Source organism: Pseudomonas benzopyrenica (assembly GCF_036884265.1).
GTDB classification, from domain to species: Bacteria; Pseudomonadota; Gammaproteobacteria; order Pseudomonadales; family Pseudomonadaceae; genus Chryseomonas; species Chryseomonas benzopyrenica.
On record NZ_CP145723.1, the window covers coordinates 4915420 to 4972940 of the forward strand.

General features: G+C 65.1%; 50 protein-coding genes and 2 pseudogenes (2 of these 52 only partly in view). 35 read left to right on the forward strand and 17 right to left on the reverse strand.

Annotated features, from left to right (window positions below; all coding sequences use genetic code 11):
- The 4 genes from V6W80_RS23190 to V6W80_RS23205 all read right to left on the reverse strand — a co-directional run.
- Positions 1–175, reverse strand: partial view of a DUF2388 domain-containing protein gene (locus V6W80_RS23190; protein ID WP_007160025.1) — the 5' portion only. Its footprint begins 146 nt before the window's first position; only the first 175 of its 321 coding nucleotides appear in the window; its start codon is at positions 173–175; its stop codon lies off the left edge, out of view.
- A gap of 34 nt (positions 176–209) precedes the next feature.
- The gene (locus V6W80_RS23195; RefSeq protein WP_037006567.1) at positions 210–509 is read right to left on the reverse strand and encodes a DUF2388 domain-containing protein; all 300 of its coding nucleotides are present in this window, start codon (positions 507–509) and stop codon (positions 210–212) included.
- A gap of 100 nt (positions 510–609) precedes the next feature.
- Positions 610–930, reverse strand: a complete 321-nt coding sequence (locus tag V6W80_RS23200) for a DUF2388 domain-containing protein (protein ID WP_007160027.1) — start codon at positions 928–930, stop codon at positions 610–612.
- Between the two features lie 73 nt (positions 931–1003).
- Complete coding sequence (locus tag V6W80_RS23205; RefSeq protein WP_064307700.1) at positions 1004–1213, reverse strand: DUF1127 domain-containing protein; 210 nt, start codon at positions 1211–1213, stop codon at positions 1004–1006.
- Positions 1214–1474: 261 nt separating this feature from the next.
- Here V6W80_RS23205 and argC point away from each other — a divergent pair, with 261 nt between their 5' ends.
- On the forward strand, positions 1475–2428 hold the full coding sequence (gene argC / locus V6W80_RS23210) for an N-acetyl-gamma-glutamyl-phosphate reductase (RefSeq protein ID WP_338545475.1): 954 nt from the start codon (positions 1475–1477) through the stop codon (positions 2426–2428).
- A 189-nt stretch (positions 2429–2617) separates the two neighbouring features.
- On the opposite strand, the gene yihA is transcribed toward argC, so the two are convergent.
- A complete protein-coding gene (gene yihA, locus V6W80_RS23215) occupies positions 2618–3256 on the reverse strand; it encodes a ribosome biogenesis GTP-binding protein YihA/YsxC (protein ID WP_338545476.1) in 639 nt (212 codons plus the stop codon).
- Between the two features lie 201 nt (positions 3257–3457).
- Between yihA and V6W80_RS23220 the strand changes: the two genes are divergently transcribed.
- The 3 genes from V6W80_RS23220 to V6W80_RS23230 all read left to right on the forward strand — a co-directional run bounded on the left by V6W80_RS23220 (position 3458) and on the right by V6W80_RS23230 (position 6845).
- Positions 3458–4087: a thiol:disulfide interchange protein DsbA/DsbL gene (locus tag V6W80_RS23220; protein WP_338545477.1), complete on the forward strand. Its 630-nt coding sequence runs from the start codon at positions 3458–3460 to the stop codon at positions 4085–4087.
- 177 nt (positions 4088–4264) lie between these two features.
- On the forward strand, positions 4265–6034 hold the full coding sequence (locus V6W80_RS23225) for a diguanylate cyclase (protein ID WP_338545478.1): 1770 nt from the start codon (positions 4265–4267) through the stop codon (positions 6032–6034).
- 25 nt (positions 6035–6059) lie between these two features.
- The gene (locus V6W80_RS23230; protein WP_338545479.1) at positions 6060–6845 is read left to right on the forward strand and encodes an N-acetylmuramoyl-L-alanine amidase; all 786 of its coding nucleotides are present in this window, start codon (positions 6060–6062) and stop codon (positions 6843–6845) included.
- A gap of 158 nt (positions 6846–7003) precedes the next feature.
- On the opposite strand, the gene V6W80_RS23235 is transcribed toward V6W80_RS23230, so the two are convergent.
- Positions 7004–8101, reverse strand: coding sequence for a GlxA family transcriptional regulator (locus V6W80_RS23235; protein ID WP_017639240.1), 1098 nt, complete (start codon positions 8099–8101; stop codon positions 7004–7006).
- Positions 8102–8566: 465 nt separating this feature from the next.
- Here V6W80_RS23235 and choX point away from each other — a divergent pair, with 465 nt between their 5' ends.
- From choX to choV, 4 genes are all read left to right on the forward strand, one after another.
- Positions 8567–9505 carry a choline ABC transporter substrate-binding protein gene (choX, locus tag V6W80_RS23240; protein ID WP_338545480.1) on the forward strand — a complete coding sequence of 313 codons (939 nt, stop codon included), beginning with the start codon at positions 8567–8569 and terminating at the stop codon, positions 9503–9505.
- 272 nt (positions 9506–9777) lie between these two features.
- A complete protein-coding gene (locus tag V6W80_RS23245) occupies positions 9778–10716 on the forward strand; it encodes a choline ABC transporter substrate-binding protein (protein ID WP_338545481.1) in 939 nt (312 codons plus the stop codon).
- Positions 10717–10832: 116 nt separating this feature from the next.
- A complete protein-coding gene (gene choW / locus V6W80_RS23250; RefSeq protein WP_017639237.1) occupies positions 10833–11675 on the forward strand; it encodes a choline ABC transporter permease subunit in 843 nt (280 codons plus the stop codon).
- A 3-nt stretch (positions 11676–11678) separates the two neighbouring features.
- The gene (gene choV / locus V6W80_RS23255; protein WP_017639236.1) at positions 11679–12911 is read left to right on the forward strand and encodes a choline ABC transporter ATP-binding protein; all 1233 of its coding nucleotides are present in this window, start codon (positions 11679–11681) and stop codon (positions 12909–12911) included.
- A gap of 310 nt (positions 12912–13221) precedes the next feature.
- On the opposite strand, the gene purU is transcribed toward choV, so the two are convergent.
- The 6 genes from purU to glyA all read right to left on the reverse strand — a co-directional run bounded on the left by purU (position 13222) and on the right by glyA (position 20736).
- Positions 13222–14079, reverse strand: a complete 858-nt coding sequence (gene purU, locus V6W80_RS23260) for a formyltetrahydrofolate deformylase (RefSeq protein WP_042134842.1) — start codon at positions 14077–14079, stop codon at positions 13222–13224.
- A gap of 100 nt (positions 14080–14179) precedes the next feature.
- A complete protein-coding gene (locus V6W80_RS23265) occupies positions 14180–14809 on the reverse strand; it encodes a sarcosine oxidase subunit gamma (RefSeq protein ID WP_338545482.1) in 630 nt (209 codons plus the stop codon).
- Positions 14810–14824: 15 nt separating this feature from the next.
- Positions 14825–17845 (reverse strand): sarcosine oxidase subunit alpha, encoded by a 3021-nt coding sequence (locus V6W80_RS23270; protein WP_338545483.1) that lies wholly within the window; start codon positions 17843–17845, stop codon positions 14825–14827.
- A complete protein-coding gene (locus V6W80_RS23275; RefSeq protein WP_017639232.1) occupies positions 17842–18141 on the reverse strand; it encodes a sarcosine oxidase subunit delta in 300 nt (99 codons plus the stop codon). Before V6W80_RS23275 ends, V6W80_RS23270 begins: the two co-directional genes overlap by 4 nt.
- Positions 18142–18152: 11 nt before the next feature.
- The gene (locus V6W80_RS23280) at positions 18153–19403 is read right to left on the reverse strand and encodes a sarcosine oxidase subunit beta family protein (RefSeq protein ID WP_017639231.1); all 1251 of its coding nucleotides are present in this window, start codon (positions 19401–19403) and stop codon (positions 18153–18155) included.
- 79 nt (positions 19404–19482) lie between these two features.
- Positions 19483–20736 carry a serine hydroxymethyltransferase gene (glyA, locus tag V6W80_RS23285; protein WP_017639230.1) on the reverse strand — a complete coding sequence of 418 codons (1254 nt, stop codon included), beginning with the start codon at positions 20734–20736 and terminating at the stop codon, positions 19483–19485.
- Positions 20737–21042: 306 nt separating this feature from the next.
- On the opposite strand from glyA, the pseudogene V6W80_RS24205 reads away from it, so the two are divergent.
- From V6W80_RS24205 to V6W80_RS23295, 3 genes and pseudogenes are all read left to right on the forward strand, one after another.
- Positions 21043–21675 (forward strand): annotated as a pseudogene (locus V6W80_RS24205) (PAS domain-containing protein); the annotation flags it as partial.
- A gap of 159 nt (positions 21676–21834) precedes the next feature.
- Positions 21835–22311 (forward strand): annotated as a pseudogene (locus V6W80_RS24210) (methyl-accepting chemotaxis protein); the annotation flags it as partial.
- 81 nt (positions 22312–22392) lie between these two features.
- A complete protein-coding gene (locus V6W80_RS23295; protein WP_338545485.1) occupies positions 22393–22821 on the forward strand; it encodes a universal stress protein in 429 nt (142 codons plus the stop codon).
- Between the two features lie 58 nt (positions 22822–22879).
- Here V6W80_RS23295 and V6W80_RS23300 read toward each other — a convergent pair whose 3' ends face one another.
- Positions 22880–23659, reverse strand: a complete 780-nt coding sequence (locus tag V6W80_RS23300; protein ID WP_007160046.1) for an exodeoxyribonuclease III — start codon at positions 23657–23659, stop codon at positions 22880–22882.
- Positions 23660–23739: 80 nt separating this feature from the next.
- Between V6W80_RS23300 and pyrE the strand changes: the two genes are divergently transcribed.
- From pyrE to V6W80_RS23320, 4 genes are all read left to right on the forward strand, one after another.
- The gene (gene pyrE / locus V6W80_RS23305) at positions 23740–24381 is read left to right on the forward strand and encodes an orotate phosphoribosyltransferase (RefSeq protein ID WP_017639227.1); all 642 of its coding nucleotides are present in this window, start codon (positions 23740–23742) and stop codon (positions 24379–24381) included.
- A gap of 23 nt (positions 24382–24404) precedes the next feature.
- A complete protein-coding gene (locus V6W80_RS23310; protein WP_068384510.1) occupies positions 24405–25001 on the forward strand; it encodes a DUF4124 domain-containing protein in 597 nt (198 codons plus the stop codon).
- Between the two features lie 143 nt (positions 25002–25144).
- Entirely contained in the window at positions 25145–25810 is a 666-nt protein-coding gene (locus tag V6W80_RS23315) for a GntR family transcriptional regulator (protein WP_338545486.1), read from the forward strand.
- A gap of 15 nt (positions 25811–25825) precedes the next feature.
- Positions 25826–26677, forward strand: a complete 852-nt coding sequence (locus tag V6W80_RS23320) for a DUF1989 domain-containing protein (RefSeq protein WP_184289433.1) — start codon at positions 25826–25828, stop codon at positions 26675–26677.
- 61 nt (positions 26678–26738) lie between these two features.
- On the opposite strand, the gene argB is transcribed toward V6W80_RS23320, so the two are convergent.
- From argB to coaBC, 4 genes are all read right to left on the reverse strand, one after another.
- A complete protein-coding gene (argB, locus tag V6W80_RS23325; protein ID WP_093253062.1) occupies positions 26739–27641 on the reverse strand; it encodes an acetylglutamate kinase in 903 nt (300 codons plus the stop codon).
- 74 nt (positions 27642–27715) lie between these two features.
- The gene (gene algC, locus V6W80_RS23330) at positions 27716–29110 is read right to left on the reverse strand and encodes a phosphomannomutase/phosphoglucomutase (RefSeq protein WP_197480243.1); all 1395 of its coding nucleotides are present in this window, start codon (positions 29108–29110) and stop codon (positions 27716–27718) included.
- A gap of 1212 nt (positions 29111–30322) precedes the next feature.
- Positions 30323–30778, reverse strand: coding sequence for a dUTP diphosphatase (gene dut, locus V6W80_RS23335; protein ID WP_017639221.1), 456 nt, complete (start codon positions 30776–30778; stop codon positions 30323–30325).
- A complete protein-coding gene (coaBC, locus tag V6W80_RS23340; protein WP_027600436.1) occupies positions 30771–31994 on the reverse strand; it encodes a bifunctional phosphopantothenoylcysteine decarboxylase/phosphopantothenate--cysteine ligase CoaBC in 1224 nt (407 codons plus the stop codon). The genes dut and coaBC overlap by 8 nt, the downstream gene beginning before the upstream one ends.
- A 135-nt stretch (positions 31995–32129) precedes the next feature.
- Here coaBC and radC point away from each other — a divergent pair, with 135 nt between their 5' ends.
- From radC to V6W80_RS23440, 20 genes are all read left to right on the forward strand, one after another.
- On the forward strand, positions 32130–32804 hold the full coding sequence (gene radC / locus V6W80_RS23345) for a RadC family protein (protein ID WP_338545487.1): 675 nt from the start codon (positions 32130–32132) through the stop codon (positions 32802–32804).
- A gap of 337 nt (positions 32805–33141) precedes the next feature.
- Positions 33142–34677, forward strand: coding sequence for a type VI secretion system protein TssA (tssA, locus tag V6W80_RS23350; protein ID WP_338545488.1), 1536 nt, complete (start codon positions 33142–33144; stop codon positions 34675–34677).
- Positions 34678–34706: 29 nt separating this feature from the next.
- The gene (gene tssB, locus V6W80_RS23355) at positions 34707–35201 is read left to right on the forward strand and encodes a type VI secretion system contractile sheath small subunit (protein WP_338545489.1); all 495 of its coding nucleotides are present in this window, start codon (positions 34707–34709) and stop codon (positions 35199–35201) included.
- 14 nt (positions 35202–35215) lie between these two features.
- Positions 35216–36694, forward strand: coding sequence for a type VI secretion system contractile sheath large subunit (gene tssC, locus V6W80_RS23360; RefSeq protein WP_338545491.1), 1479 nt, complete (start codon positions 35216–35218; stop codon positions 36692–36694).
- Between the two features lie 6 nt (positions 36695–36700).
- A complete protein-coding gene (gene tssE / locus V6W80_RS23365; protein WP_064307684.1) occupies positions 36701–37105 on the forward strand; it encodes a type VI secretion system baseplate subunit TssE in 405 nt (134 codons plus the stop codon).
- Between the two features lie 4 nt (positions 37106–37109).
- The gene (gene tssF, locus V6W80_RS23370; RefSeq protein ID WP_338545492.1) at positions 37110–38894 is read left to right on the forward strand and encodes a type VI secretion system baseplate subunit TssF; all 1785 of its coding nucleotides are present in this window, start codon (positions 37110–37112) and stop codon (positions 38892–38894) included.
- Positions 38858–39868 carry a type VI secretion system baseplate subunit TssG gene (tssG, locus tag V6W80_RS23375; RefSeq protein ID WP_338545493.1) on the forward strand — a complete coding sequence of 337 codons (1011 nt, stop codon included), beginning with the start codon at positions 38858–38860 and terminating at the stop codon, positions 39866–39868. Before tssF ends, tssG begins: the two co-directional genes overlap by 37 nt.
- A 15-nt stretch (positions 39869–39883) precedes the next feature.
- Positions 39884–42412, forward strand: coding sequence for a type VI secretion system ATPase TssH (gene tssH / locus V6W80_RS23380; protein WP_338545494.1), 2529 nt, complete (start codon positions 39884–39886; stop codon positions 42410–42412).
- Complete coding sequence (locus V6W80_RS23385; RefSeq protein WP_338545495.1) at positions 42409–43902, forward strand: sigma-54 interaction domain-containing protein; 1494 nt, start codon at positions 42409–42411, stop codon at positions 43900–43902. The genes tssH and V6W80_RS23385 overlap by 4 nt, the downstream gene beginning before the upstream one ends.
- Before the next feature lie 11 nt (positions 43903–43913).
- On the forward strand, positions 43914–44042 hold the full coding sequence (locus tag V6W80_RS23390) for a type VI secretion protein (RefSeq protein ID WP_156522299.1): 129 nt from the start codon (positions 43914–43916) through the stop codon (positions 44040–44042).
- Between the two features lie 14 nt (positions 44043–44056).
- Entirely contained in the window at positions 44057–45247 is a 1191-nt protein-coding gene (gene tagH, locus V6W80_RS23395; RefSeq protein WP_338545496.1) for a type VI secretion system-associated FHA domain protein TagH, read from the forward strand.
- 1 nt (position 45248) lies between these two features.
- The gene (tssJ, locus tag V6W80_RS23400; protein WP_338545497.1) at positions 45249–45722 is read left to right on the forward strand and encodes a type VI secretion system lipoprotein TssJ; all 474 of its coding nucleotides are present in this window, start codon (positions 45249–45251) and stop codon (positions 45720–45722) included.
- Positions 45723–45725: 3 nt separating this feature from the next.
- Positions 45726–47057 carry a type VI secretion system baseplate subunit TssK gene (gene tssK / locus V6W80_RS23405; protein ID WP_338545498.1) on the forward strand — a complete coding sequence of 444 codons (1332 nt, stop codon included), beginning with the start codon at positions 45726–45728 and terminating at the stop codon, positions 47055–47057.
- A 2-nt stretch (positions 47058–47059) separates the two neighbouring features.
- Positions 47060–47947 carry a type IVB secretion system protein IcmH/DotU gene (gene icmH, locus V6W80_RS23410; protein ID WP_338545499.1) on the forward strand — a complete coding sequence of 296 codons (888 nt, stop codon included), beginning with the start codon at positions 47060–47062 and terminating at the stop codon, positions 47945–47947.
- 15 nt (positions 47948–47962) lie between these two features.
- Positions 47963–51211, forward strand: coding sequence for a type VI secretion system membrane subunit TssM (gene tssM, locus V6W80_RS23415; protein WP_338545500.1), 3249 nt, complete (start codon positions 47963–47965; stop codon positions 51209–51211).
- Complete coding sequence (locus V6W80_RS23420) at positions 51211–51942, forward strand: PP2C family protein-serine/threonine phosphatase (protein WP_156522298.1); 732 nt, start codon at positions 51211–51213, stop codon at positions 51940–51942. The genes tssM and V6W80_RS23420 overlap by 1 nt, the downstream gene beginning before the upstream one ends.
- A complete protein-coding gene (locus V6W80_RS23425) occupies positions 51939–52907 on the forward strand; it encodes a serine/threonine-protein kinase (protein ID WP_338545501.1) in 969 nt (322 codons plus the stop codon). Before V6W80_RS23420 ends, V6W80_RS23425 begins: the two co-directional genes overlap by 4 nt.
- 27 nt (positions 52908–52934) lie before the next feature.
- Positions 52935–54974, forward strand: coding sequence for a type VI secretion system tip protein TssI/VgrG (gene tssI / locus V6W80_RS23430; RefSeq protein ID WP_338545502.1), 2040 nt, complete (start codon positions 52935–52937; stop codon positions 54972–54974).
- A gap of 54 nt (positions 54975–55028) precedes the next feature.
- On the forward strand, positions 55029–57440 hold the full coding sequence (locus tag V6W80_RS23435; protein ID WP_338545503.1) for an N-acetylmuramidase domain-containing protein: 2412 nt from the start codon (positions 55029–55031) through the stop codon (positions 57438–57440).
- Positions 57421–57521, forward strand: partial view of a hypothetical protein gene (locus tag V6W80_RS23440; protein ID WP_338545504.1) — the beginning only. The gene runs 421 nt beyond the window's last position; 101 of the gene's 522 nt are visible here — the first part of the coding sequence; its start codon is at positions 57421–57423; the stop codon falls past the right edge of the window. Before V6W80_RS23435 ends, V6W80_RS23440 begins: the two co-directional genes overlap by 20 nt.

Consider the following 57521-nt stretch of genomic DNA (forward strand, 5'->3'; position numbering starts at 1 on the left):
GCGCGGCCTGGATCATCTTGGCGTCGCGGATGGAGGTGGTGGTGTCGGAGGTGAAGTCGATGCTGCGCTGCAGCGCCCGCACCACGATGTTACTGGTGGCCACCAGGGTCTGGGCCTGAGCCAGGCTCGAAACGCCCAGGGTCAGGGCAGCGGCGATAAGCAGGGAACGGCGCATGGATACTCCAGGGATGTCACGGAATTGAAACGGACTACTGACTCAGAATCGCCTGGGCGAGTTCCCGGTCGGAGGCGTGCAGCGCCGGATCGGCCGCGCGCAGGGCTCTCAAGGTTTCTTCCAGCTGGGCACCGCGCAGGGCGCCGTCGGTGGCGACGAAGGCCGCGGCATCGTCACGGGCCGCCAGGACCAGCTTGTTCTGGAAGGGGCCGGTGGTGAGCTGGCTGGTGCCGTAGATGGTCTTGACCAGACCCTCGGTGGTGGAGTCGAACGCCAGGACCGGCGTGGCGAGACAGAGGCCGAGCAACAGCGCGGCAGAACGACGGATATGCATGGATGACGACCCTCCGGTGGCAGTTGGTCGCCAAGGCTAACGCAGCCCCCCGTTCCGGGCTAGCAGCCACGGGGTACGGAGGGTATCGCGGTGTTGCGCGTCAGATGGCGAGAATCGCCTGGGCCAGTTGGTCATCACTGGCCTGACGCAGTTCGGGCGCCTGGCTGCGCAGGTGGTCCAGCGCCGCTTCCAGGCGTACGCCGCGGATGTCGCCGGCGCTGCCAACGTAGGTGGCCGCATCGTCACGGGCTTCCTGGACCAGCTTGTCGTTCTTGAAGGAGCCGGTGATGGACGAGGTGGTGTCGGACGTCGCGTCGATGGCGTTGACGATGATGTCGGTGGTGACATAGAAACTCGACGCCGAGGCGGCGGTGGACAGGCAGAACAGCGCCGCGGCGGCGCCCAGGTGCAGGGTTTTCATGGGGGACTCCCGTCTGGATAGGCTTGACTGAGACTACCGTCAGCCGGAGGAAGTCGCACCTCGGCGCAGATTTTCACTCCCGCCAGAAGGGCTTGCCGCCTTCGCGGTACTGATCCGCGAGATTCAGTCCCAGATCGGCCAGGGCGCGGCTGTCCAGTTGCTGCAGTTGCCGTCGGCTCTGGACCCGCGATCGCCAGCGGACGAGCAACTCGCACAGGTGGCGTAATCCACGCCGGTGAATGACGAAACGGGCAAGGGCGATACCGGGCGATAAGCGATCCATGGCGAGATCCAGCGAGGTGGCAGAGGAGTCTCAGCTTCGCCGCTGGCGCCGGAGCGAACCACTTACAGCTGCGCTACACTGTATCCGTACAAAATTAAAAATTTCTAATCTGTACCTGTCGTTACTATCCGGACCGCTCTAGCACGGCGGACTGCGCTGGTTGGAAGACACACGGCTGTATCCCCGCGCTGCGGCGTATGCCTGATCTGCCCGAGTCGCTACAATCGACCCTTTCAGCGCCCATTCGCGAGAGGCACCGCCATGAGCTTCAAAGTTTTCGTCGACGGCCAGGAAGGCACCACCGGCCTGCGTCTGCTGGACTACCTGACCGGCCGTTCGGACATCGAACTGCTGCGCATCGACGAGAGCAAGCGCAAGGACCCGGCCGAGCGCGCGCGCTTCCTCAATGCCGCCGATGTGGCCTTTCTCTGCCTGCCCGATGCCGCCTCCCGCGAAGCGGTGAGCCTGGTGACCAATCCCAACACCTGCATCATCGACGCCAGCACCGCCTTCCGTACTGATAGCGGCTGGACCTATGGCCTGCCGGAACTGGCGCCCGGTCAGCGCGAAGCGCTGCGCGCCAGCAAGCGCATCGCCAACCCCGGCTGCCACGCCACCGCCTTCATCCTGCTGGCCCGGCCGCTGGTGGATGCCGGTCTGCTGGCCCCGGACACCCCACTGTCGGCCTTTTCCCTGACCGGCTACAGCGGTGGCGGCAAGCAGATGATCGCCGCCTACGAAGCCGGCGGCGAGGCGCGCCTGCTGAGTCCGCGTCCCTATGCCATGGGCCAGGGCCACAAGCACCTGCCGGAAATGCGCGTGCAGAGCGGTCTGGCCGCCGCGCCGGTGTTCAGCCCCATTGTCGGTCCCTTCCTCAAGGGCCTGGCGGTGACCATCCCGCTGCACGCCAGCCAGCTGCGCCCGGGCACCAGCGCGGCCGACCTGCAGGCGGCGCTGGCCCGTCACTATGACGGCGAAGCCTTCATTCAGGTGGCGCCGGTAGCTGCCGAGGAGGAGTTGGACAATGGCTTCTTCGACGTCCAGGCCAGCAACGACACCAACCGCGCCGACCTCTTCGTCTATGGCAATGCCGAGCGGATGACGCTGGTGGCGCGCCTGGACAATCTGGGCAAGGGCGCTGCGGGCGCTGCGGTTCAGTGCATGAACGTGCACCTGGGCGCCGACGAGGGTCTGGGGCTCGCCAGCGGCCGCTAGTCAGGGCGCTGGCTTTCTGCACGGGCGGGGCGAACCTTTCTCGAGGCGCCCCGTCTGAATTGCTGAACGGTTCGGATAACCGTTCTGCTCCTTTGCTGTTTAGTGTTGGCAGATGCTGGACCCCTGCTGTGGCGGTCCAGTCTTGAACTCCGGACTTCTCCCCTCCCCCGATGGAAGTCCGGAGTTTTTTTATGCCTCGGCGGCGGGCTCGTCGAGACCCAGCCAATTGGCCAGCACCCGCTGGGCATCTTCTATCCCCTGACGCTTGGGCGCCGAGAACAGCTGGATGCTGGCGGTATCGCCCCAGCCCTGACGCACCTCGCGCTGGACCTTGAGCAAGGCGTTCTTCTGCGCGCCGAAGGCCAGCTTGTCGGCCTTGGTCAGCAGGATGTGCAGCGGCATGGAACTGGCCTGGGCCCAGTCCAGCATCAGACGGTCGAATTCGGTCAGCGGATGGCGGATATCCATCATCAGCACCACGCCGCTGAGCGAATTGCGGCTGCTCAGATAGGCTTCCAGGTGCTCCTGCCAGTGCTGCTTGAGCGGGATCGGCACCTTGGCGTAGCCATAGCCGGGCAGGTCCACCAGGCGCCGCTCCTCGTCGAGGGTGAAGAAGTTGAGCAGCTGGGTGCGTCCCGGCGTCTTCGAGGTGCGCGCCAGGTTGGCGTGGGTCAGGGTGTTGAGCGCACTGGACTTGCCGGCGTTGGAGCGACCGGCGAAGGCCACTTCCAGACCGCTGTCGAGCGGGCACTGATCGACCTTGGCGGCGCTGATGAGAAAGGACGCCTGCTGGCACAGACCGACGATGGGATTCTTGAAGCTGGACATGGGGGTACTCGCGAGCGCGCGGCAAAGCCAGCAGTATATCGGATGCGCTGGGCGAGGACCGCGCTCCTGGCAACCTGAACGAAGCCTGAACATGGCCGGCCTCGACCGCGTCAGCGACTAGGCGCGGCGATGCACCCGGCTACAATGCCCGCAATCCGTCATGCCCGGTTGGTGGGCGTGCTTTCTTCCAGGAGTAGTCCCATGCGTAACCTGCTTTTCTCCGCCGTGTTCGCCGCCGCCAGTCTGTTCGGCGTGGCCGCCCATGCCGACGACATTCAGGCCGGCAAGCAGTACACCGAACTGAGCAGTCCGGTTCCGGTGTCCGAACCCGGCAAGATCGAAGTGGTTGAGCTGTTCTGGTACGGCTGCCCGCACTGCTACGCCTTCGAGCCCACCCTCAACGCCTGGTCCAAGAAGCTGCCCGACGACGTCACCTTCAAGCGCGTGCCGGCCATGTTCGGTGGCGTCTGGAACGTCCACGGTCAGCTGTTCGTGACCCTGGAAGCCATGGGCGTGGAAGCCAAGGTGCACGACGCCGTCTTCGCCGCCATCCACAAGGAGCACAAGAAGCTCGCCACCCCCGAAGAGATGGCCGACTTCCTCGCCACCCAGGGCGTGGATCGCGACAAGTTCCTCAGCACCTACAACTCCTTCGCCGTGAAGGGTCAGGTGGAAAAGGACAAGAAACTGGCCATGGCCTATCAGATCACCGGCGTACCGACCATGGTGGTCAACGGCAAGTATCGCTTCGACCTGGGCTCCTCGGGTGGTCCGGACGAAACCCTGAAGGTCGCCGACTTCCTGATCCAGAAAGAACGCGCCGCCAAGTAAGCTTCATCCGCCGCCGCGTCCTGCGGCGGCGGCTCCTCAGTTCGTCCCGCCCAAGCGGCCTCTGGTCGTCCTGCTCAAACTTTCCCCGAAACCGCCGATACCCTAGCCACTATCAAGTTGGTTGGGCGCCCCGTCGTGCCTGCCTGCTGGCCACCCTCAAGCCTTTGGAGCGGGCGGATGGAGCGCGCGGACGTCGAACGCTGGAAAAACAAGTACCTGGAGAGCCTCGAGAATCTCGAACGCCTGGAGAGCCGGTGGGAAAACCGCCTGGACCTGGTGCGTCGTGGCCTCGTGCGCAGCAGTCTGGCCGCCGAAGGCAACGACGCGGCGGTGGACGCCTGCCTGGTCGAATTGCGCGACATTCTCCGCCGGGACGACAGCGACGCCGATCTCGCCAGGCTGATTCCGCGCCTAGAACGCACCGTGCTCGACTCCGAGCAGCGCCGGGAATTGCGTGCGCGCCAGGTAACCGAGGCCTTTGCCGAACTCTGCCGGCTGTTGCAGACCCTGGAGTTGCCGCGTGACCAGCGCAAGGCGCTCAAGGGTTTCGCCAAGCGCGCCCAGGCCGCTGCCGGCCAGCCGAGCGAGCTGCCCGCGCTGCTCGGCGAGTTCAGCCGCCTGCAGCAACAGGCCCTGAGCCAGCTGCACCCCGAGCAGCCCGCCCGCCCCGGCTTCCTGCAGCGCCTGCTGGGAGGACGAGGCGAGCATGCGGAAGAGGCGCCAGCGACGCTACCGGCGCAGATGCCCGACACCGCTGCGCCTCTCGCCCAGGCCGAGCCGGCGGAAACGTCCGAACCGCCAGCGCTGGCCAGTCCGCCAGCCGCTGCCGTCGAAATCAGCGGCGATGCTGAGCCTGCGCCGGCCGATCCGGCCTATGCCCTACCACCGGTGCCCGAGCCCGGCTATAGCGCCATCGCCCCGCATCTGGAAGCTACCCTTTTGCGCCTACTCGACGACCTGGCGCTGCCCGACAGCCACAAGCCCCAGGCCGAGCACCTGCGCCAGCGCATCCAGGGCAGCCTGAACTGGTACGAACTGGTACCGGTGCTCGACGACCTGTCGGTACTGGTGCTGGCCCTCAACCATTCCGGGCAGAGCGAATTCCAGCTCTATCTGCGCCGCCTCAACGAGCGCCTCGCCGCCTTCCAGACCGGTCTGCAACACGTCCACGACCAGCGTCAGGACGGCCAGACCCAGGAGCGGGCCTTCGGCGAGGCCCTGCGCGGTCAGGTCAACGAACTGCAGAACGAGGTCCAGGAGGCCACCGACCTGGACAGTCTCAAACTGTCCCTCGACAGCCGACTGGAAGGCCTGCTGACCAGCCTGGCCGAGCAGCAGAGCCAGCGCGAGACCCGCGAGCAGGAAGCCAGCGAACGATTCAACGCCCTCACCGAGCGCGTCGCCGGCATGGAGCGTGAGGCCCAGCAGTATCGCGGCCACCTCGAAGAACAGCGACAGAAGGCCCTCTGCGACCCCCTCACCGGGCTGCCCAATCGCGCCGCCTGGAGCGAACGCCTGGAACTGGAGGTGGCCCGCTGGCAACGCCATGGCGGCGACCTGCTGCTGGCGGTGCTCGATGTCGATCTGTTCAAGCGCATCAACGACGGCTACGGTCACCTGGCCGGTGACAAGGTGCTCAAGATCATCGCCAGCGAATTGCAGCGCCGCCTGCGCAAGACCGACTTCATCGCCCGCTTCGGCGGCGAGGAGTTCGTCGTGCTGTTGAGCGCCACGCCGGTCGCCGGCGGGGTGACCCTGATCGAGCAGCTACGCGCCGCCGTCGCCGCCTGCCCCTTCCATTTCAAAGGCGAGCGGGTGGTGATCACCCTGTCCGCTGGTCTTGCTGCCTTTGCGCCGGGCGAGGATGCCGATACCGTATTCGAACGTGCCGACCAGGCGCTCTACCGCGCCAAGCGCGCCGGACGCGATCGCCTGGACGTGGCCTGACCCTTCCGCCGTTCGCGAGGTAATCGTGCGAAATCCCTTCAAGTTCCTCCCCTGGCTGCTCTGCGGCCTGCTCCTGGCCGGCTGCTCCAGCGGTCCGCGCATCAATGACGACTACACCGCCCGCGATCAGGACAGCCGGGTGCAGTACATCGTCCTGCACTACACCGCGGCCGATTCCAAGCAGTCGCTCAAGCTGCTGACCCAGGCCGGCGTCAGCGCCCACTACCTGATCGACACTGACGGCACCATCTACCGCCTGGTGGATGAGAATCGTCGCGCCTGGCATGCCGGCGTCAGCGAATGGGAAGGCCGTACCTGGCTCAATTCCACCTCCATCGGCATCGAGATGGTCAACCTGGGCTTTCGCGACACCCCGGCCGGACGCCAGTGGTATCCCTTCAGCGAAGCCCAGATCCAGGCGCTGATTCCGCTGCTCAAGGACATCGAACAACGCCACGGCCTGGATCGCCGCGCCATCGTCGGCCACAGCGACATCGCCCCGGGACGCAAGCAGGATCCGGGTCCGCTGTTTCCCTGGGCGCGCCTGGCCGCGGCGGGGCTGATCAACTGGCCGAATCAGAACGTGGTCGCCCAGCGCCAGGCCAGCCTGGGCGGCGTGCTGCCGCCACCGGCCTGGTTCCAGGATCAGCTGGCACGAATCGGTTACGCGGTACCCCGCACCGGCGTGCTCGACCAGGGTACCCGCGATGTCATCGGTGCCTTCCAGATGAAGTACCGGCCCGGCCGTTTCGACGGCCAGCCGGATCTGCAGACGGCAGCGCTGCTGCTCAGCCTGCCCAGCAGTCGCTAGATTCTGTACGAAAAATACCTACGCTCGGTGATGCTTCGTTGAAAAACGCTTCGGAATGCTCATTTACCGCTCGTAAACTCCGCTTCCTCAGCGTTTTTCGCCTCGCCTGACCGTCGCTCGGCGACTTTTCTTACAGAACCTAGGCGGCCGCAGGCGACCTACAGCCGCACGCTGGCGAAGGTGGATTCGCCCTGGGCCTGACTCAGGGCCGCCAGCGCGGACGAGGCCGGCATCAGCGACAGCTCCTGGGACAGCGGCATCAGGGCGATGGGCTGCTGGATGGTCGGACCCTGGCGCTCGTCGCGCGGCGGGATGCCGAAGTATTCGCGGTAGCACTTGGAGAAGTGCGGGGTGGAGACGAAGCCGCACACCGAGGCCACCTCGATGATCGACAGGGTGGTCTGCTTGAGCAGCTGCCGGGCGCGGATCAGCCGCAGCTTGAGGTAGTAGCGCGACGGCGAGCAGTGCAGGTACTTCTGGAACAGGCGCTCCAGCTGGCGCCGGGACACATCCACATAGACCGCCAGCTCGTCGAGGTCGATGGGCTCTTCGAGATTGGCCTCCATGAGCGCCACGATCTCCTGCAGCTTGGGCTGGTTGGTACCCAGCATGTGCTTGAGCGGGACGCGCTGGTGATCCTGCTCGTTGCGGATGCGCTCGTAGATGAACATCTCCGAGATCGCCGCCGACAGCTCGCGACCATGCTCGCGGCCGATCAGGTGCAGCATCATGTCCATCGGCGCGGTACCGCCCGAGGCGGTGCAGCGGTTGCGGTCGATGGTGAACAGACGGGTGCTGAGCACCACGCGCGGATAGGCTTCCTGCAGGGCCGCCAGGGTTTCCCAGTGCACGCTGCAGTCGTAGCCGTCGAGCAGACCGGCACGGGCCAGGGCCCAGCTGCCGGTACAGACCGCGCCCAGCTTGCGGCCCTGGCGCGCCTGGCTCTGCAGCCAGGTGCAATGCTCGCGCGACACGCTGCGCTGGATGCCCACGCCGCCGCAGACGATCACCATGTCCATTGCCGGGGCGGCGCTGACGGCACTGTCCGGAGTGATCTGCAAGCCGTCGCTCGCCCGCACCGGACGGCCGTCCAGACTCAGGGTGCACCAGCGATAGAGTTCGCGTCCCGACAGCTGGTTGGCCATGCGCAGCGGCTCCACCACCGACGCCAGGGAGATAAGTGTGAAGTTGTCCAGCAGCAGAAAGCCGATGGACTGGATCGCACGGGCCTGTGACGAGGTGGGAATGGGCGACATGGTTTGAATCTCCTTCACGCAGGCTGGGGCCCTTTGCTGGGCTCTAATGAGGTGCGGCGGACAACGTTGGGCGAAAGATGTGTCGCGGACGCATAAGTCATGTCGCAATTCCCATGCCGAAAATGGGTGAACCCCGCTGCAGGCAGGCTGTCTGGGGCGAATAATCCATTAAGCAGCGGTCAATGGCGTTGATTAGATAGGGTTTTTAATTGCGACCTTTCGGGTCTGAGACCGACCTCTGGGAGATAGCACTTCGCCAGAGGTATCCCATCGGTAACACCAGGACGTAACCGATGCGCGCCAAAATGTGGCATGGCGACTCAGTTGGCACGGTTGTAGTTCAGGCCAACGACCGTTGGTCGCCCTTCTGGCCACTCGTGGCGAAAAGCCACCAATACCAGGGCCAGACGGACCGGTACGTGCAGTGGCCAGGGTCCTTCCCTTCGCGATTCCCTGGAGTTCAGGATGAAAATCTCCCAAGCGCTGTGGTTGTCCGGTCTGTTGCTGAGCTCGACCGTGCAGGCGGGCGAGGCCGAAAGTTGCCAGCAGGTGCGCCTGGCCGATGTCGGCTGGTCGGATCTCAATATCACCAACGCCATGACCCGCTATCTGCTCAGCGCCCTCGGTTACGAGACCGAGGTGCTGCGCCTGTCCCTGCCGCAGACCTACGACGCCCTGGCCGCAGGCGAGGCCGATGTCTTCCTCGGCAACTGGATGCCGGCGCAGGCCAAGCTCAGCCAGCCCATGGTCGACGCAGGAGCGGTCGAACGCCTGCACGCCAATCTGGAGGGCGCTCGCTACACCCTGGCGGTGCCCCAGTATGTCTACGAGGCTGGGGTCAAGAACTTCGCCGACATCGCCCGCTTCGCCGAGCGTTTCGACCGCACTATCTATGGCATCGAGCCCGGCAACGACGGCAATGCCCTGGTCAAGAAGATGATCGCCAGCAACGCCTTCGGCCTGGGCGACTTCAGGCTCGACGAATCCAGCGAGCAGGGCATGCTGACCCAGGTGCGGATGAAGGAGCTGCTGGACCGCCAGTGGATCGTCTTTCTCGGCTGGGAACCGCATCCGATGAACGTCCGGCACAAGCTGGCCTACCTGGACGGCGGCGACGACTACTTCGGACCCAATCAGGGTGGGGCGACGGTCTACACGGTGGTGCGCAAGGGCTATGCCCAGCAGTGCCCCAACGTGTCCCGGCTGCTGGGCAACCTGGAGTTTTCCCTGGACATGGAGAACCAGCTGATGGATCGGGTGCTCAACGAAAAGGACAATCCGCGCCGCGCCGTGCGCAACTGGCTCAAGCGCAATCCCGAACGCCTCGACGCCTGGCTCAAGGGCGTCGCCACCCGCGGCGGTGCGCCGGGCAACGTCGCGGTGAAGGCCAGCCTGGCCAACTGAATCGCGGGCCTGTGCGATGGCTATCAACCCCTCTGGGCAGCGGCTCGCCGCAAGGGGCATGTGCGCTCGCGCCGCCGCCTCGCGCGGCCACGCCGCCCTGGGCGCGGACCTGTCCCCGGGCTCGTGCTGGATACGACATTTCCGCTTCTGGTTGCGACGCCGCGTACACTGGTAGCGACGCAGGCGGTAGGCGAGCCTGGGGGGATGGGTTACAGATAAATACACGTGGGGCGCACCGAAAGGTACCCCGCCAAACGCAAGGAGATGTGTCCATGAAAGGTTGTTCCCGTTGGCTCTTGAGTGCCGCTCTGCTGGCGCCACTCGCTGTTCAGGCAGCCGAACCGGCTTCCTGTGCCAAGGTGCGCTTTGCTGACGTCGGCTGGACCGACATCACCGTGACCACGGCCGTGACCAGCGAGGTGCTGCACGCCCTCGGCTACCAGACCACGACCAACATGATCTCCGTACCGGTCACCTACAAATCCTTGCAGAACAAGGACATCGACGTCTTCCTCGGCAATTGGATGCCCAGCATGGCGGCTGACATCAAGCCCTATGCCGACAACGGCAGCGTCGAGACCGTGCGCGCCAACCTGGAAGGCGCCAAGTACACCCTGGCGGTCCCCCAGTATGTCTATGACGCCGGGGTCAAGAGCTTCGCCGACATCGCCAGGAACGCCGACAGGTTCGACGGCAAGATCTACGGCATCGAGCCGGGCAACGATGGCAATCGCCTGATCCAGGGCATGATCGACAAGAACACCTTCGACCTGGGCAAGTTCAAGCTGGTGGAGTCCAGCGAGGCCGGGATGCTGTCGCAGATCCAGCGCGCCGAGCGGCGCCAGCAGTGGGTGGTCTTCCTCGGCTGGGAACCCCACCCGATGAACACCCGCTTCAAGATGGCCTATCTCCAGGGCGGCGACGACGTCTTCGGCCCCAACTACGGCGGCGCCACCATCTACACCAACGTGCGCAAGGGCTACGTCCAGGAATGCCCCAACGTGGGCAAGCTGCTGACCAACCTGTCCTTTACCCTGGACATGGAAAACCAGCTGATGGACAAGGTGCTCAACGAAAAACAAGCCGCGAGCGCCGCCGCCAAGGCCTGGCTCAAGGCGCATCCGCAGGTGCTCGACCAGTGGCTGGCCGGCGTGACCACCCGCGATGGCAAGCCTGCGCTGGAGGCGGCGAAGACCGCCCTGGCCCCCTGATCGAACACTAACATTCGACTGTCCCGCGCCAGTTCGGGCGGGTACTGCCACAGCCGAAGCACGAATCAGCGGTTATCGTGCTTCGACCTGTCCACTCCTACCTGACGGGCACCGTTATGTTAATCACCGACCACAAGCTCCCTCTCGGCCAGCAGATCGCCGATTTCATCGACTGGCTGACGCTGCATGGCGCCAGCGTCTTCGACAAGATCTCCGATGTGCTGTCCGGCCTCATCCACGGCCTCACCGCCGGACTGATGTGGTTCCACCCGCTGGCCTTCATCGCCCTGGTCGCGGTAGGGATCTATCTGCTGCAACGCAGCATCGGCCTGGTGATCTTCGCCCTCATCTCCCTGCTGCTGATCCTCAACCTGGGGTACTGGCAGGAAACCATGGAAACCCTGGCCCAGGTGGTCTTCGCCACCCTGGTGTGCATCGCCGTCGGCGTGCCGCTGGGTATCATCGCCGCGCACAAACCCTGGTTCTACACCGGCCTGCGCCCGGTCCTGGACCTGATGCAGACGGTCCCCACCTTCGTCTATCTGATTCCGACCCTGACCCTGTTCGGCCTGGGCGTGGTGCCCGGGCTGATCTCCACGGTGGTCTTCGCCGTGGCCGCGCCGATCCGCCTGACCTGCCTGGGCATCCAGGACGTTCCCGCCGAGCTGATGGACGCTGGCAAGGCCTTCGGCTGCTCGCGCTGGCAGCTGTTGACCCGCATCGAACTGCCCCACGCCATGCCCAGCATCGGCGCCGGCATCACCCAGTGCATCATGCTGTCGCTGTCCATGGTGGTGATCGCCGCCCTGGTGGGCGCCGATGGCCTCGGCAAGCCGGTGGTGAACGCCCTCAACACCGCGGACATCGCCCTGGGCTTCGAAGCCGGCCTGTCCATCGTCCTGATCGCCATCCTGCTCGACCGGGTGTGCAAGCAACCCGCCCCACGCGAGGTTAAATAAGTCATGACCGCCATACGTTTCGAACACGTCGACGTCATCTTCGGCAAGCAGAACAAGCGCGCCCTGGAGCTGCTCGACCAGGGCAAGGGTCGCAGCGAGATCCTCCAGGAGACTGGCCAGGTACTGGGCGTCGAGGACGCCTGCCTGGAGGTCCAGAAAGGCGAGATCTGCGTGCTGATGGGCCTGTCCGGCTCGGGCAAGTCCAGCCTGCTGCGCTGCATCAATGGCCTCAACACCGTGAGTCGCGGCAAGCTGCTGATCGAGCATCAGGGCGCCGAGGTGGACATCGCCAACTGCTCGCCCGCCGTGCTCAAGGACATGCGCACCACCCGCATCGCCATGGTGTTCCAGAAGTTCGCCCTGATGCCCTGGCTGACCGTGGCCGAGAACGTCGGCTTCGGCCTGGAGATGCAGGGCCGCTCGGCCGCCGAGCGCAAGAAGCTGGTCGACGAGAAGCTGGAGCTGGTGGGCCTGACCCAGTGGCGCAACAAGAAGCCCGATTCCCTGTCCGGCGGCATGCAGCAACGCGTCGGCCTGGCCCGCGCCCTGGCCATGGACGCCGACATCCTGCTGATGGACGAGCCCTTCTCCGCCCTCGATCCGCTGATCCGCCAACAACTGCAGGACGAATTGCTGCAGCTGCAGGCCAAGGTCAACAAGACCATCGTCTTCGTCAGCCATGACCTCGACGAAGCCCTCAAGATCGGCACCAACATCGCCATCATGAAGGACGGCCGCATCATCCAGCACGGCCGCCCCGAAGACATCGTGCTCAATCCGGCGGACGAATACGTGCGCACCTTCGTCGCCCACACCAATCCGCTCAACGTGCTCAGCGGCTATAGCCTGATGCGTGGCCTGGACAAGTGCGGTCGTGAAGGCAACGAGATCTGCCTGGAGCGCAGCCACGATATCTGGCTGGCCCTGGAAAACCAGACGGTCAAGGCCCTGCGCCGTGGCGGCGAGAGCCTGGCCCTGCAACGCTGGACCCCGGGCATGCCGGTCACCAGCCTGCAACGCCAACCGACCCTGGCACCGGCCGACATCCGCATGCGCGATGCCCTGGAGATCCGCTACCACACCGGACACAAGCTGGTGCTGGAGACCGAAGGCCGCGCCGTGGGCATCCTGGGCGACAAGGAGCTCTACCACGCCCTGCTGGGCAAGAATCTGGAAAAGGCCGGCGAAGACGTCGCCCCGCCGGCGGTCCGCTCGACCCTGTCCCAGGCCGGCTGACCGCCTGCCCCGCCACCCGCCTCTCCCCTACGGAGGCGGGTGCGCACCGCCCTCCTGCTCCACCGCCGGCAGCAACATCCACGGCGCGCTTACCCGACACCTCTCCTCATCCCGAGCTACACCTCCATCCCTGGCCGTCGCCCAGCCTGACCCTGTTCGCCTAGCACGGCCAAAGGACGCGCGCACGTCTCCGGGCAGCGCCTGATGGGTACCGCCGTGCCGATAGAAAAATGATCGAGGTGGCGCAGGACAGGCGGGCTGCGAACGCCTTGGCGATCTCGCAGCCTGCCGGGATGGGTAGCGAGAAGGGTTAGAGCACCACCGTCCGCCCGGCGTTGAGGAAGACGCGGCGTTCCAAGTGATAACCCACCGCACGGGCCAGGGTCAGGCACTCGATGTCACGGCCGCGGGCCACCAGGTCTTCGGCATAGTGGGCGTGGTCCACGGACTCGACGCCCTGGGCGATGATGGGGCCCTCGTCGAGGTCGTTGTTGATGTAGTGCGCGGTGGCGCCCACCAGCTTGACGCCCTTGGCATAGGCCTGATGATAGGGCCGCGCCCCTTTGAAGCCGGGCAGCAGGGAGTGGTGGATGTTGATCGCCCAGCCGTCGAGGCGGCGGCAGAGTTCCGGCGACAGCACCTGCATGTAGCGGGCGAGGATCACCAACTCGGCGCCAGTCTCCTGCAGCACCTGCCAGACCCGAGCTTCCTGGGCCGGCTTGTCCTGAGGATCCAGGGGGAAATGGTGATAGGGAATGCCGTGCCAGGCCGCCAGGGGCTCCAGGTCCGGGTGGTTGGAGATCACCGCCACCACGTCCATGGGCAATTGGCCGATGCGCTGGCGATAGAGCAGGTCGTTGAGGCAGTGGTCGGCCTTGGAGACCATGATGGCGACCTTGGCTCTATAGCCTGGCGGGGTCAGCTCGAAGGTCATGTCGAAGGGGGTGAAGCGCAGGTCGAGGCCGACGCGGAACAGGCCTTCGTTGAAGTCGCTGGGTACCTGGAATTCCACCCGGATGAAGAAGCGCTGGGCTTCGCGATCATCGAAACTGTGGTGCTGGGTGACATAGCAGCCCTGCTCGAAGAGATAGCGCGTGACCACGTCCACGGTGCCGAGGCGACTCGGGCTCTGGGCGGTGAGAATCCAGGTATCGGGCGTGCGGCTCATGATGAATTCCTTTGCATGGAGATGAAGCCAGAATCACAAAACCCGACCTGCGCGTCACGCAGGTCGGGTTCGCTAGAACGGGACTGAACGTAGGCCGTGATCAGGCCTCGATGCGCAGTCCGTATTCGGCGCTCGCGTCCTGCAGCCACAGCCAGACGTAGTCGGCGAAGCTGCGGCGCACCACCAGCTCCCAGGTGTCTTCCGCCGTGTGGCGGATGATCAGCTGGGACTTGGCGAACACCGTACCCACGGCCTTGCCCACCGGGAAGTTGCTCGGGTGGACGTCGTAGGAGGTGGACTTCATCAGCACTTCACGCACCTTGGGGCCCTTGAGTTCGACCAGCGTCTGGCCACCGCCGACATTGACGATGGCGACATGGCGCTCGCCCAGCGCCTGGCGCAGGGCCTGCTCGGTGGCGAACTCGCTGCCACCGGGCACCACCAGCAGCCACTCGTCCGGGCCGAGCCACTGCAGCGAGCTCTCGCCTTTCTGGGTGATCGCCAGCGGACCGGGCACTTCCAGACCGACCACGCTCTGCACGGCGCCGGTGAAGCCTTCGTCATGGGCGTCGCCACGCAGCACCAGGTGCCCCAGCAGGGCCCGCTCGCGCAGGGTCACCCCAGCGGTGGCCGGGCCCCGTCCGGCGAGCTTGCTCAGCTCGGCATGGAACAGCGGGGATTCGGCGCGCGCCTTGGCGGAATGTTGGTCGTACACATTGATGTTGTTCATGGGGCGCTATCCTCGTTAGGCGACGTTCTGCCGCTCACCCTTGGGGTCGTAGAACACCGGCGAGACGATCTCGGCAGCGATGTAGCGGCCATCGGCCAGCGGGGCGTAGACGGTCTGGCCCATGCGGCCCAGCCCACCCTTTACCATCGCCATGGCGAAGCCGTAGCCCAGGGTCGCGCTGTGGTAGCTGGAGGTCACGTGACCGACCATGTCCATGGGGATCGGCTGGTTGCGCTCGAACACCAGCTGCGCACCTTCCGGCAGCACGTCGCGGGCATCCAGGGGCTTGAGGCCCACCAGCTGCTTGCGATTCTCGCGGACGCAGTCCACCCGATGCATGCCGCGCTTGCCGATGAAGGAGAAGCTCTTGTTCAGGCTCACCGCCCAGCCCATGCCCAGGTCCTGGGGTGTGACCGAACCATCGGTGTCCTGACCGATGATGATGAAGCCCTTCTCCGCCCGCAGCACGTGCATGGTCTCGGTGCCATAGGGGGTCAGGTCGAATTCCTTGCCCGCGGCGACCACCTGCTCCAGCACGCCCATGGCGTAGTTGGCCGGCACGTTGATCTCGTAAGACAGCTCGCCGGTGAAGGAGATGCGGAACACCCGCGCCGGCACCCCGCCCACCTGGCCTTCCTTCCAGGCCATGAAGGGGAAGGCGGCGTTGTCCAGATCGATGTCGGTCAGCTTGGCCAGCAGCTTGCGGCTGTTGGGACCGGACAGGGTCAGGGTCGCCCAGTGGTCGGTGACCGAGGTGAAGTACACCTCCAGCTCCGGCCATTCGGTCTGGTGGTACAGCTCCAGCCATTCGAAGACGCGCGCCGCGCCGCCGGTGGTGGTGGTCATCAGGAAGTGGTTGTCGGCGAGACAGGCGGTGACGCCGTCGTCGAAGACCATGCCGTCTTCCTTGCACATCAGGCCGTAACGGGCCTTGCCGATGTCCAGCTTGGTCCAGGCGTTGGTGTAGACGCGATTGAGGAACTCGCGCGCATCCTTGCCCTGGATGTCGATCTTGCCCAGGGTGGAGGCGTCGAGCAGGCCGACGCTACGGCGCACGGCCAGGCACTCGCGGTTGACCGCGGCATGCAGGTCCTCGCCCGCCTTGGGGAAGTACCAGGGGCGCTTCCACTGGCCGACGTCCTCGAACAGGGCGCCCTGCTTGAGGTGCCAGGCGTGCAACGCGGTGTAGCGCTTGGGCTCGAACAGGTGGCCGCAATGCCGTCCGGCGATGGCGCCGAAGGTGATGGGCGTGTAGTTCGGGCGGAACATGGTGGTGCCGACTTCCGGGATGGCCTTGCTCTGCACGCGGGCAGCGATGGCCAGGCCGTTGATGTTGCCCAGCTTGCCCTGGTCGGTGCCGAAGCCCATGGCGGTGTAGCGCTTGACGTGCTCGATGGACTCGAAGCCCTCGCGGCAGGCCAGCTCGATGCCGGCGGCGGTCACATCGTTCTGCAGGTCGACGAATTGCTTGGGCGCCCGCGACGAGGGCTTGTCGTGGGGTACCTGGAACAGTGCCAGACTCGGATCTTCCTGGCGGAATTCGGCCTGGGGCAGCTCACCGCTGACGACCTTGGCACCGGCTTCGGCCGCCGCGGTGGCGCCAGCCTCGAAACCATCGGCGAGGACGTCGCCCAGGGCGAAGACCCCGTTCACGCCGCCGGCGCAGACCCGCTTCTGCGGCGCCGGACCGGGCACGAAGGCCTGGATGTCCTCACGCCACTGCGGACGACCGCCCAGGTGCGAAGCCAGGTGGACCACCGGGCTGTAACCGCCGGAGGTGGCGATCAGGTCGCAGTCGAGCCACTCGCCGCCACCCAGGGTGCGGAAGGCGGTAAGGTCGATGGTGGCGATCTTGGCGCCGGTCACCCGGGTGTTGCCGCGGGCTTCGCTCACGGCGGTGCCGCCCATGACCCGCACGCCACGCTTGCGCACTTCCTCGACCCAGGCGCCGCGGGGGTTGGGTCGCGCATCGGCCACGGCCACCACCTGGCGACCGGCTTCGAGCCAGTCCAGCGCCACGCGGTAGGCGTAATCGTTGTTGGTGGACAGCACCAGCCGCTGGCCCGGGGCCACGGCATAGCGGCGGATGTAGGTGGAAACGGCGCCGGCCACCATGTTGCCCGGCAGGTCGTTGTTGCCGTACACCAGCGGCCGCTCATGGGCGCCGGTGGCCAGTACCACGCGGGTGGCGCGGACACGGTGCAGGCGCTGACGCACCTGGCCATGGGGCGCGCGATCACCCAGGTGATCGGTCAGCCGCTCGTGAATGGTGAGGAAGTTGTGGTCGTGGTAGCCGTTGACCGTGGCGCGCGGCAGCAGGACCACGTTGTCCAGGCCCTGCAGCTCGGCCACCGCCTTGGCCGCCCAGTCGGCGGCCGGGGCGCCGTCGAGACGCTCGCGGCTGTCCAGCAGGCTGCCACCGAATTCTTCCTGCTCGTCGGCCAGGATCACCCGGGCACCGCTGCGACCGGCGGCCAGGGCCGCCGCCAGACCGGCAGCGCCACCGCCCACCACCAGCACGTCGCAGTGCTGGTTGAAGTTGTCATAGGTGTCGGGATCGACCTGGGTCGGCGCCCGGCCGAGACCAGCGGCCTTGCGGATGTACTTCTCGTAGGTCATCCACAGGTTCTGCGGATACATGAAGGTCTTGTAGTAGAACCCGGGCGGCATCATCTTGCCGCCGACCTTGCCGAGAATGCCCATGAGGTCGTTGTTGACGCTCGGCCAGCCATTGGTGCTGGCGGCGACCAGGCCCGGATACAGCGCCTGCTGGGTGGCCCGCACGTTGGGCACCTGGGTGGCCTCGGTGGCGCCGATCTGCATGATGGCGTTGGGCTCTTCGGCACCGGCGGCGACGATGCCGCGGGGGCGGGAGTACTTGAAGCTGCGCCCGATCACGTCCACGCCGTTGGCCAGCAGCGCCGAGGCCAGGGTGTCACCCTTGAAGCCCTGGTAGGTCTGACCGTTGAAGGTGAAGGTGATGGCCTGACTGCGGTCCAGGCGACCGCCCTGGGTGAGTCGATGGACCTGGCTCATGTGCGCTCTCCTCGCTCGGCGGTGAAGCGGGGCTGCTCGCCGATCGGATAGGTTTCGAGAATTTCGTAGGTCTCGGTGTTACGGGTCGCGTTGAAGTACTGGCGGCAGCCCGACGCGTGGACCCACAGCTCGTGACGCAGACCGCGCGGGTTGTCGCGGAAGAACATGTAATCGCCCCACTCCGCGTCGCTGCAGGCCTCGGGATCCAGCGGACGCGGGATGTGCGCCTCGCCAGCGGCGTGGAATTCTTCTTCGGAGCGCAATTCCCCGCAGTGGGGGCAGTGGATGTACAACATGCTCGGGCTCCTTAGTGGGCGACGGCCGCTGCGCCGTGTTCGTCGATCAGCGCGCCGGTGTGGAAACGGTCGATGGAGAAGGGCTTGGCCAGCGGATGCATCTCGCCGGAGGCCAGGGACGCCGCGAAGACGTTGCCCGAGCCGGGTGTGGCCTTGAAGCCGCCGGTACCCCAACCGCAGTTGAAGAACAGGTTTTCCACCGGGGTCTTGGAAATGATCGGGCAGGCATCCGGCGAGGTGTCGACGATGCCGCCCCACTGGCGGTTCATGCGTACCCGCGAGAGGATCGGGAACATCTCGACGATGGCCTGCAGGGTGTGCTCGATCACCGGGTAGGAGCCGCGCTGGCCGTAGCCGACCCAGCTGTCGATACCGGCGCCGATCACCAGGTCGCCCTTGTCGGACTGGCTGATGTAGCCGTGCACCGCGTTGGACATGATGACGCTGTCGATGATGGGCTTGATCGGCTCGGATACCAGCGCCTGCAGCGGGTGGGATTCCAGCGGCAGGCGGAAGCCCGCGAGCTTGGCCATGTGCCCGGAGTTGCCCGCGGTGACCACGCCGACGCGCCGGGCGCCGATGAAGCCGCGATTGGTTTCCACGCCGATCACCTTGCCGTCCTGCTTGCGGAAGCCAGTGACTTCGGTCTGCTGGATCAGGTCCACGCCCAGGGCGTCGGCGGCGCGGGCGAAGCCCCAGGCCACGGCGTCGTGACGGGCCACGCCACCGCGACGCTGCACGGTGGCGCCGAAGATCGGATAGCGGGTGTTCTTGCTGCAGTCCAGGTAGGGAATCTCCTCGGCCACCTGACGGGTGTCGAGCAGCTCGCCGTCCACGCCGTTGAGGCGGTTGGCGCTGACCCGGCGCTCGGAATCGCGCATGTCCTGCAGGGTATGGCAGAGGTTGTAGACGCCGCGCTGGGAGAACATGACGTTGTAGTTCAGGTCCTGGGACAGGCCTTCCCACAGCTTCATGGCGTGCTCATAGAGGTGCGCCGACTCGTCCCACAGGTAGTTGGAGCGGACGATGGTGGTGTTGCGTGCGGTGTTGCCGCCGCCCAGCCAGCCTTTCTCGATCACCGCGACGTTCTTCACGCCGAATTGCTTGGCGAGGTAGTAGGCGGTAGCCAGACCGTGACCGCCCCCGCCGACGATGACCACGTCGTAGACCGGCTTGGGCGTCGGGGTACGCCACATCCGCTGCCAGTTCTCGTGATGGCTCAGGGAGTGCTTGAAGAGGCCGAAGCCGGAATAGCGTTGCATCTGGAGACTCCTGCAGACGACGCCCCTTTCCGCGAGGGGGGAAAGGGGTTGGATAGGGGTTGCGTCAGGCGCGCGGCGACTAGCGGTAAACCGGGTAGTCGCGGCACAGCGCGGCCACCTGGCGCGCCACCTGGGCTTCCACATCGGCATCGCCGAGGTGGTCGAGGATGTCGCAGATCCAGCCGGCGACGCGTTCGCTTTCGCTGACGCCCAGGCCGCGGGTGGTCAGGGCCGGGGTACCGATGCGCAGACCCGAGGTCACGAAGGGCGACTGGGGATCGTTGGGCACGGCGTTCTTGTTCACGGTGATGCAGGCGCGACCCAGGGCGGCGTCCGCGTCCTTGCCGGTGATGCCCTGCTTGATCAGGCTGACCAGGAACAGGTGGTTGTCGGTGCCACCGGAGACCACGTCGAAGCCGCGGGCCTTGAACACGCCAGCCATGGCCTGGGCGTTCTTGATCACCTGCTGCTGGTAGGTCTTGAAGCCGGGCTCCAGGGCTTCCTTGAAGCACACCGCCTTGCCGGCGATGACGTGCATCAGCGGACCGCCCTGGGCGCCCGGGAACACTGCGGCGTTGAGTTTCTTCTCGATGTCGGCGTTGGCCTTGCACAGGATCAGGCCGCCACGGGGGCCGCGCAGGGTCTTGTGGGTGGTGGTGGTCACCACGTCGGCGAAGGGCACCGGGTTCGGATAGACACCGGCAGCGACCAGACCGGCCACGTGGGCCATGTCGACGAACAGCAGGGCGCCCACGCTGTCGGCGATGTCGCGGAAGCGCTGGAAATCCAGGGTCTTGGAATAGGCGGAGAAGCCCGCCACGATCATCTTGGGCTTGTGCTCTTCGGCCAGACGCTGGATCTCGTCATAGTCGATCAGCCCGGTGTCGGTGTTGATGCCGTACTGCACCGCGTTGTAGAGCTTGCCGGAGGAGCTGACCTTGGCGCCGTGGGTCAGGTGACCACCGTGGGCCAGGCTCATGCCGAGGATGGTGTCGCCGGGCTGCAGCAGCGCCAGGTAGACGGCCGAGTTGGCCTGGGAGCCGGAGTGCGGCTGGACGTTGGCATAGTCGGCGCCGAACAGCTGCTTGGCGCGCTCGATGGCCAGCTGCTCGACCTTGTCGACGTGCTCGCAGCCACCGTAGTAGCGCTTGCCCGGATAGCCTTCGGCGTACTTGTTGGTCAGCACGCTGCCCTGGGCTTCCATGACGCGCTGGCTGGTGTAGTTTTCGGACGCGATCAGTTCCAGGTGATGCTCCTGGCGCCGCGCTTCCTCGCCCATGGCGGCGAACAACGCATCATCGTAGCCCTGGATTTGGTCCTGCTTGCTGAACATCGCGGCGCTCCTAAAGTCTGTGGCGGTGAAAACCACCCCCTTGGCCGCGATGGTAGGCCCGGCCCCAACCCCCAAGATGCCTGTTTACGCCCCGGGCCGGCGCGTTTGCGACAGCCACTCAACAGGTGGGTTCTGCCGTTCGCCGGATCCCGTCAAGTCGCTCTGATCCGCGCCGATAGGTAGACGTATCACCTCCACCGGCCAGCGAGCTCCGCCATGTTCAACGCCCACTACAAGAAGACCATCGCCCGATTGGAAGCCGAGCTGCACGCCAACCAGGGCCTGACCCAGGCACTGGAGCGTTCCATGGCGGTGATCGAGTTCGATCTCGACGGCACCATCCTGCGCGCCAACGATAACTTTCTCCGGCTGACCGGCTATCGCGCCGACGCCCTGGTCGGCCAGCAGCACCGCCGACTCTGCCCGGCCGCCGTGGTCCAGGGTCGCGACTATGGCGATTTCTGGGCGCGCCTGAAACGCGGTGACTTCGTCTCCGGCACCTTCCAGCGCCTGGACGCCCAGGGCCGTACCCTCTGGCTGGAAGCCAGCTACAACCCGGTACCCGACAGCAGCGGCAAGATCGCCAAGGTGGTGAAGTACGCCCTCGACGTCACCGCCCAGGTCGAGCGCGACAGCGAAGCCCAAAGCAAGCTCAAGGCGCTGGACCGCGCCCTGGCGCGCATCGAGTTCGACCTGGACGGACGTATCCTGGACGCCAACGACAACTTCCTGGCCACCCTGGGCTACGGCCTGAAGGAGATCCAGGGCCAGCAGCATCGGCTATTCTGCGAACCGGCTCTGGTCAACAGCAGCGAATACGCCGACTTCTGGCGCCGCCTCAACGCCGGTGAATTCTTTCGCGGCCAGTTCAAGCGCCTGGGCAAGCATGGCCGGGTGATCTGGCTGGAAGCGAGCTACAACCCGGTGTACGACGCCACCGGCCGGCTCTATAAGGTGGTCAAGTACGCCAGCGACATCAGCGAGCGGGTGGAAAAGCACGAAAGCGACGGCCGCAGCGCCTCGCGGGCCTATCACATCTCCGCCGAGACCGAGAAGGTCGCCGAGCACGGCACCCGGATCATCCAGGCCGCCGCGGGCGAGATGCGCGAGATCGCGCACAACGTCAGCGCCTCCGCCGAGGTGATCGGCCAACTGGGTCAGCGCTCGGAGCAGATCACCGCCATCGTCAACACCATCCGCGGCATCGCCGACCAGACCAACCTGCTGGCGCTCAACGCCGCCATCGAGGCCGCCCGCGCTGGTGACCAGGGCCGTGGCTTCGCCGTGGTCGCCGACGAGGTTCGCCAGCTGGCGGGGCGCACCAGCAGCGCCACGGCGGAAATCGCCGAGATGATCGGCCGGATCCTCAGCGAAACCCAGCAGGCGGTCGCCAGCATGGAAAGCACCCAGGGCCGGGCGGCCAAGGGTGTCGAGCTGGCGGACCAGGCCGGTGCGGTGATCGTGCAGATCCGTGATGGTGCCAGCGACGCCGTGGAAGCCGTGAGCATGTTCGCCAGCAAGCTGGACGAATCCGAGGTGATTCCCAAGGGCGCGCGTAACTGGGTGGGGCATTGAGGGCGCTGGCTTGATCGGGATCAAGCGTCCCTGACGACCAGGGTCTAGCATGAAGGCATACCCCTTTCGTGGAGATGCCCCATGCACACTGTCCTGGTCGCCTACGACGGTTCACCCAGCGCCGACAACGCCCTGCGCTACATCCTCGACCTGGTGAAGGCCGGGCTGTCGCTGGAGCTGCACCTGCTCAACGTGCAGAACGAGCCGGAGATCTACGGCGCGCCCTTCGACGACCGCATCCTGCGCGAATGGCGCGGCAGCCTGCAGGACAAGGCCGAAGACATCCTGATCCGGGCGCGCCCGGCCCTGCTCGAAGCCGGTATCGAGGCCCAGACCCATGTCGGTTTCGGCAGCATCGCCGAGACCATCGGCGAGACGGCGCGGCGCCTGGAGGTGGACACCGTGGTCATGGGTACCCGCGGCCTGGGGTCGCTCAGTGGCTTGCTGCTCGGCTCGGTGGCCCATCGCGTGGTGCACCAGGTGCCCTTGCCGGTGATCCTGGTGAAATAGCCGCCCAACAAAAAACCAGCCCCTGGGCTGGTTTTTTCGTTTCCGGGCACCGCGTGGATCAGATGCTCAGGGTCCAGTCGTAGTCGACGATCAGCGGCGCGTGCTCGGAGAAGCGCGGTTGCCGCGGCAGGCGCGCCGAGCGCACGAAGCGGCGCAGGCCCGGGGTGAGGATGTTGTAATCGAAGCGCCAGCCCAGATTTAGGTGCTCGGCCTGGTCGCTGTCCGGCCACCAGCTGAACTGATCGCCTTCGCGACTCACTTCGCGCAGGGCATCCACATAGCCCATGTTGCCGATCACCTCGTCCATCCAGGCGCGCTCGGGGGCGAGGAAGCCGGGGATCTGCTGGCAGTCACGCCAGTTCTTCACGTCCTGCTTCTGGTGCGCCACATACAGCGAGCCACAATAGATGTACTCGCGACGCTTGCGGCGCTGCTTGTTCAGGTAGTGGGTGAAGTCGTCCATGAACTTGAATTTCATGTTCAGGTCTTCATCGCCGCGCTTGCCCGAGGGCAGCAGCAGGCTGGCGATGCTGACCTTGTCGAAGTCCGCCTGCAGATACCGACCGAAGCGATCGCAGGATTCGAAGCCCAGGCCGCTGATCACCGCCTTCGGCTGGACCCGGGTATAGAGTGCAACCCCGCCCTGGGACGGCACTTCGGCGTCGCAGGCATAGAGGATGTAACCTTCCAGCGCATAGGCCGGATCGTCCATGTCGTAAGAAGAGGCGCGCGTATCCTGCAAGCAGATCACGTCGGCATTCTGCGCCTTAAGCCAGGGCAACAGGCCCCGCTCCACAGCGTCCTGAATACCATTGACGTTCAAGCTGATGATCCGCATAAATGGCCCCCAAAAAATCGTGGATGTATGATACCCGAGCTAAACCGGTTTAGCTAAATACAAGCCGCGCAAGGACTTATATGCAGGCGTATCAGCGTAATTTCATTCGTTTCGCCATCGAGCGCGGAGTTCTGCGCTTTGGTGAATTCACCCTGAAATCGGGACGCATCAGCCCCTATTTCTTCAACGCCGGCCTGTTCCACAGCGGCGCGGCGCTGGCCCAGCTCGGCCGTTGCTACGCCGATGCGCTGGTGCAGGCCAACCTGCCCTTCGACGTCCTCTTCGGCCCGGCCTACAAGGGCATCCCCCTGGCCGCGGCCACGGCGGTGGCCCTGGTCGAGCACCACGGCCGCGATGTGCCCTGGTGCTTCAACCGCAAGGAAGCCAAGGACCACGGCGAGGGCGGCCTGCTGGTGGGCGCGCCCCTGACCGGTCGGGCGCTGATCATCGATGACGTCATCACCGCCGGCACCGCCATCCGCGAGGTCATGCAGATCATCGACGGCCAGGGCGCCAGCGCGGCCGGGGTGCTCATCGCCCTGAACCGCCAGGAGCGCGGCCGCGGCGAGTTGTCGGCCATCCAGGAAGTCGAGCGCGACTATGGCATCCCGGTGCTCAGCATCGTCGCCCTGGACCAGGTGCTCGAATACCTGGCCGAGGACGCCGAGCTCAAGCGTCACCTCCCCGCCGTCCAGGACTATCGCGCTCAATACGGTATCTAGTCGTCAGCCCAGGAGAGACGGTCATGGTCGTACGTCGCGCCGCTGCCAGTCTGTTGCTCATCGCCCTGCCGCTGGCTGGCCAGGCGGCCGAGCTGTATCGCTATCTGGACCGCAACGGCACCCTGGTCATCGACCGCCAAGGCGTGCCGCCGGAATACGCCGGCAAGGGCTACGACGTGCTCAACGAGCAGGGTCGGGTGATCCGCAAGGTCGCCCCGGCACTGCCCGCCGCCGAACTCGACCGCCGTGAACGCGAGCGCCAGCAGGCCCTGGTCGATGGCCAGCTGCGCAGGCTCTACAGCAATGTCGAGGACGTCGACCGCGCCAAGGCGCGCAAACTGGCCGAGCTGGACGGCCTGCTGCAGATCAAGAAGGCCAACCTGGAGGCCACGCGCCAGTTGCAGAGCCAACTGATGGAGCAGGCGGCGGTACAGCAGCGCAATGGCCAGGCGCTCCCGGCCGATCTGCAGGCCCGCCTCGACGCCGCGGCGGCCGATCAAGTGCGTCTGCAGGCCGATCTGCAGCGCTTCGACGAGCTGCGCAGCAGCACCAGCGCGGCCTTCGACGCCGACCGTGCGCGCATGCAGCGACTGGAAGCGGCTCAGGGCGCGAATCGCTAGTCCTGCAGAATCCGCTACCTGGTCGTATCCGGCCATCGCTACCTGGGTAGCGACGAACTCTCTGATTCTTTCAAACCAGATTCTGGCACGCACCGTGCAAAACGGTTTTCAACACATTGTTGAACAATCGGTCGTGAAGATTCATGAGCGGCAAAGACGCCAGCGAGCTACCCCTGGGGGCGCAGCTGCTGCTGGAAATGCGCGAAGACATCATCGGCGGTCGCCTGCTGCCCGGCACGGCGCTGGTCGAGAGTGAACTGGTCAAGGCCTACAACGCCTCGCGCAACACCATCCGCGAAGCCCTGCACCAGCTGGATCGCGAGGGCCTAGCCACCTATGTGCGCCACAAGGGGGTCATGGTGCGGCGCCTAGGCCTGGCCGAGGTGCGCGACATCTTCCAGGTGCGTCGCACCCTGGAACTGCAGGCCATCCTCACCAGCCGCCCGCTGCGCGAATACCAGTCCGATCGGATGCTGGATGCCCTGGAGGCCGCCGAGCTGGCGCAGTCGCGCGAGGACTGGCGCGCCCTTGGTACCCACGGCCTGCATTTCCATCAGCACATCGTCGGCCTGCTGCGCAGCCCGCTGTTCGATGAATTCTTCGCCACCGTCGCCGCCCAGATGCGCCTGCTGTTTTCCCTCGCGCCCGACGAGGAACACTTCCAGCGGCCCTGGACAGCCCGTGACCGCCAGATCCACGACCTGCTCGGCGCCGGACAGCGCCAGGCGGCCGGCGAGGCCATGGCCAGCTATCTCGACGATTCCGAAAACCGGTTGCTGGATCTGCTCAGCGCAGCCAGGCCGCTCTGACCGAGGAGACCTCCCATGTACAAGGACTACCCCGCTGCCTACCAGTCCACCCAGGGCTCCGCCCTGCAGGTCGATCAGGCCTTCTATGATCGGCTGCGTGAACGCAAGGACGGGCGCACCCTGATCGAGCAATTCGAGATCCCGATCCGTACCGGTCGCGCCTGGAAGGTCCCCGCCGGCCATCTGTTCCGCGTCACCACCCCACACGGGCCTCAGGTCGGCGACTTCAACGTCTGGAACGCCGAGGATCCACGCGAACGGATGTGGGCCGCGCGCACCCGGCAACTGCAGGGTGCCCACGTCAGCACCTACGACCGGCTCTGGTCCAACCTGCCCTTCCTGCGGCCGCTGCTGACCATCACCGACGACAGCCTGGCCGGCTATGGCATCGACGAACACGGCGGCCGCCTGCATGACCTGCTCGGCACCCGTTGCGATCCCTACGTCAACAAGATGCTCACCGGCGAGGACTTCCACCACCACTGCCATTCGAATCTGACCCGCGCGGTACTGCCCCATGGCCTCACCGAATTCGACGTCCACGATGTGCTGAACATCTTCCAGTGCACCGGCCTCAACCACGATGACCTGTACTTCATGAAGGCCTGCCCGGCCAAGCCCGGTGACTACCTGGAGTTCTTCGCCGAGATCGACGTGCTTTGCGCCCTGTCCACCTGCCCGGGCGGCGACCTGTCCCTGGCGATGTGGGGGCCCGAGGCCGAGGACCCGCTCAAGGTCTGCCGTCCACTGGGGGTGGAGATCTATCGGGTCGAGGAAGAGCTGCTGCAGGGCTGGGAATCACCCAAGCGAGCGGCCTACAACGGCCAGCACGGCTTGACCCTGCCCAAGGCCAGTTGGGAACAGTAGGTTCCGGCAGCAATGAAAAACGGCGCCCTGGGGCGCCGTTTCTGGGTCCGACCGAAAGCACTCAGCGCTTGCGGTTGGAAATCAGCGTACCGACGCCGACGTCGGTGAAGATTTCCAGCAGCACCGCGTTGGGCACCCGGCCATCGATGATGTGGGCGCTCTGCACCCCGCCCTGCACCGCTTCCAGCGCGCAGCGGATCTTCGGCAGCATGCCGCCGTAGATGGTGCCGTCGGCGATCAGCGAATTGACCTGCTCGGTGGAAAGCCCCGTGAGCACCTGACCCTGCTTGTCCATCAGGCCGGCGATGTTGGTCAGCAGCATCAGCTTCTCGGCCTTGAGCGCCTCGGCCACCTTGCCTGCCACCAGGTCGGCGTTGATGTTGTAGGACTCACCGTCCGGACCCACGCCGATGGGCGCGATGACCGGGATGAAGTCACCGCGCACCAGCATGTTGATCAGGTCGATGTTGACTCCGGTGACCTCGCCGACATGGCCGATGTCGATGATCTCAGGTTGGGTCATCTCCGGCGTCTGCCGGCTGACCTTGAGCTTGGTGGCGCGGATCAGGCCCGCATCCTTGCCGGTCAGGCCGATGGCCTTGCCGCCATGGCGATTGATCAGGTTGACGATGTCCTTGTTGACCTGGCCGCCCAGGACCATCTCCACCACATCCATGGTCTGGGCGTCGGTGACGCGCATGCCGTCGATGAAGTGGCTCTCGATGGACAGGCGCTTGAGCAGGTCGCCGATCTGCGGACCGCCGCCGTGCACCACCACCGGGTTGATGCCCACCGCCTTCATCAGCACGATGTCACGGGCGAAGCCGGCCTTGAGCTCGTCGCTCTCCATGGCGTTGCCGCCGTACTTGATTACCAGCGTCTTGCCGACGAACCGGCGGATATAGGGCAGCGCCTCGGACAGCACCTCGGCGACGTGCGAGGCATCCTCGCGGCTCAGGGTCATGGCTCACCTCTCAAGGTCGACTAAGAAAAGACAAAGGGCGCCTAGGCGCCCTCTGTGCTACCGCTGACCCGAGGTCAGAACGGCAGATTCAGATCCGGCTCCACCGCCAGCAGCTGCTTGCGGAACACCGTCTTGATGCGCTCCAGCTCCTCGAGGGTTTCCGCCTCGAAGCGCAGCACCAGCACCGGCGTGGTGTTGGACGCACGCACCAGACCCCAACCGTTCTGGTAATCGACGCGAACGCCGTCCAGGGTGGTGATCTGGGCATCGCCCCACTGGGCGTCGCGCTGCAGGGTCTCGATGATGCCGAACTTGCTCTCTTCGGTCACCTGGATATTGATCTCCGGGGTGGAGATGTCTACCGGGAAGGTATCGAACACCTGTTGGGCGCTGTGCTTCTCCTGGCTGAGGATCTCCAGCAGGCGCACGGCGCTGTAGATGCCGTCGTCGAAACCGAACCAGCGTTCCTTGAAGAACACGTGGCCGCTCATCTCGCCGGCCAGCAGGGCGCCGGTTTCCTTCATCTTCTTCTTGATCAGCGAGTGACCGGTCTTCCACATGATGGGACGACCGCCGTAGCCGGCGATGAGGTTGTTCAGGCGGCGGGTGCATTTGACGTCGAAGATGATGTCGGCGCCCGGATTGCGGGAGACTACGTCCTTGGCGAACAGCATCAGCAGCTGGTCGGGATAGATGATCTTGCCTTCGTTGGTCACCACGCCGACGCGGTCGCCGTCACCGTCAAAGGCCAGGCCCAGGTCGGCGCCGGTTTCCTTGACCTTGGCGATCAGGTCTTCCAGGTTCTCGGGCTTGCCCGGATCCGGATGGTGATTGGGGAAGTTGCCGTCCACCTCGCAGAACAGCGGGATGACCTCGCAGCCCAGGGATTCGATCAGCTGGGGGGCATTGACCGCGGCAACACCGTTACCGGCGTCCACCACCACCTTGAGCTTCTTGGCCAGCACCACGTCGTTGCGGATGTAGTCGGCATAGCTCTTGAGCACGTCGACCTGCTTGATCTGGCCCTGGCCGCTGGCCACGTCGCCGGTCTCGATGCGCTCGCGCAGACGCTGGATGGATTCGTTGGCCAGGGTCTCGCCGGCGATGACGATCTTGAAGCCGTTGTAGTCCGGCGGATTGTGGCTGCCGGTCAGCATGACGCCGGACTTGCCTTCGAGCACGTTGGCGGCGTAGTAGAGCACCGGGGTCGGCACCATGCCGACATCGCTGACATTGGCGCCGCTGTCGGCCACGCCCTTGATCAGTTGGGCGACCAGCTCGGGGCCGGACAGGCGGCCGTCACGGCCGACGGCCACGTTGGGCTCGCCACGCGCCAGGCTCTCCGAGCCGATGGCGCGCCCGATCCAGTAGGCGGCTTCGGCGGTCAGGGAGTCACCCACCACGCCACGGATGTCGTAGGCGCGGAAGATGCTGGCGTTGAGTTGGGGGGCTTGCGGGGTAGTGCTCATCGGGGGTTTCTCCAATCCCAGGAGATCCTGGTCTTCGTCGAGGATACTGATATCGAGGATGTCGGTGGTCTGGAACAGCGGCTCGCTCTGTTGAGCGCGGCCTCTGTCGGCAAACTCCGCCAGGGTCTTGGCCACGGCATCGCTAGGTGCCGCAGCATATAGGTCCGGCGACGACCCGGCCGATCGGCTGGCCAATCGGGCCGTCGACTTGGCCACGGGTTCCATTACCGCCAGGCGCAAAGTCGGGCTTTTGGCTATCTGATTGGATTCAAGTTCCTCGGCATAGGCCGTCAGACTGCGGACGTCGTCACGGAGCCGGCGTGACAGCTCCCGGGAAAACAGCCAAAAGCCCGCCAGCACGCCGAACAGCGCCAGCAGCAGCGCTACCAGGGGAAGGCCCACCGGGGTATCGGCGCCGGCCTCGGCGGCCGGTGCCAGTTCCAGCGTCCAGAGCGGGCTGCCGGTGGCGAGCCGGCGCATCAGCGCCGGATCACCGGGGCTGCCGCCGCTGGCCAGTACCTGCACACCGCCACCGGGAAATTGCTGCAGCAGGCGCCACTGGCCGACATTCGCCGGCGGCGTGGCCCAGCCCTGCAGCACCGCCGGCAGCGCTTCCACCAGTACGGCGCTGCCGAGCAACTGATCGCCGCGGCGGATGGGCTGGGCGCTGTAGACCAGCCAGCGATCCCCCAGGCGATAGGCTTCCGGTGGGGTCCGCTGGCCGCTTTCCAGGCGCTTGAGCAGATCGAGGGCGGCATAGTTGAGGGGACCGGGACGGTCGTCTTCGATCTGGCGCATGCCGGCCGGCACCACCAGCACATCGACCACGCCGAGGCGCTCGCGCAGCTGGCTTTCCGCCGTCGCACGCGCCGCGGGGTCATCGCCCTGGAGCGCCTGCAGCACCAGGGCATCCCCGGCGACGCCCTGCAGCCGTCGCGTCAGACCGACCAGCAGCTGATTGAGGGAGGCCGCCTGGGCCTGCAGCGCCTGGTCCGCCTGCTGCTCCTGGTTGCGCGCGCCCTGCGGCTGCAACACCAGGAACCACAGCAGCAGCGCGGCCAGCAGCAGACCAGCGAGCGCCAGCAGCAGCCCCGCGCCCATGCCGGGCAAGCCCGCGACCCGAGGGGCCGTCTTGCGCACATCCTTGCCGTTCTTGCCCCTTGCCATGCCGTTCTTCTCCTTTATGTCACGGCGCGCCTTGCATGTTTGGCGTCAGCGGGTACCGGAGTGCCCGAAGCCGCCGGTACCCCGTTCGGTCTCGGTAAAGTTCTCGACGATGTCGAAGTGCGCCTGGACCACAGGTACGAGCATCAGCTGGGCGATACGTTCGCCGATGCTCACGGTGAAGGTGGTCTGGCCGCGATTCCAGCAGGAGACCATGAGTTCGCCCTGGTAGTCCGAGTCGATCAGACCGACCAGATTGCCCAGCACGATACCGTGCTTATGGCCCAGTCCCGAGCGCGGCAGGATCAGCGCCGCCAGCGACGGATCGGCCACATGGATGGCGAGCCCGGTGGGGATCAGGGCGGTCTGGCCCGGCTCCAGCACCAGATCCTCCTGCAGCATGGCGCGCAGGTCGAGGCCGGCCGAGCCGGGGGTGGCGTAGGACGGCAGCGGGAAATCGCGCCCCAGGCGCGGGTCGAGGATCTTGGCTTGAAGGCTATGCATGGTTCTGGGCGGTATCTTTGAGATGGGTGGAAATCAGGGCGATGAGCTGGCGGGCGATCTTGCCCTTGCTGGTCTGCTCGAAGCGGATCTCGTGCAGGCCACGGTCGATCACGGTGACCGCGTTGTCTTCGCTGTTGAAGCCGATGGCCGGATTGGCCACGTCGTTGGCGACGATGAGATCGAGATTCTTGTCGCGCAACTTGCGTTGGGCGTACTCCAGCAGATTCTGGGTTTCCGCGGCGAAGCCGACGCTGAAGGGCCGATCCGGGCGCCCCGCCAGGGTGGCGAGGATGTCCGGGTTGCGCACCAGCTCCAGCAGCAGGCCGTCGCCACGGGTGGGGTCCTTCTTCAGCTTGTGCGGCGCGATCACCTCGGGGCGATAGTCCGCCACCGCCGCCGAGGCGATGAGCACGTCGCAGGGCATCAGCGCCTCGCAGGCGGCCAGCATGTCGCGGGCGCTGATCACGTCGATGCGCTCGACGCGATCGGGGGTCGGCAGATGCACGGGTCCACTCACCAGGCTGACGCGGGCACCCGCCTCCGCCGCCGCTTCCGCCAGGGCGAAGCCCATGCGACCGGAGCTGTGGTTGGTGATGTAGCGCACCGGGTCGATGTTTTCCTGGGTCGGGCCGGCGGTGATGACCACGTGGCGACCGGTCAGGTCGAGGCGCTGGAAGCAGTCGGCAGCGAGCTGGGCGAGGTCGGTGGCTTCCAGCATCCGACCGGGGCCGACGTCGCCACAGGCCTGGCTACCGCTGGCCGGGCCGAACAGCTTGATACCGCGACTGCGCAAGAGCTCCGCATTGGCCTGGGTGGCCGGATCGCGCCACATGGCCTGGTTCATGGCTGGTGCCAGGGCGACCCGGGCATCGGTGGCCAGCACCAGGGTGGTGAGCAGATCGTCCGCCACGCCCTGGGCCAGGCGCGCCATTACATCGGCGGTGGCCGGCGCGACCAGCACCAGATCGGCCCAGCGGGCCAGCTCGATATGACCCATGGCCGCTTCGGCGGCCGGATCCAGCAGATCCAGGTGCACCGGCAGCCCGGACAGCGCCTGCAGGGTCAGCGGCGTGATGAATTCGCGCCCGCCGCGGGTCAGTACCACCCGCACCTCGGCGCCCTGATCCTTGAGGCGGCGCACCAGCTCGGCGCTCTTGTAAGCGGCGATGCCACCTCCGACGCCCAGCACGATGCGTTTACGATGGAGCCGCTGCATATAGCCTTTCCGTTCTCGAACCGTCTAGAACGGGCATCGCACGGCCAATCGAGGCCTGCGCGCACCCGCGAATGATCCGGTTAAGATAGCACAGCGCCTGCAGGACGCAGACGCCCCGCCAGACAAGGAGCGCCCATGAGCATCAAGGATTGGCCGGCCCAGGAACGGCCGCGGGAGAAACTGCTGGAACAGGGCGCCCAGGCCCTCACCGACGCCGAGTTGCTGGCGATCTTTTTACGCACCGGCGTGGCCGGCAAAAGCGCGGTGGACCTCGCCCGCCAGCTGCTCGGGGAATTTGGCAGCCTGAGGGCCCTGCTGGAGGCCGACCTCACCGCCTTCAGCACCCACCTCGGCCTCGGCCCGGCCAAGTACAGCCAGCTGCAGGCGGTGCTGGAAATGGGCCGCCGCCACCTGGCCGAAGGCCTCAAGCGCGACTCGGCGCTGGAAAGCCCCCAGCAGGTCCGCGACTATCTAAAGGCGCGCCTGCGCCACGAACCCCACGAAATCTTCGGCTGCCTGTTCCTCGACACCCGCCACCGGGTGCTAGCCTTCGAAGCCCTGTTCCACGGCACCATCGACGGCGCCAGCGTCTACCCCCGCCAGGTGGTCAAGCGCGCCCTCGCCCACAACGCCGCCGCCGTCATCCTCACCCACAACCACCCCTCCGGCATCGCCGAACCCAGCCAGGCCGACCGCCTGCTCAACACGCGCCTGAAGGACGCCCTGACGCTGGTCGATGTGCGGGTGCTGGATCATTTCATCGTGGGGGATGGAGAGCCGCTTTCGATGGCGGAATATGGGTGGCTCTAACCTCGTTCTGAAGCGAGCACTTCCATCCAACTAAAAGCCTAACTTTAAAATTATAAAATTATAAAATTTTAAAACTGACGATGACCGTCACTTTTATGGGTTTAATTTGGACAATTTTTGTCACTCCAATAAATAGGCTTATTTTTTTATTGAAAGCTCGGCGGAAAAATTAGCGCTGGGTCACACTTTTTCGCTACCAAAGCTCAAAAAACCGCTCTAGGATGCACATCGCAGGCAGACTGAGTCATTAGCTGCCTAACAGCGGGCGAAAATTGCCCCAGCGATTTCCGCCCCAAGAAGTTCAAGGATTGGAACTTCAAACCTCGTGAGGTCATGGATGACTTTATTATCTTCGCTCGCCCAGAATTATATAGCCGTTGCCGACCACCCTATAGCCGCGGACAACTTCGCCGGCGAAGATCGCCGCTATAGTTCCGAGTTCGAGCGACTCGAAGCGGTCTGCCAGAACACCCAGGCGCTGCATCGCGACGTCACGCCGGACTGGGCCACCACTGCCGAGCAGGCGACGGCTTTCTTGCGTGAGCACTCCAAGGATCTGCGGGTCGCCGTCTGGCTGACCTGGGCGCTGTACTGCACCCGCAACTGGACCGGTCTGGAGGCCGGTCTAGCTCTGCTTGAGCGACTGTTGGAGACCCACTGGGAGGATCTGCATCCCCGTAAGGAACGTACCCGCGCAGCGGCTCTCGGTTGGCTTCAGATCCGTCTGGAAGGCGTCTTCGATACCCCCACCCTGACTACCCTGGAAGCGTCCTGGCTACAGACCTTCAGTACCCAACTCGGCCAGCTGGAGGCGCTACTGCAGCCGCGCCTGGGTGAGGCCGCGCCGCTGCTGCTGCCGTTGGTGCGGCGCCTGGACGAACAACGGCGGCGTCAGGTTCAGGCCACCGCGCCGGTGGAATCCCCCACCGCGTCCCTCCCGTCCACCCCGGTTGCGGCCGCTCAAGCACTCCAGGGTCCGCTGGAATCGGACAAGGACGCCCATCGCCTGCTACGCCAGCTGCAGGAAGGCGCTCGGACGCTGAGCAACTGGTGGCTGCGCCAGCGTGCTGGCGATCAACGCGCCCTGCGCCTGAATCGCGCCCTGCTCTGGGGCGGCATCGACAGCCTGCCCGCCCACGATGCCCAAGGCATCACCGGGCTACGGGGTTTGCCGGCTGATCGCCTGAGGTTCTTCCAGGAGCGTCAGGCAGCGGGCGATGTCGCCACGCTGCTTGGCGAACTGGAGATCAGCCTGGCACGCGCGCCCTTCTGGCTGGATGGTCAGCGCCTGGCCTGGGAATGCCTGCAGGCGCTGAGTGCCCAGGCGGCCTGCCGGGAAATCGAGTGGCCGCTGTTGTTGCTGCTGGAGCGCCTGCCGGGCATCGAAGCCCTGGCCTTTCACGACGGCCAACCCTTTGCCGATCCCCAGACCCGGCTCTGGCTGTCCGGTCTGACCGCGTCGACCGGGGCGCAACCCGCCGCCGCGAGCGAAGCACGTCAGGACGCCTGGAGCGAAGCGCTTGCCGAAGCCCTGGTGGAGTTGCGTGCAGGCGGCCTCAAGAGCGCCGTGCGTCATCTGCAGCAGGGCCGCCGCAGCGCCCAGGGCGAACGCCAGCGCCTGCTCTGGGACCTGGCCGGTGTCCAGTTGCTGATTCAGGCCCGCCAGTTCGAACTGGCGCACGTCCAGCTCGTCGAGCTGGACGCCGAACACGGCGCCTTGCTGACGCGCTGGGAGCCACAGCTGGCCCTGGAGATCCTCCAGAGTCGCCGGTTGTGCCTGGAAGCCCTGCCTGCAATCGCTGACAGCCGGGCGCAGCTGCAACAGCTGCGCCCCCGACTTTGCGGCCTCGATCTCGAGGCGGCACTCGACTGAGGTTCGTCCTCACACTCAAGGAGAAACACATGGCCAAAGAAGGCTCGGTTGCCCTGAAGGAACGCATCAACGTCACGGTTCGACCCGCCAGCGGCGGTGCCGAAGAAGAAATGGAATTGCCCCTCAAGCTCATGGTGCTGGGCGACTTCACCCAGCGCGCCGACGACCGCAAGCTTGAAGACCGCAAGCCGGTGGCGGTCGACAAGGACAACTTCGACGAGGTCATGGCCAAGCAGCAGTTGGGCCTGACCCTGGCGGTGCCCAATCGCCTACAGGAGGGCAGCGAAGACGACCTGGCCATCCGGCTCGAGCTCAAGGCCATGGCCGATTTCAGCCCGGCGCGCCTGGTGCAGCAGGTCCCCGAGCTCAAGCAATTGATGGATCTACGCGATGCCCTGGTGGCGCTCAAGGGGCCACTCGGCAACACCCCGGCCTTCCGCAAGGCCATCGAACAGGTGCTTGCCGATCCGGTCGCCCGAGCCACGGTGCTTGGCGAACTCGGCTTGTCGACTCAAGACCTTTGATCAGGAAGATCACCATGACCGCCACCCTGCTCCAGCAACCCGCTACCGACGTTGTCGAAGACAGCGGCATTCTCGACCGCATCATCGCCGAGACCCGCCTGGCCCCCCACGATGAAAGCTATGGCGTGGCCAAGCGCGGCATTTCCGCCTTCATCGAAGAATTGCTCAAGCCGCACAACGCCCAGCAGCCGGTAAAGAAGGCGTTGGTCGACCGCATGATCGCTGAGATCGACGAGAAGCTCAGTCGCCAGGTCGACGAGATCCTGCACCACGATCAATTCCAGTCGCTGGAAGCGGCCTGGCGCGGCCTGCGCCTGTTGGTGGAGCGCACTGATTTCCGTGAAAACAACCGGATCGAGATGCTCAACGTCTCCAAGCAAGACCTGCTGGAAGACTTTGAGGATTCGCCGGACATCGTCCAGTCGGGCCTCTACAAGCATGTCTACACCGCTGAATTCGGTCAGTTCGGTGGTGAGCCGGTTGGCGCCATCATCGCCAACTACGACTTCGATCCCAGCGCGCCGGATATCCGTACCCTGCAACAGGTGGCGGCGGTCTCGGCCATGGCTCATGCCCCCTTCATCGCCGCCGCCGGCCCACGCTTCTTTGGCCTGGAAAGCTTTACCGGGCTACCCGACCTCAAGGATCTCAAGGATCACTTCGACGGTCCGCAATTCGCCAAATGGCAGAGCTTTCGCGAACAGGAAGATGCCCGCTACATCGGCCTCACCCTGCCGCGCTTCCTGCTGCGCACCCCCTACGATCCGGAAGAGAATCCGGTGAAGACCTTTGCCTACCGCGAGAACGTCAGCCAGAGCCATGGCCACTACCTCTGGGGCAACACGGCCTACGCCTTCGCCACCCGGCTGACCCACAGCTTCGCCAAGTACCGCTGGTGTCCGAATATCGTCGGTCCGCAAAGCGGTGGCGCGGTGGAAGACCTGCCGCTGCACCATTTCGAAAGCATGGGCGAGATCGAGACCAAGATACCCACCGAGGTACTGATCTCCGATCGTCGCGAGTACGAATTGGCCGATGCTGGCTTTATCGCCCTGACCATGCGCAAGGGCAGCGACAACGCCGCCTTTTTCTCCGCCTGCTCCACGCAAAAGCCCAGGTTTTATGGCAACAGCGAAGAAGGCCGCGCCGCCGAGCTGAACTACAAGCTCGGCACCCAGCTGCCCTATCTGTTCATCGTCAGCCGCCTGGCGCACTACCTCAAGGTGCTGCAGCGCGAGCAGCTGGGTGGCACCAAGGAGCGCACCGACCTCGAGCTGGAACTCAACAAGTGGATCCGCCAGTTCGTCGCCGACCAGGAGAATCCCAGCGCCGAGGTACGCGGCCGCCGGCCGTTGCGCGCGGCCAGCATCCGCGTCAGTGATGTCGAGGGTAATCCGGGCTGGTTCCGCGTCGGCCTCAGCGTGAGACCTCACTTCAAGTATCAGGGCGCCGATTTCACCCTGTCGCTGGTCGGCAAGCTGGACAAGGAGTAACGGGCCATGAGCTACGGCAGTCTGTTCGAACGTCTGGCCGGCACCCACGCCGCGCGCGCCCAGGGTTCGCCCTTCGAGGCCCTGAGCGCCTCGGTGGCAGCGCACCTGGCGAAGATGCTCAGTACCCGCGCAGGCAGCGTACCGACCCAGGCCGACTACGGATTGCCCGATCTCAACGACCTGCGTCTGTCACTGCACGACTCGCTACAGCAGGCGCGACTGGCCATTGAAGGTTTCATCGCCACCTACGAGCCGCGTCTGTCGCACGTGAAGGTGCTGCCCCTGCCACGGGAGGGCACCACCCTGGCCTTCGCGTTGGAGGGCCAGCTCGAACTCGACGGTCAGCATCGCGCCGTCCGTTTCACCGCGAGCCTGGATGGCAGCGGTCAGGTCAAGGTCAGCCAGGGATAGGTCTATGTCCTTCAATCACTATTACCAAAGCGAACTGGCGGAATTGCGCCAGCTGGGCACGCGCTTCGCCCAGCGCAATCCCGCCCTTGCCCCCTTCCTTGGCCAGGGCGGCCAAGATCCGGACGTAGAGCGGCTGTTGGAGGGTTTCGCCTTCCTCACCGGCCGCCTGCGGCAGAAGCTCGACGACGAGTTACCGGAGTTGACCCATTCGCTGCTCAACCTGCTATGGCCCCACTACCTACGCCCGTTGCCAAGCTGCGCCATCCTTGAATTCGATCCATTACCCGCGCCGGGTGCCGCGCTCCAGGTTCCACGTGGAACGGAAGTGGAGTCACGACCGCTGGATGAGGTGAGCTGTCGCTTCCGCACCTGTTCCAACATCGAGATCCAGCCACTGCGGGTGGAGGCGGTATGCTTCGCGCCCCAGGGCGCTGGCGCTCGCCTGACCCTGCGCCTGGGGATCACCGGGACTGGCACCCTGGCCACTGTGGACCTGCGCCAGTTACCGCTGCATCTGACCGGCGACCGCACGCTCAGCCAGGATCTCTATCTCGCCCTACTGCATAACCTGGCCGGTCTCAGTCTGGTACCCCTCGACGCTCAGGGTGCGCCCTTGACGGACGACCAGGGGCGCGAGCGCCGCCTGCCATTGGCCGCCGATCAGGTGCAGCCACTTGGCTTCGGCGAGGACGAAGCGCTGCTGCCCTATCCGCCCAATGCCTTCCGCGGCTATCGACATCTGCAGGAATATTTCGCCTTCCCGGAGAAATTCCTTTTCGTGGCGGTGCAGGGACTAGCGGTGGTGGAGGCGCTGTCTGACGAGGTACGCCGCCTGACCCGCGGACTGGAGCTGCGTTTCGAAATCAAACGCATCGCTCGCCAGCCGCGCCTGCCAGATCGCGACAATCTGCGGCTGCACTGCGTACCGGTGGTCAACCTGTTCCGCCACGACGCGCTGCCGATTCGCCTCGATGGCAAGCGCGACGAGTACCCGCTGTTTCCCGCCGGTCACGGGCGCGAACACCTTGGGGTCTTTGCCGTGGAACGGGTGACCGGCTGGCAGCCAGGTGGCCTAGGCCATCGCGACTATCTGCCCTTCGAATCCTTCGCCCACGACCTGAGCTTCGGCGGCCAGAGTCGTCGGCCACACTATGCCGTACGCCAGCGCAACGCCCTGCTGCACGGCGGCATCGACACCTATCTGGCCTTCGGCGATCCGGGCACCGATCAGGACACCCTGTCCATCGATCTGACCTGCACCAATCAGAACCTGCCGCAGCGCCTGCGCGCCGGTGATCTCTGCCTACCCACCGAAAACACCCCGGGCGGCCTGGGCTTTCGCAACCTGGCCACGCCGACCGCCAGCCATGCGCCGGTCCTGTCTGGCGACCGGCTATGGCAGCTGGTGTCCAACCTGTCGCTCAACTATCTGTCGCTCACCGATGTCGCGGCCTTGCGTACGGTGCTGGCCAGCTACGACCTGCCTGGCCAGCACGACCGCCAGGCCGAACGCGTCAGCCGCCAGCGCCTGGCCGCCTTGCAGGGCATCAGCCATCGCCCGGTGGATCGCCTCTATCGCGGCCTGCCGATCCGCGGCATCGCCACCCAATTGGACATGGATGCCAGCGGCTTTCGCAGCGAAGGCGAGCTGTATCTGTTCGCCAGCGTACTCAACGAGTTCTTCGCGCTCTACGTCAGCCTGAACTCCTTCCATCAACTCAGCGTTCGCTGCCCGCAGGGAGAGGTGTATCTATGGACACCGCGCATGGGTCAGCAACCGCTGATCTGAATCGCTCGGCGCTGTGCCGCGAAATTCGTGAGTACTCGCTGTTCCAGGGGATCAGGCAGGTGCTCCTGCAGCTGCAGCGGCTGGCGCCGGCCCTCTCGGAGGAGCAACTCTATGAGCGGCTGGAGTTCCACGCCAATCCCAGCCTGGCCTTCCCCGGCAGCGATATCGAGCGCCTGGAATTCGTCACGGAGGCCGACGGCCTGCGGGCACGCCTGCAACTCAACTTGGGCGCCCTGATGGGAAGCGGTTCGCCACTTCCCGCCTTCTATGGCGAGCAGGCCCTGGGCGACGGCGAGCAGGGTCGCGCCACGCGCGACTTTCTCGACCTCTTCCACCACCGGTTGCATCGGTTGTTGCTGCCGATCTGGCGCAAGTACCGCTATCACGCCCGCTTTCGCGAAGGTGCCCGTGACGAGTTGTCGACCCGGCTGTTCAGCCTGATCGGTCTGGGCGACCGCAGTCTGCGCCAGGCGCCGGAGCTGAACTGGAAGCGCCTGCTGCCCTACCTTGGCTTGCTCAGCCTCAAGGTGCACTCGGCGGCGCTGATCGAGGCCGTGCTGCGCTACTACCTGGGGCAGCCTGAGCTGTACCTGGAGCAATGCCTGGAACGCCGGGTGGCTATTCCCGCCGAGCAACGTTCACGTCTGGGGCAGGCCAATGCCCAGCTCGGGCAGACAGCGGTGCTCGGCGTGCAGGTACGTGATCGCGGCAGCACGTTCCGTCTGCACCTGCTCGAACTGGACTGGGACGCCTTCCATTCATTCCTGCCCCAGGGCAGCCAGCACGCTGCCTTGGGTGCCCTGCTGAGCTTCACCCTGCGCGACCGGCTGGATTACGACCTGCGCCTGCATTTGCGGCGAGACGCGTTGCGGGAGTGGCGTCTGGAAGCCGCCAGCCCCTGCCGACTGGGCTGGACCACCTGGCTCGGTCTCGGCCAGGCCAAGGGTCAGGTCACCCTGGCCTGCCACTGTTAATCAAGGATGATCGACATGCTCACTCTGGACCTGCAACACCTCATCAACACCCTGACCGACGCCACCCGCCAGGACCTGGAACAGGCCGCGCAACGTTGCGTTCGTCGTGGCAGTCGGCAGATCCTGATCGAAGATCTGCTAGCGGTCTTGCTGGAATCCCGCGATGGTCTGCTTGATCGCGCCCTGAAGGCCGCCGACATCGATCCAGCGGACTTTGCCGCCACCTTGCAACCGCGGCCAGGCAACGCTGAAGGCAGCGATCCGGTCTTCGATACCGAGTTGCTGCTGTGGCTGCAAGATGCCGTGCTGATTGCCCAACTCGAACTGGAACGGTCGGAGGTCGGTAGCGTCGCCCTACTGCTGGCGCTATTGCGCCACCCCGAGCGGCTGTTGGGTACGAGATACGGACGCCTGCTGGAGCGAGTGAATCCTGCGCAGCTCCTGGATTTCGTCAAGACCCAACAGCCCCTGGCGGCTGCGGTCGCCAGCGCGTCGCCGCTGAGCCGCTTCACCCATGACCTTAGCGACCAGGCCCGTACCGGTCGCCTGGATCCGGTGTTGGGGCGCGACGCCGAGATCAGGCAACTGGTAGATATCCTCTCGCGACGGCGCAAGAACAATCCCCTGGTGGTAGGCGAAGCGGGGGTGGGCAAGACCGCCATCGTCGAGGGCCTGGCACTGCGCATCGCAGCCGGCGAAGTCCCCAACAGCCTGCGCCAGGTGGAAATACGCACCCTCGATCTCGGCCTGCTGCAGGCGGGTGCCAGCGTCAAGGGCGAGTTCGAGCGTCGCCTGCAGGAGGTGATCGACGCCGTGCGTCAGGCGCCCCAGCCCATCGTCCTGTTCATCGACGAGGCCCATACCCTGATCGGCGCGGGCGGCCCGGCCGGTGGCTCGGATGCGGCTAACCTGCTCAAGCCGGCGCTGGCTCGTGGCGAACTGCGCACCATCGCCGCCACCACCTGGGGCGAGTACCGCAAGTACTTCGAGAAAGATCCGGCGCTGGCGCGACGCTTCCAGCCGGTGAAGCTGGAGGAATTCGATGTCGCCAGCGCCATCACCGTCCTACGCGGTCTGGCACCGACCTATGCCGAGAGCCATGGTGTCTACCTGCGCGATGACGCCGTGGTGGCTGCCGCCGAGCTGGCCGCCCGCTATCTGAGCGGGCGCCAGTTGCCGGACAAAGCAGTGGATGTGCTCGACACCTGTTGCGCTCGGGTGCGTATCAGCCTGGCCAGTCCGCCTCCTGCCTTGGACGCCTTGCGCGCATGCCTGGCCGCGACCGAACGCACGCTCGCCGCCGCCCGCCGCGATGCCGACCATGGCCTGCTCGTCGCGGCTGACAGTCTGGACAGCCTTACCGCCACGCGGGACACCGAGCGCCTGGCAGTTGAGGCACTGCAGGCCGACTGGGAACGTCAGCGGGAGCTGGCCGAACGCATCCTGACTTTGCGTACGACCGCGGCCAGTACCGAGCTGGCCGCAACCCGGGCGGAGCTGGAGCAGCTGCAACGGCAGGCTGGGCGGCTGGTCAGCCTGGAGGTCTGCCCGCAGCTGGTGGCGGAGGTGATAGCGGCCTGGACCGGTCTTCCGGTCGACCAACTCGCCCGACGCCACGATCAACGCCTTGCCCGCTTTGCCAGCGATCTGCGTGGACGGCTGCGTGGTCAGGAGCAGGCGGTGGTCGCCATTGATCGCGCCCTACGCGCGGCGGCAGTGGGTCTCAACACCACCGAGGCGCCGGTCGGCGTCTTTCTGCTGGTCGGTCCCAGCGGGGTCGGCAAGACGGAAACCGCCCTGGCACTGGCCGAATTGCTCTATGGCGGTGAGCGCTTTCTCACCACCCTCAACCTGTCGGAATTTGCCGAGAAACATAGCGTGTCGCGCCTGATCGGCGCACCACCCGGCTATGTCGGCTATGGCGAAGGAGGTCTGCTCACCGAGGCCGTCCGCCGCCAACCCTATTCGGTGGTCTTGCTGGACGAGGTGGAAAAGGCCGACCCGGAGGTACTCAATCTCTTCTACCAGATCTTTGATCGCGGCCAGGCCACCGACAGCGAAGGGCGACAGATCGACTTTCGCAACGTGCTCTTTCTGCTCACCTCCAACCTGGCCAGCAGTGAGATCCAGCGGCTGTGCCGGGAGAGGCGACCGGACGCCTCAAGCCTTGCCGAAGCCATTCGCCCCATCCTGACCCGACACTTCAAACCCGCCTTGTTGGCCCGCCTGCGGGTGGTGCCCTACTACCCGCTGGACGACGATCTGCTGCGCGAATTGGCGGTGCAGAAGCTGGACCGTGTTGGTCAACGCCTGTTGGCGCGGCAGGTCGCCTTCAGCTATGCCCCGGCCCTGCCGGACGACCTGGCGGCACGTTGCCGGGACGACGACAGCGGTGCCCGGCGTATCGATCTGCTGCTGGAGCAGCGGGTACTGCCGCTGTTGACCGATCACCTGCTCGATGCCCTGGCCACGGGCCAGCCCCTGCACCGGTTGCATCTCGACGTCAACGCCGTAGGCGAACTGAGTTGCGAGGTGACGGCATGACACTGCCCGCCGCTCCGGACGCCCTCCTGCCGCTGTTGCTCGAATTGGGGCAGTGCGACGATCCCGCCGCCCTCGCGCTGGGTCTGGTCGAGGGTCTGGGCCAATTGGCCCGTCTCGACCTGGTGCAGTACTACCGCCTGGACGCTACCCATACCCAGCTGGTACGGCTGGCCCAAGCGTTGGATGGCAGCGCCGCCCTGAGTGGCGAAGCGCTGCCCTTGGAAGAGGAAAGTCTGCTGCAGTACTGCCTGACGCAGAATCGACGTCTGCATCTGCGCGAACTGGACCCCTTGCTGCATACCACTGCCTTTCTGCCCGGCGAAGGCTGGCGCAGCCTGGGCTGCATCCCCCTGACCGGTCCGGGTGGCCAGGTTGAGGGGTTGCTGGTGCAGGCCAGTCGGACCAGGCAAGACCTGGAGGGCCACGCTGAGCCACTGATGGCGCTCGGTCGCTTCGCCGTGGCGCAGAGCCAGTTGCTGGAACGAGTTCAGGCCGCGCCCCTGACGATTACGCCATTAGCTCCAACCACGGCCACCGCCGATGGCTTCGGCATGATCGGCGATGGCGGCGCCATGCGGCAGGTCCATCGGCTGATCGGCAAGGTGCTGCACAACTCCATCACCGTGCTGCTGACTGGGGAAACCGGCACCGGCAAGGAACTGGTGGCGCGCGCCATCCACGAACGGGGCTCGCGGCGCACCCAGCCTTTCGTGGTGCAGAACTGCGCGGCGCTGCCCGAGCAGCTCCTGGAAAGCGAGCTCTTCGGCTATCGCAAGGGCGCCTTTACCGGTGCCGAGCGCGATCGCGCCGGTCTGTTCGATGCAGCCGATGGCGGTACCCTGTTTCTCGACGAGATCGGCGACATGCCGCTGACCTTGCAGGTCAAGCTGCTGCGCGTCCTGCAGGAGGGTGAGGTCCGCCCGCTGGGGAGTGCCGAGACCCATAGGGTCGACGTACGCATCGTCGCGGCGACTCATCGCCAGCTGCTGCGGCTGGTCGAGCAAGGCACCTTTCGCGAGGATCTCTACTATCGCCTTACCCACTTCCCCATCCAGCTGCCACCCCTGCGCGAGCGTGGCGAGGACCTGCCGTTGCTGGCCCGGCACTTCGCCGACCAGGCCTGCGCCTACCTGAAGCGTTCGCGCTGCCGCTGGTCCAGCGCCGCCCTGGACCTGCTGGCTGGCTATGCCTTTCCAGGCAATGTCCGCGAACTCAAAGGCCTGGTGGAGCGCGCCGTCCTCCTCTGCGACGGCAACGAACTGTTGCCCGAACACTTCGCCATCCGCTCCGTCACCTCGACCGCCATTACCGGCAACCTGACCTTGCGCGAGCGCCTGGATCAGCTCGAACGCGGCTTGCTGGTGGACTGCCTGCGCAAGAACCGTGGCAACCAGACACAGGCTGCCCAGGAATTGGGACTGCCGCGACGCACCCTGCTCTATCGCCTGCAGCGCCTGAGCATCCGCAGCGCCGATCTGCAACTTTCCTAGAGGATCACCCCATGCCCACGCCGCTTCGCTCCCTGTTGCTGCTGACGTTGCTCGCCCTGGCGGCCTGCAACTCGACGCCCAGGGATCTGCAGAACTATCGCCCCCTGGGCGAACCCCAGACACCCCACCGCCTCACCTAGGACAGGACAAGACCATGGAATTGGTATTCGATCTGGTCGGCAGTCGAGCGCACGCACCTGGACTGCTTACCCAAAAGACCTTTCGCCACGTCGGCGGACTCATCGGTCGCAGCGAAGACTGCGACTGGTATCTGCCCGATCCGCAACGGGTGCTGTCCAATCAGCACGCCCGCATCAGCTACAGTGAGGGCGATTATTTCCTTACCGACCTGAGCAGCAACGGCATCCAGCTCGCCGATGGCCAGCGCCTGACCAAGGACGAGCCCTGGCGCATCCAGCATGGCCAGACCTTCGCCTTGGGCAGCTTCGCCCTGGCCGCCCGCCTGATCCGCGACCCAGCCGGCTTCGCCGATGATTTCCAGGTCCCCGCTAGCCCCCATGGACTGATCCCGGACGACGCCTTTCTCGCACTGGATCCGCTGCAGGCGCTGGAGTGTCGCGATCCCCACGGCCTCGCCGAACTCGATGGCCTGGATCCCTTCGCCAGCGACAGCACCCGCAGCGACTATGCCCGGGTCGATCTGGACAGCCTGGGCATTCCCGCCCTGGTAGAGGACACCGCTCCCTCTCCGGTGGAGCGTCCGGCGGCCGCTCCGCAATGGCAGACACCGGCCTTCTGGCAGGCCTTCGGCGAGGCCCTAGGGCTGCAGCTCGCCGACCTTGGCCAAGCGGCACGCGAAGCCCTGGCACTCGAGGCCGCACGCCTGCTGCGCCTCGCAACCCAAGGCCTGCATGGTTGCCTGCGAACCCGCAACGAAACACGCAATGAGCTGCGCCTGCCACTCACCACGGTGCAGCGCAGCGGTAACAATCCGCTCACCTTCGCCGCCGACGGCGATGCTGCCCTGGCCCAGCTGCTGCGTCCCAATGCCGTCGGCCAACTGCCGGCCGACCAGGCGCTGCTGCGCGCCTTTCGCGAACTCCAGGCCCATCAGGTGGGCCTCGTCGCCGCCAGTCGTCAGGCGGTGCTGGCCACCTTCGAACAGCTGGCACCCGCCCACTGCGAAGCCCGCCTCGAACGCGAGGGTCGGAGTCCGCGCTGGGGTCGTGACGCCAAGCTCTGGCGTGCCTGGCAGCACCAGTATCGCGAGCTGCGCCAGGATGACGACTGGCGCGAGCGGTTGTTCGCCAAGGACTTCGCCCAGGCCTACACCGATCAGGTCCGCCTTATCGCCACCCTCAATCCCAGCCAGCAAGGACGCTGACATGAACCTCCTCCTGCGCCTTCTTGGCGCCCTCGGCCTGGCCCTGTTGCTAGGCGCCTGCGCCAGCCAAAAAGCCCTTGAGCCAACGCGCCTCGACCTGAGCCTGAACGGCGGCGAAGACCTCAACCCCGACCTCAATGGCCGACCCTCGCCGCTGGTGATCCGCCTGATCGAGCTGAAGAATCCGGTTGGCTTCGAAAACGCCGAATTCTTTTCCCTCTACGAAAACGCCAGGCAGACCCTGGCACCCGATTGGGTCGCCGAAGAGGAGGTCGAACTGCGCCCTGGCGAGTCACGCGAACTCAAGCTCAGGGTGCAGGACGACAGCCGCTATGTCGGCATCTATGGCGCCTACCGCAACTTGGCCGGCAGCCAGTGGCGCCGGGTCATCCAGCTCAAGACCGCTGCGCTGGCGCAGATTCGGCTGGATTTCACGGCGGATGGCATCCAGTCCGCTCCGGCGAGTAAGGAGTAGGCCATGCAGCAACTCAAGGTGATCTGGCAAGAAGGCATGCTGCTCCGGCCGCAGCATTTCCAGCAGAACGACCGTTATCACGCCGAGCAATTGCAGACCCGCACCCGTCGCCTCGGTGAGCCGGCCTGGGGATTTTTCGACCTGACCCTCGATCATCAATTTCTCGCGATGGGCAAGATAGTGATCAGTCAGGCCAGTGGCATCCTGCCCGACGGCACCCTCTTCGACCTGGGTGCCGAGGGTGAACCCCTGGCCCTCGATGTACCGGCCAATACCCGCGACAGCGCGGTCTGGCTGGCGCTGCCGCTCACCAGCGGCCAGCGCCTGGAAAGCCGTCCACTCGACCAGGACGACATCGTCGCCCGTTACCTCAGCGTCGACAGCGAGATGGCCGACTCCCATGCCGGTTTCGGTGAGCCTGGGACAGTCAGTTGCGGTCGTCCCGACTTTCGCTTGCTGCTCGAAGACCATCCCCGGCTCAACGCCTATGTCCGCCTGCAGGTCTGCCAGCTGCTGGAAACGGCGCCGGACGGCAGCCTGGAGCTGGATACCGCCTTTACCCCTAGCGTCATCCAGGTGCGAGCGGCCGAGTCACTGCTGGCGGGCCTCAAGGAGGTCAGCACCCTGCTCGCGCACCGGGGCGAGGTGCTCTCCCAGCGCCTGCGGCAGGCCGGCAGCCTGGGCACCGCAGAAATCGGCGATTTCCTGCTGCTGCAACTGGTCAATCGCCACGAGACCGTCCTGCGCCATTGCCTGGACTACGAGCAACTGCATCCGCGCAGCCTCTTTCGCGAATTGCTCGCCCTGCATGGTGAGCTGGCCACCTTCGCGGCTGCCGACAAGCGCCCCGATCTGAACCTGAACTATCGCCACGCCGACCAGACCGGCAGCTTTGCGCCGCTGTTCCAGGCGCTGCGCCAGGCGCTGTCCATGGTGCTCGAACAGCACGCCCTGCACCTGCCCCTGCAACAGCGGCAGTACGGCATCCAGGTGGCGCCGCTACAGGACCACGGCCTCCTGGCCAACGCCAGCTTCGTGCTCATCGCCAGAGCCGAATGCAGTACCGAGGAGCTGCGCCAGCGCCTGCCAGCACACCTCAAGGTGGGGCCAGTGGAGCGCATCCGCCAGTTGGTCAACCTGCACCTGCCGGGGCTCACCCTCAAACCCCTGGCGGTCGCGCCGCGCCAATTGCCCTTCCATGCCGACAGGACCTATTTCGTCCTCGAACTCACCGCCGCCGACACCGCCCAGCTCGAGCAGTCCGGCGGCTTCGCCTTTCATGTCTCCGGCACCTTTCCGGGCCTCGACCTCGCCTTCTGGGCGATCAGGAGCTAAGCATGCAGACTGCAACCGACTATGGCTCAGACGACAGGACCGTGGTGCTCAGTCGCCACGCCCAGGGCCCCGATGCGCCACGCAGCCCTCTCACCGACTTTACTGCACCGCCGCGCTACGCCCAGTTGGAAGAGCGCATGGTCCAGGCGGCCCGCCTGCGATCGGGCGAGACGCTGAACCTGAGCATCAATCCCATGGTAGGCGCCGCTGCGCCACTGCTCTCCGAGGTGGTACGCCTACGCCAGAGCTACGCCGCGGAGGACCTGCATGTGCTTCAGGAGCGCCTGACTGCCAGCCTGCGGCTGTTCGAACAGCGTGCCCTGGCCGATGGACTGGACAGCGGCGAGGTCATGGCCGCGCGCTATGCCCTTTGCACCACGGTCGACGAGGCGGTGGTCACCACGCCCTGGGGCAATGCCGGTGACTGGTCGCAGTTCAGCCTGTTGAGCAGCTTTCACAACGAGACCTTTGGTGGCGAGAAATTCTTCTTGCTGCTCGAACGCCTCAGTCGTAATCCGGCCAAGCACCTGGCCCTGTTGGAACTGCTCTACCTCTGTCTGGCACTGGGCTTCGAAGGCAAGTATCGCGTGCTGCCACGCGGCATGCTCGAGCTGGAAGCCATCCGCGACAGCCTCTATCGGCAACTGCGCCAGCTACGCGGTGAGATACCGCGCGAGTTGTCGCCGCATTGGCAAGGACTGGATGCCCGGCCACGACGGTTGGTCCGCTTGGTCCCCTGGTGGCTGGTCGCGCTGTTCACCCTGATCTGCCTGGGCAGTCTCTATGGCGGTTTCCGTTCAGTGCTGGAACAGCAGCGCGACAGCCTGCTGCAGGACTATCCCGGTCATCCCGCCGTCACCGCGCCTGCGGTCACTCCACCCCCTGCCTGATACGGAAGCGCACTCATGAAAGGATTCATCATTGCACTCGGGCGCACGCTGCGCCGTCCCTGGGCCTGGACACTGCTCGTAGCCCTGAGCCTGGGCAGTCTGGTCTGGACCCTCGGTCCCCTGCTGGCCTTTGCCGGCCACAGTCCCTGGACCTCGGTCACCCATCGCCTGGCCACCCTCTGCGGCCTGCTCCTCGCCTGGGGGCTGGCCATGGCGCTGCTGCAGGGCTGGCAGCAGCGTCAGCGCCGACTGCATCTTGCGACCGAAGCGGGCCAGCACGATCAACTGCGCGCCGAGCGCATCAACGACGAGGCCCATGAACTGCAGTCCCGCGCCCGCGATGCCTACAGCACCCTGCAGGGTGCTGGCCTCTATCGAGGGCGCAGCCAGCGTTGGCGGCGTGAGCTGCCCCACTATCTGTTGCTGGGTCCGGAAGGTGCCGGCAAGACCTCGCTGCTGGACTTCTCCGGTCTCGAATTTCCGCTCAACACGGAGCGCTCCCGGCTGACCCGCGACGTCAGCGGTACCCGTCATTGCGACTGGTACTTCGCCGAACAGGGGGTGCTCCTGGACACCGCCGGCCGCTACCTGACCCAGGGCGATGCCCCGGTGGACAGCAGCGCCTGGCAGACCCTGCTGCAGCTGCTGCGCAGCCAGCGGCGGACCCGGCCGCTCAATGGCATCCTCGTCGTCCTGCCCGTGGCGCAACTGACCAGTGGCAACGAGGTCGCCCTGGAAATCCTGGCGCGCCAGGTGCGCGCCCGCCTGCATGAGGTAGCTCGCGAACTCAAGGTCGAGGTACCCGTTTATCTGGTGCTAACCCAGACTGATCAGCTGCCCGGCTTCGACGCCTTCTTTGATGGCCTCTCCCGCGAGGAAGGCGAGCAGGTGCTGGGCACCACCTTTCGTGAAACCCAGAACGGTACCGATCCCGAGGTGCTGCGCCAGGAGTTCGAGGAACTGCTGCGCCGCCTCAACAGCCAGGTCATCCCGCGTATCCATCAGGAGCGCGACGGCCAGCGCCGTGGCCAGATCCTCGACTTTCCCCATCAGCTGGGCCGTCTGGGCGATGGCCTCACCCTGTTCGTCGAGCTGGCCTTTTCCGGCAATCGCTACCAGCGTGCGGCCCAGTTACGCGGCTTCTACCTGACCAGTACTCCGGCACTGACCCAACGGCTTGACGCCCAGACCCAAGGCATCGGCGATCAGCTCGGCCTACCCAGCAGCCTGCTGCCCCAGTACCGCAGCGGCCAGCCTCGCTTTATCCGCCAGCTGTTCAATCGCGTGATCTTTCCCGAGGCGTCCCTGGCCGGCCTCGACCAACGCGAGCTGCGCCGATTGAGCTGGGGACAGCGAGGTCTCTATGCCGCAGCCCTGGCCAGCCTGGCCCTGGGTGCGGCGCTCTGGACCGGCAGCTTCGCGGGTAACCACGAACGCCTCGAACGTCTGCGCGATCTGGCACAGCACGGCACGCAGGCACGCAGCCAACTCAAGGCCGGCGCCGATGCCCGCGCCGTGCTGCCGGTGCTGGACAACGCCTATGCCGGCACCCAGGTCTTTCCCGCCGCCGGCGCCACGCCATTGCGCGAACGTACCGGACTCTATCAAGGGGAGGCCGTGCGCCCTGCTACCGAGGCGGTCTATCACCAGGCCCTGGACAGCTACCTACTGCCACGGCTCAAGGCGCAACTGGAAGAACGCATCCGCGGCAGCCTAGGCGACCGGGAGCAGCTGATCGGCCACCTGCGTGCCTACCTGATGCTGCAGCTACCCGAACGCCGCGACACTCGCGCCCTGCGCACCTGGGCCGCCGCCGACTGGTCGCAACGTTACCCGGGTGACGCCCTTACCCAGAACGGCCTGGACACCCATCTGGCGCGGCTATTGGAGCAGGGCTTCGGCGCCTATCCAGTGGATGCTCATCTGGTGACCCAGGCACGCCAGGTGCTGCGTAGCGAATCCATCGCCGCGGTGGTCTATCGCATCCTGCGCGACCAGGCCAGCGGCTTGCCGGTCTATCGGTTGAGTCAGCACCTGGGCGCCCAGGCACTGGCCTTCGAAGGCGCCGACTATCCCATACCCGGCTTCTATACCCGCGAGGGCTACGCCCAGACCTTTTCCACCCAGGGCCTCGCCGTGATCCGGGAATTGGCCGCCGACAACTGGGTACTCGGCGATGGCGATGGCGACGGCATCACCGGCATGGACCTGCGCCATCTGCAGGTGGAACTCGAACAGCTCTACTTCCGCGACTACGCCAATCAGTGGAGCGAGGCGCTCGCCCGGGTCACCCTGCAACCCGTGGGCGACGCCAACCAGGGCGCCGCCCTCCTGGCCGGACTGACCTCGGCCAATTCGCCGCTGCTGCAACTCCTGGTGGAGGTACGCACCAACACCCGTCTCGCCGCTTCGGCCAACGCGCTGGCAGGCCAGGGCGACGCCCTGCCGGATACCGCGCGCCGCAGCCTGCAGAATCGCTTCGAGAATCTGCACCGGCTGCTCGACGAGCAGGGCGCCGCAGCGGCCGATCTCGCCCCGGCCATGGCCTCGCTCAACGACCTCCAGCAGCAACTGGCGGGGCTGGCCCATGCCAGTGCTCCGGAACAGGCCGCCTTCGAGCTGGCCAAGGCGCGCATGGCAGGCAACCGTGATGTGCTGAATAGCCTGCGCAATGCCTCCAGTCGCCTGCCCACTCCGGTCAATGGCTGGCTTGGCCTGCTGGTGGACGACAGCTGGAATCTGATCCTCGCCGGTGCCTACGACTACATCAACGGGCGCTACCAGAGCGAGCTGCTGGCGAGCTATCGCACGGCACTGGACAAGCGCTATCCATTCAAGGCGGACAGCGAGAGCGATGTCTCCCTGGTCGACTTCCGCGAATTCTTCAAGGCCCAGGGCGTCGCCGACAGCTTTTTCGAGGCCTACCTGAAACCCTTCGTGGCCCGTGGCGAGAGCGACGCCTACCGCCATGGTCCTATCGTCGCCGCCACCTTCCGCTGGCCGCAGAACGATGCCTTCAGGACCACCCTGGTGCTAGAGGAGCTAGGGGGTCGTCGCGTCGGCCTGGAGCAGGACGGTAGCGCCTGGTCACTGTTCCGCCTGCTGGACCGCATGAAGCTGCAACAGCACAGCGTTCGCGACGTGCTGCTGGTACAGGCTGATCTGGAGGGCCGGCATGCCGGCTATCTGCTGTCCAGCCAGCGTTCGCCCAACCCCTTCGACCTGGCCACCCTACGTGGCTTCAAGCTGCCGGAGCGTCTCTGATGGCGACGGCCCTGAGTCTTGCCCGTACCCATCCCGGCAAGGTACGCGCCCATAACGAGGATGCCCTGCTAGAGCGTCCAGCCGATGGCTTCTGGGTGGTCGCCGATGGCATGGGCGGTCACCAGGACGGTGCACGGGCCAGTCGCCTGGTCGTCGAACGCCTGGCCGAAACGTCTTTGAGCGGTAACCTCGATCAGCGCCTGGACCAGGTGCGCCGGGTGCTCCACGACACCAATCGGCGCCTGACCCAGGACCTCACGGTGCTGGCCGACGGGCCCGAACGCCTGATCGGCACCACGGTGGTGGCGCTCTTGGTCAGTGCAGGCGAAGCGGCCTGCATCTGGGTGGGCGACAGTCGTGCCTATCTCTGGCGCGGTAATCAGCTCTACCAGCTGACCCGCGACCATCGCCTGCTGGAACGCCTGATCGACGTCGAGGGCCTCAGTCCCCGTCAGGCAGGGCGCCATCCTGGCGCTCGCGCCCTGACCCGGGCACTGGGCGCCCAGGAGGCCCTGGCGCTGGACATCGTACGTTTCGAGCTGCAGACCGGTGATCGCCTGCTGCTCAGCAGTGACGGTCTGCACGACGTCCTCGAAGCGCGCGCCTTGGGCGCTGCGCTCTCCCTGCCTTCGCCCACGCTGGCCCTGGAGCGTCTGCTCGATGGCGTACTCCAGGGCCCGGCGCGCGACAACCTCACCGCCATCGTCATCCATCCCCAGGAGGCCGCATGAACCTGCAGGAGCGCGCCGGCGATGAAGGCCTCACACACTTCGCCTTCGCCCCTCCCAGGACGACGCCCGTTATCCGTCATCTGCCGCCCCTACCCGAGTTGCTGGGCGGCCGCTATCGGCTGGACAGCCTGCTGGGCGTCGGTGGCATGGGCGCCGTCTACCGCGCACGCGACCTGTTGCGCGAGCAATACGGCGATCCGGCGCCCCAGATCGCGATCAAGGTACTCAACGACGATTTCGCCGAGTACAGCGATGCCAATGCCCTGCTCTACGGGGAATTCGCCCTGACCGTGCGATTACGCCACCCGCACATCGTGCGCCTGTACGGCTTCGAGATCGACCATGACAGCGAGCGCGCCTTCATCACCCTGGAGCTCTTGCGGGGTCCAACGCTCGACGCCCTGCTCTGCGATCGTCCCGAGGGGCTCGACTGGACCGAGCTGCAGGAAGTTGCTCTGCCGCTGCTGGACGCTTTGCAGTTCACTCACGCCAACGGCGTCCTGCACGGCGATCTCAAGCCCAGCAACGTGATCCTCACCGACAGCGGTCTGCGCCTGTTCGACTTCGGCCTTGGCCAGCCCTGCGAAGACCTGCTGCCCGGCCTGCCACGACTGAGTCGCGGCCGCTTCAATGCCTGGACGGTGCGCTATGCCTCTGTCGAATTGCTCGAGGAAGGATTGCTCACCCCGGCGGGTGATCTCTATGCCTGCGCCTGCGTGCTCTACGAACTGGCCACGGGCAAGCATCCCTATCGCCGCCTCAGCGCCAAGCAGGCGCGCAGCCTGCAAATCGAACCCGAGCGACCAGCGGCCATGCCTACAGTGGCCTGGCAGGTGTTGCGCAAGGCCTTGGAAATCGACCCTGCCCGTCGCCAGCAGGATCTTGGCGAATGGCGCGCTGCCTGGCAACCAACGGCGGCGGCGGCGCAGCCCTGGTGGCAGCGTCTACTCACGCGTTCCACGTGAAACCTCTCACTGTCAGGAAGACACCTCATGTTCAACCCTGCCAATGCTCCGCACTTCACCCTGACCCTGCCGGATCTGGCCCATGATTTTCAGGTTCTGGCCTTTCACGGGCAGGAAGCCCTCAATGAACCCTATTGCCTTCACGTGGAGGTCATTAGTGAAAAGCCCGACTGGGCGTTGGAAGACCTGCTGAACCGTCCTGCCTGGCTGAGCCTGGGTCCGGCGGGCGTGGGCATCCATGGGCTGCTGGGCGCCGTCCTTCAGGGCGACTCGGGTAGGCGATTGACCCGCTATCGCCTGGAGCTGGTTCCCCGCCTGGCCTATCTCGCTCAACGCACCAATTCGCGCATCTTCCAGAACCTTGCGGTACCTCAGATCCTGGCCAAGCTGCTCGAAGAGCATGGGATCCTGGAAGGCGCCTATCGTCTGGCCCTGGGTCCCACGCCCTATCCCGCACGCGACTACTGCGTACAGTACGGCGAGAGCGATCTGCACTTCCTGAATCGACTGTGCGAAGAAGAAGGCATCCACTATCACTTCGAACACTGCCCAGAAGGCGCCGTGCTGGTGTTCGGCGATGACGCCACCAGCTTTCCACGACTCGCTGCCACGCCCTACCACCCGGGTAGCGGTCAGGTAGCCGATCACCCGGTCGTTCGCGGACTCCAAGTCGGACTGCAGACCCGCAGTTCTCAGCTGACCCTGCGTGACCAGGATCCCCTGCAGCCCCGGCTGCGCCTGGAGAGCCGCAGTGACCTGGAGCAACAGCCGGCCTTGGAAAGCTACCGCTTTCCCGCCGGCTTTCGCGATCGCGGGCGCGGCAAGCAACTCAGTACCCGTGGGCTCGAGGCCTTGCGCGTCGACAGCCAGACCGCCCAGGGCCACGGCGATCAGCCGCGTCTGGCCAGCGGTCATTTCTTGCCGCTGACCGAGCACCCCCGCGCGGACTGGAACCAGCTGTGGCTGCTCACCCGTATCGAGCACCAGGGCCACCAGCCCCAGGTGCTGGAGGAAGGCTTGGGTACCCCTGCGCTGTTGACGCTGCCGGGCGACGACGGCTGGACCCAGGGCTACCGCAACAGCTTTCACGCCCTTCCCTGGCAACTGCCCTTCCGGCCCCTGCCCCGTCATCCCAAGCCTCGCCTGCTCGGCCAGCAGAGCGCCGTGGTCACCGGCCCGGCCGGAGAAGAGATCCACTGCGATGCCCTGGGCCGGGTCAAGGTGCAGTTCCATTGGGATCGCGAAGGACAGGCAGACGAACGCACCAGTTGCTGGCTGCGCGTAGCCAGTGGCTGGGCCGGCAATCGCCATGGCGCCCTGGCTATGCCACGCGTCGGCATGGAAGTCCTGGTGGGTTTTCTCGAAGGGGATCCTGACCAGCCGTTGATCCTGGGCTGCCTGTACCACGCCGAGCACCAGCCCTCCGTCCAGCTGCCCAGAGACAAGACCCAAAGCACCTTCAAGAGCCTGAGCAGCCCGGGTGGTGGGGGCTACAACGAACTACGCATCGAGGATCGCCAGGGGCAGGAGGAAATCCATGTCCATGCCCAACGCGACTGGGACGAACATATCCGCCACGACCATCGCAGCGAGATCGGCCACGAGCGCCATCAGCGTATCCATGGCAACAGCCATAGCGAGCTGCATGCCGAAGAGCACCGCCTGATCCATGGCCTGCGCAAGGCCGAGGTCAAGGCCAGCGACCACCTGCTGGTCGGCGGTAGCCAGCACCTCAAGCTGGGCAGCGGCCAGTTCATCGATGCCGGTCAGGAAATCCATATCAAGGCAGGCGATCGCCTGGTCATCGAAGCCGGCAGCGAACTCACCCTGAGCGCCGGTGGCAGCTTCATCACGCTCGACGCCAGTGGCATCACCCTGATCGGCTCCCTGGTCCGCCTCAACGCGGGTGGCGCCCCCAGCAAGGGCTCCGGCATCGCCCTGCAGCTGCCACGGCCACCGGGCGTCACCGAGCCAGGCACGGCTGGCGAGCCGAACGAATTGGCACTCACCAACGAACTGCAGCCCCAGAACGCAAAACCTCAGCGGATGCTCAATTTTTCCGTCTGATCAGCCATTCAAAGGACCCGCCGCGGTGACGCGGCCTCGGCCAAGGACAGCAGCATGACCACCCACCCTATCGTTCCCCAACCCAAGGTAGAAAACTGGGCCTACCCTTTCAAGGCGAAAGGTGGCCAGGAGGTCACCGATCCCCAGCTCTATCAGCAAGCTCTCGCCCAGGCCCGCGGTGGTACCTATCTATTAGGTAGCAATGGCCTCTGGCATGGCGGCGTGCACTTCGACGAAGGCACCGCAGCCTTCCTGGATCAATCCCGTATCCATTGCATCGCCGATGGCGAGGTAGTCGCCTATCGCATCGACGACAAGGTGCATCGCTTCGTCCCCGATGCGCACACGATGTCAGAGGGCAAGACCTACTCCACCAGTTTCGTTCTGGTCCGCCATCGCCTGGAAGCTCCGCAGTTGGCTGACAGCGATGAAACGCCGCCTTCGCTGGTGTTCTTCAGCCTCTACATGCACCTGCTGGATTGGGCAGGTTACCAAGCCGATCCCGCCCTGCCCCGCCCGGCTTTCTGGGGCAATGATCGCTATCGGGTGCAAACCCAGGGCGGCAGGCTTAATGTTCGTCAGGCGCCACGCAGCACTGCGCCGGTACAGGCCGAGCTCGACAACGGTAGCCGGATACGCATCGCTGGCAACGGCGCCTGGTGCCAGATCATCGAGATCCTCGATAACGGCCTGACCCTTCGACCCGGGCACACCCAGGTCGGTCTGGGCTATGTCGCCCGCCGCTACCTCAAGGCAGAAGCCACGCCCAAGGTGCAGAACACTGTAGTAGTCCTGGACCAGCCCTTTCCCATCAAGGCCGGCGCTCTGCTGGGTCATCCAGGCCTTTACGAAGGCCAGCAGCAGATCCACCTGGAAACCTTCAGCTGCGACGACCTCCCCGCCTTCATCGAGCGCAGCCGCGCCTGGGCCGCCAGGCTGCCCGACAGCGACAAGACCCTCCTGAAGATCCACGCCGGGGCGAGCAAGCTGATCACCCATCGACCGGATATCGATGCCAAGCATCCTCCGCGGATCAGCGATCCGGGGCTGCAGGTGGGTGTGGATCTCATCCTTGGTCAGGCGCAACTGGATGCCCTGCCCGCTGCCGACAAGATCGTCATACCGCCGCAAAACACAGGCGGTATCTGTACGCCCGAACAGCGCTGGTGGCATTTGAAAGGGCTGTTGGCAGACGCAGAAGGAAACCCTATCGATGGGTGGCTTTGTGAGCAGGAATTTATTACTAGCCGGCATAGTCCGTGGGAGTGGGTTGACTATGAAACGATTCAGGACTCAACTGCTCCGAGATCTAGGCTTGCTTATAAAATGAGCAACTTGGATCTTCTAACCTCTGACGAAAAAATCCACTACAGGTCCGAAATCATCAAAGGTAGCCAAAGCCCTATAATTCTCAAATTTGGCAAACTTATCGACGAGAACGAAGATCGAGTACTGAGCGACAAGGAGCTAAAAAAGTTTCTTTCAAAACCCTGGTTAGCGCAAAAACTCCAGAAAACCATAGCATTGTGTGATAGCGAGTGGAATTGGGACCCTGAAAAATGGAGCTTTTTGGATGAGCTCTTGACTGCTGAAGCAGAAAACGAAAACAAAGAATGGGAGAATGAAAAGCAAAAAATCAAGATCCTATCGTGGTGGAAGCAGGCAAGCTCCGTAGAGAGTTTATCTACACTCGCAAAGTGCTGGCATATTCAGGGTCTCGATTTAAAAAGCCACTTTTTGAAACGCAGGATCCATCCTATCGTAACTGTTCTTGGCGAAAGAGTTGAGCTAGACTTTTTATTAAAGCATCAAGGAAAAAACTTAGAAGACAAAGATGTTAGAGAGGCAGCGGCCGAATTGGGATGCGAGCCCGGATTGGTATACGCAATTGCAAAGCAGGAGTCCTCTCACTCTTCCTTCATTGAAATAGATGGAGAAAAAATTCCATCAATTTTGTACGAGCGCCATCATTTCAAGAGGCTAGCTCGGAACGAATCTTTGGAGAGCTCTCATCAGGATATTTATGGCCCTCCTTACAGAAGAGCTAAAAAACTAAAGAATGGCACGTACATAGACACTAAAACATTACAGCAAGTACAGTTAATAGACACTTACGGGCCTTCAGGAAGTTTTCAGTATGAACGTCTTATCCGCGCATATCGCTTAAACGAGGATGCTGCTCTACAGGCTTCGTCTTGGGGGAAATTCCAAATAATGGGCTTTAATTACAAGGCAGCGGGCTACGAAACAGTCAAAGATTTTACAAAAGCCATGTCAAAGGGCGATGGCGAGCACATCAAAGCTTTTTTGAGATTTGCAAAGAGAAACGCTACGCTTCTAAGGGGATTGAGAACCAGACATTTCGAAACGATTGCGCAAGGGCACAATGGCAAAAACTGGAAAGAAATAAATCCAGACTACGCAAAAAATATAGAGAAATTTTACAATGAATACAACAATAACTAAGAGCGCAGCGAGCCTCATATTAGTCGTTCTATGCAGCAGTTCGCTTGCTAAAAATCAGTCCACTTATTCAAAAAACAGCCT

Bases quoted from the DNA above. Each gene is read 5' to 3' on its own strand.
- dut (WP_017639221.1), bottom strand. From the start codon at position 30,778: ATGCATAGCCTTCAAGCCAAGATCCTCGACCCGCGCCTGGGGCGCGAT.
- V6W80_RS23435 (WP_338545503.1), top strand. From the start codon at position 55,029: ATGACCACCCACCCTATCGTTCCCCAACCCAAGGTAGAAAACTGGGCC.
- V6W80_RS23265 (WP_338545482.1), bottom strand. From the start codon at position 14,809: ATGAACAACATCAATGTGTACGACCAACATTCCGCCAAGGCGCGCGCC.
- yihA (WP_338545476.1), bottom strand. From the start codon at position 3,256: ATGTCCAGCTTCAAGAATCCCATCGTCGGTCTGTGCCAGCAGGCGTCC.
- V6W80_RS23295 (WP_338545485.1), top strand. From the start codon at position 22,393: ATGCACACTGTCCTGGTCGCCTACGACGGTTCACCCAGCGCCGACAAC.
- tssF (WP_338545492.1), top strand. From the start codon at position 37,110: ATGTCCTTCAATCACTATTACCAAAGCGAACTGGCGGAATTGCGCCAG.
- algC (WP_197480243.1), bottom strand. From the start codon at position 29,110: ATGAGCACTACCCCGCAAGCCCCCCAACTCAACGCCAGCATCTTCCGC.
- tssE (WP_064307684.1), top strand. From the start codon at position 36,701: ATGAGCTACGGCAGTCTGTTCGAACGTCTGGCCGGCACCCACGCCGCG.
- V6W80_RS23280 (WP_017639231.1), bottom strand. From the start codon at position 19,403: ATGCAACGCTATTCCGGCTTCGGCCTCTTCAAGCACTCCCTGAGCCAT.
- argB (WP_093253062.1), bottom strand. From the start codon at position 27,641: ATGACCCTGAGCCGCGAGGATGCCTCGCACGTCGCCGAGGTGCTGTCC.
- tssC (WP_338545491.1), top strand. From the start codon at position 35,216: ATGACCGCCACCCTGCTCCAGCAACCCGCTACCGACGTTGTCGAAGAC.
- V6W80_RS23300 (WP_007160046.1), bottom strand. From the start codon at position 23,659: ATGCGGATCATCAGCTTGAACGTCAATGGTATTCAGGACGCTGTGGAG.
- V6W80_RS23420 (WP_156522298.1), top strand. From the start codon at position 51,211: ATGGCGACGGCCCTGAGTCTTGCCCGTACCCATCCCGGCAAGGTACGC.
- tssB (WP_338545489.1), top strand. From the start codon at position 34,707: ATGGCCAAAGAAGGCTCGGTTGCCCTGAAGGAACGCATCAACGTCACG.
- V6W80_RS23195 (WP_037006567.1), bottom strand. From the start codon at position 509: ATGCATATCCGTCGTTCTGCCGCGCTGTTGCTCGGCCTCTGTCTCGCC.
- V6W80_RS23385 (WP_338545495.1), top strand. From the start codon at position 42,409: ATGACACTGCCCGCCGCTCCGGACGCCCTCCTGCCGCTGTTGCTCGAA.
- V6W80_RS23270 (WP_338545483.1), bottom strand. From the start codon at position 17,845: ATGAGCCAGGTCCATCGACTCACCCAGGGCGGTCGCCTGGACCGCAGT.
- V6W80_RS23310 (WP_068384510.1), top strand. From the start codon at position 24,405: ATGGTCGTACGTCGCGCCGCTGCCAGTCTGTTGCTCATCGCCCTGCCG.
- tagH (WP_338545496.1), top strand. From the start codon at position 44,057: ATGGAATTGGTATTCGATCTGGTCGGCAGTCGAGCGCACGCACCTGGA.
- icmH (WP_338545499.1), top strand. From the start codon at position 47,060: ATGCAGACTGCAACCGACTATGGCTCAGACGACAGGACCGTGGTGCTC.
- pyrE (WP_017639227.1), top strand. From the start codon at position 23,740: ATGCAGGCGTATCAGCGTAATTTCATTCGTTTCGCCATCGAGCGCGGA.
- tssJ (WP_338545497.1), top strand. From the start codon at position 45,249: ATGAACCTCCTCCTGCGCCTTCTTGGCGCCCTCGGCCTGGCCCTGTTG.
- V6W80_RS23200 (WP_007160027.1), bottom strand. From the start codon at position 930: ATGAAAACCCTGCACCTGGGCGCCGCCGCGGCGCTGTTCTGCCTGTCC.
- V6W80_RS23245 (WP_338545481.1), top strand. From the start codon at position 9,778: ATGAAAGGTTGTTCCCGTTGGCTCTTGAGTGCCGCTCTGCTGGCGCCA.
- tssG (WP_338545493.1), top strand. From the start codon at position 38,858: ATGGACACCGCGCATGGGTCAGCAACCGCTGATCTGAATCGCTCGGCG.
- V6W80_RS23225 (WP_338545478.1), top strand. From the start codon at position 4,265: ATGGAGCGCGCGGACGTCGAACGCTGGAAAAACAAGTACCTGGAGAGC.
- tssK (WP_338545498.1), top strand. From the start codon at position 45,726: ATGCAGCAACTCAAGGTGATCTGGCAAGAAGGCATGCTGCTCCGGCCG.
- V6W80_RS23425 (WP_338545501.1), top strand. From the start codon at position 51,939: ATGAACCTGCAGGAGCGCGCCGGCGATGAAGGCCTCACACACTTCGCC.
- tssM (WP_338545500.1), top strand. From the start codon at position 47,963: ATGAAAGGATTCATCATTGCACTCGGGCGCACGCTGCGCCGTCCCTGG.
- argC (WP_338545475.1), top strand. From the start codon at position 1,475: ATGAGCTTCAAAGTTTTCGTCGACGGCCAGGAAGGCACCACCGGCCTG.
- radC (WP_338545487.1), top strand. From the start codon at position 32,130: ATGAGCATCAAGGATTGGCCGGCCCAGGAACGGCCGCGGGAGAAACTG.
- V6W80_RS23390 (WP_156522299.1), top strand. From the start codon at position 43,914: ATGCCCACGCCGCTTCGCTCCCTGTTGCTGCTGACGTTGCTCGCCCTG.
- V6W80_RS23205 (WP_064307700.1), bottom strand. From the start codon at position 1,213: ATGGATCGCTTATCGCCCGGTATCGCCCTTGCCCGTTTCGTCATTCAC.
- purU (WP_042134842.1), bottom strand. From the start codon at position 14,079: ATGAGCCGCACGCCCGATACCTGGATTCTCACCGCCCAGAGCCCGAGT.
- glyA (WP_017639230.1), bottom strand. From the start codon at position 20,736: ATGTTCAGCAAGCAGGACCAAATCCAGGGCTACGATGATGCGTTGTTC.
- V6W80_RS23315 (WP_338545486.1), top strand. From the start codon at position 25,145: ATGAGCGGCAAAGACGCCAGCGAGCTACCCCTGGGGGCGCAGCTGCTG.
- V6W80_RS23235 (WP_017639240.1), bottom strand. From the start codon at position 8,101: ATGTCGCCCATTCCCACCTCGTCACAGGCCCGTGCGATCCAGTCCATC.
- choV (WP_017639236.1), top strand. From the start codon at position 11,679: ATGACCGCCATACGTTTCGAACACGTCGACGTCATCTTCGGCAAGCAG.
- coaBC (WP_027600436.1), bottom strand. From the start codon at position 31,994: ATGCAGCGGCTCCATCGTAAACGCATCGTGCTGGGCGTCGGAGGTGGC.
- V6W80_RS23275 (WP_017639232.1), bottom strand. From the start codon at position 18,141: ATGTTGTACATCCACTGCCCCCACTGCGGGGAATTGCGCTCCGAAGAA.
- choW (WP_017639237.1), top strand. From the start codon at position 10,833: ATGTTAATCACCGACCACAAGCTCCCTCTCGGCCAGCAGATCGCCGAT.
- tssH (WP_338545494.1), top strand. From the start codon at position 39,884: ATGCTCACTCTGGACCTGCAACACCTCATCAACACCCTGACCGACGCC.
- V6W80_RS23220 (WP_338545477.1), top strand. From the start codon at position 3,458: ATGCGTAACCTGCTTTTCTCCGCCGTGTTCGCCGCCGCCAGTCTGTTC.
- tssI (WP_338545502.1), top strand. From the start codon at position 52,935: ATGTTCAACCCTGCCAATGCTCCGCACTTCACCCTGACCCTGCCGGAT.
- tssA (WP_338545488.1), top strand. From the start codon at position 33,142: ATGACTTTATTATCTTCGCTCGCCCAGAATTATATAGCCGTTGCCGAC.
- V6W80_RS23320 (WP_184289433.1), top strand. From the start codon at position 25,826: ATGTACAAGGACTACCCCGCTGCCTACCAGTCCACCCAGGGCTCCGCC.
- choX (WP_338545480.1), top strand. From the start codon at position 8,567: ATGAAAATCTCCCAAGCGCTGTGGTTGTCCGGTCTGTTGCTGAGCTCG.